The 57,671-nt window shown below is 72.9% G+C and carries 46 protein-coding genes (2 of these 46 cut by a window edge); 13 read left to right on the plus strand and 33 right to left on the minus strand.

Annotated elements, in window-relative coordinates:
* From ACI1MP_RS13195 to eccD, 9 genes are all read right to left on the minus strand, one after another.
* Nucleotides 1–1,195 carry the 5' portion of a ribonuclease J gene (locus ACI1MP_RS13195; RefSeq protein ID WP_100590071.1) on the minus strand. Its footprint begins 491 nt before the window's first position, so 1,195 of the gene's 1,686 nt are visible here — the first part of the coding sequence; its start codon is at nucleotides 1,193–1,195; its stop codon lies beyond the left edge, outside the window.
* A 171-nt stretch (nucleotides 1,196–1,366) separates the two neighbouring features.
* Entirely contained in the window at nucleotides 1,367–2,266 is a 900-nt protein-coding gene (dapA, locus tag ACI1MP_RS13200; protein WP_043909734.1) for a 4-hydroxy-tetrahydrodipicolinate synthase, read from the minus strand.
* Between the two features lie 317 nt (nucleotides 2,267–2,583).
* Entirely contained in the window at nucleotides 2,584–3,369 is a 786-nt protein-coding gene (thyX, locus tag ACI1MP_RS13205) for an FAD-dependent thymidylate synthase (RefSeq protein ID WP_035866708.1), read from the minus strand.
* A gap of 34 nt (nucleotides 3,370–3,403) precedes the next feature.
* On the minus strand, nucleotides 3,404–3,865 hold the full coding sequence (locus tag ACI1MP_RS13210) for a hypothetical protein (protein ID WP_100590072.1): 462 nt from the start codon (nucleotides 3,863–3,865) through the stop codon (nucleotides 3,404–3,406).
* Nucleotide 3,866: 1 nt separating this feature from the next.
* Nucleotides 3,867–4,613, minus strand: a complete 747-nt coding sequence (gene dapB / locus ACI1MP_RS13215) for a 4-hydroxy-tetrahydrodipicolinate reductase (RefSeq protein WP_404868736.1) — start codon at nucleotides 4,611–4,613, stop codon at nucleotides 3,867–3,869.
* 22 nt (nucleotides 4,614–4,635) lie between these two features.
* The gene (locus ACI1MP_RS13220) at nucleotides 4,636–5,991 is read right to left on the minus strand and encodes a M16 family metallopeptidase (protein ID WP_380342843.1); all 1,356 of its coding nucleotides are present in this window, start codon (nucleotides 5,989–5,991) and stop codon (nucleotides 4,636–4,638) included.
* Nucleotides 5,992–6,139: 148 nt separating this feature from the next.
* Entirely contained in the window at nucleotides 6,140–8,350 is a 2,211-nt protein-coding gene (locus ACI1MP_RS13225) for a polyribonucleotide nucleotidyltransferase (protein WP_043909719.1), read from the minus strand.
* Between the two features lie 374 nt (nucleotides 8,351–8,724).
* Nucleotides 8,725–9,015, minus strand: a complete 291-nt coding sequence (gene rpsO, locus ACI1MP_RS13230; protein ID WP_030462697.1) for a 30S ribosomal protein S15 — start codon at nucleotides 9,013–9,015, stop codon at nucleotides 8,725–8,727.
* A gap of 87 nt (nucleotides 9,016–9,102) precedes the next feature.
* Complete coding sequence (gene eccD / locus ACI1MP_RS13235) at nucleotides 9,103–10,569, minus strand: type VII secretion integral membrane protein EccD (protein WP_043909717.1); 1,467 nt, start codon at nucleotides 10,567–10,569, stop codon at nucleotides 9,103–9,105.
* A gap of 512 nt (nucleotides 10,570–11,081) precedes the next feature.
* On the opposite strand from eccD, the gene eccCa reads away from it, so the two are divergent.
* On the plus strand, nucleotides 11,082–15,041 hold the full coding sequence (gene eccCa, locus ACI1MP_RS13240; protein WP_189277018.1) for a type VII secretion protein EccCa: 3,960 nt from the start codon (nucleotides 11,082–11,084) through the stop codon (nucleotides 15,039–15,041).
* A 470-nt stretch (nucleotides 15,042–15,511) separates the two neighbouring features.
* The gene (locus tag ACI1MP_RS13245) at nucleotides 15,512–16,921 is read left to right on the plus strand and encodes an APC family permease (protein ID WP_380342847.1); all 1,410 of its coding nucleotides are present in this window, start codon (nucleotides 15,512–15,514) and stop codon (nucleotides 16,919–16,921) included.
* Nucleotides 16,922–17,019: 98 nt separating this feature from the next.
* Here the strand turns inward: ACI1MP_RS13245 and mycP are convergent, their stop codons facing one another.
* From mycP to eccB, 4 genes are all read right to left on the minus strand, one after another.
* A complete protein-coding gene (mycP, locus tag ACI1MP_RS13250; RefSeq protein WP_380342850.1) occupies nucleotides 17,020–18,321 on the minus strand; it encodes a type VII secretion-associated serine protease mycosin in 1,302 nt (433 codons plus the stop codon).
* A 130-nt stretch (nucleotides 18,322–18,451) separates the two neighbouring features.
* Nucleotides 18,452–18,745: a WXG100 family type VII secretion target gene (locus ACI1MP_RS13255; RefSeq protein WP_189277024.1), complete on the minus strand. Its 294-nt coding sequence runs from the start codon at nucleotides 18,743–18,745 to the stop codon at nucleotides 18,452–18,454.
* Between the two features lie 72 nt (nucleotides 18,746–18,817).
* A complete protein-coding gene (locus tag ACI1MP_RS13260) occupies nucleotides 18,818–19,120 on the minus strand; it encodes a WXG100 family type VII secretion target (protein ID WP_189277026.1) in 303 nt (100 codons plus the stop codon).
* A 181-nt stretch (nucleotides 19,121–19,301) separates the two neighbouring features.
* On the minus strand, nucleotides 19,302–20,891 hold the full coding sequence (gene eccB, locus ACI1MP_RS13265) for a type VII secretion protein EccB (protein WP_380342854.1): 1,590 nt from the start codon (nucleotides 20,889–20,891) through the stop codon (nucleotides 19,302–19,304).
* A 255-nt stretch (nucleotides 20,892–21,146) separates the two neighbouring features.
* Between eccB and eccE the strand changes: the two genes are divergently transcribed.
* The 3 genes from eccE (at nucleotide 21,147) to ACI1MP_RS13280 (ending at nucleotide 25,483) form a co-directional block, all read left to right on the plus strand.
* A complete protein-coding gene (gene eccE, locus ACI1MP_RS13270; RefSeq protein ID WP_380342857.1) occupies nucleotides 21,147–22,532 on the plus strand; it encodes a type VII secretion protein EccE in 1,386 nt (461 codons plus the stop codon).
* On the plus strand, nucleotides 22,532–23,290 hold the full coding sequence (locus ACI1MP_RS13275; RefSeq protein ID WP_043909706.1) for a hypothetical protein: 759 nt from the start codon (nucleotides 22,532–22,534) through the stop codon (nucleotides 23,288–23,290). Before eccE ends, ACI1MP_RS13275 begins: the two co-directional genes overlap by 1 nt.
* A 210-nt stretch (nucleotides 23,291–23,500) precedes the next feature.
* Nucleotides 23,501–25,483 (plus strand): AAA family ATPase, encoded by a 1,983-nt coding sequence (locus ACI1MP_RS13280; RefSeq protein WP_404868737.1) that lies wholly within the window; start codon nucleotides 23,501–23,503, stop codon nucleotides 25,481–25,483.
* A gap of 110 nt (nucleotides 25,484–25,593) precedes the next feature.
* On the opposite strand, the gene ACI1MP_RS13285 is transcribed toward ACI1MP_RS13280, so the two are convergent.
* On the minus strand, nucleotides 25,594–26,538 hold the full coding sequence (locus ACI1MP_RS13285; RefSeq protein WP_083462140.1) for a bifunctional riboflavin kinase/FAD synthetase: 945 nt from the start codon (nucleotides 26,536–26,538) through the stop codon (nucleotides 25,594–25,596).
* A gap of 63 nt (nucleotides 26,539–26,601) precedes the next feature.
* Entirely contained in the window at nucleotides 26,602–30,087 is a 3,486-nt protein-coding gene (locus ACI1MP_RS13290; RefSeq protein WP_404868738.1) for a serine protease, read from the minus strand.
* Nucleotides 30,088–30,286: 199 nt separating this feature from the next.
* On the opposite strand from ACI1MP_RS13290, the gene ACI1MP_RS13295 reads away from it, so the two are divergent.
* The gene (locus tag ACI1MP_RS13295) at nucleotides 30,287–30,796 is read left to right on the plus strand and encodes a GNAT family N-acetyltransferase (protein ID WP_404868739.1); all 510 of its coding nucleotides are present in this window, start codon (nucleotides 30,287–30,289) and stop codon (nucleotides 30,794–30,796) included.
* 327 nt (nucleotides 30,797–31,123) lie between these two features.
* Here ACI1MP_RS13295 and truB read toward each other — a convergent pair whose 3' ends face one another.
* The 8 genes from truB to rimP form a co-directional block, all read right to left on the minus strand.
* Nucleotides 31,124–32,029, minus strand: a complete 906-nt coding sequence (gene truB / locus ACI1MP_RS13300; RefSeq protein WP_380342869.1) for a tRNA pseudouridine(55) synthase TruB — start codon at nucleotides 32,027–32,029, stop codon at nucleotides 31,124–31,126.
* 61 nt (nucleotides 32,030–32,090) lie between these two features.
* A complete protein-coding gene (locus ACI1MP_RS13305) occupies nucleotides 32,091–33,221 on the minus strand; it encodes a bifunctional oligoribonuclease/PAP phosphatase NrnA (RefSeq protein ID WP_388001064.1) in 1,131 nt (376 codons plus the stop codon).
* A complete protein-coding gene (rbfA, locus tag ACI1MP_RS13310) occupies nucleotides 33,218–33,655 on the minus strand; it encodes a 30S ribosome-binding factor RbfA (protein ID WP_043909699.1) in 438 nt (145 codons plus the stop codon). The genes ACI1MP_RS13305 and rbfA overlap by 4 nt, the downstream gene beginning before the upstream one ends.
* 145 nt (nucleotides 33,656–33,800) lie before the next feature.
* The gene (locus ACI1MP_RS13315) at nucleotides 33,801–34,097 is read right to left on the minus strand and encodes a DUF503 domain-containing protein (RefSeq protein WP_043909696.1); all 297 of its coding nucleotides are present in this window, start codon (nucleotides 34,095–34,097) and stop codon (nucleotides 33,801–33,803) included.
* A gap of 124 nt (nucleotides 34,098–34,221) precedes the next feature.
* Nucleotides 34,222–37,311 (minus strand): translation initiation factor IF-2, encoded by a 3,090-nt coding sequence (infB, locus tag ACI1MP_RS13320; RefSeq protein WP_404868740.1) that lies wholly within the window; start codon nucleotides 37,309–37,311, stop codon nucleotides 34,222–34,224.
* A gap of 189 nt (nucleotides 37,312–37,500) precedes the next feature.
* A complete protein-coding gene (locus ACI1MP_RS13325; protein ID WP_083462353.1) occupies nucleotides 37,501–37,803 on the minus strand; it encodes a YlxR family protein in 303 nt (100 codons plus the stop codon).
* Between the two features lie 88 nt (nucleotides 37,804–37,891).
* Nucleotides 37,892–38,884, minus strand: a complete 993-nt coding sequence (gene nusA, locus ACI1MP_RS13330; protein ID WP_404868741.1) for a transcription termination factor NusA — start codon at nucleotides 38,882–38,884, stop codon at nucleotides 37,892–37,894.
* A gap of 2 nt (nucleotides 38,885–38,886) precedes the next feature.
* Nucleotides 38,887–39,429: a ribosome maturation factor RimP gene (gene rimP / locus ACI1MP_RS13335; RefSeq protein WP_100590088.1), complete on the minus strand. Its 543-nt coding sequence runs from the start codon at nucleotides 39,427–39,429 to the stop codon at nucleotides 38,887–38,889.
* Nucleotides 39,430–39,689: 260 nt separating this feature from the next.
* Here rimP and ACI1MP_RS13340 point away from each other — a divergent pair, with 260 nt between their 5' ends.
* Genes ACI1MP_RS13340 through ACI1MP_RS13350 form a run of 3 tightly spaced genes read left to right on the plus strand, consistent with a single transcriptional unit; the run spans nucleotide 39,690 to nucleotide 42,235 of the window.
* A complete protein-coding gene (locus tag ACI1MP_RS13340) occupies nucleotides 39,690–40,682 on the plus strand; it encodes a ferritin-like domain-containing protein (protein ID WP_380342879.1) in 993 nt (330 codons plus the stop codon).
* 37 nt (nucleotides 40,683–40,719) lie between these two features.
* On the plus strand, nucleotides 40,720–41,634 hold the full coding sequence (locus ACI1MP_RS13345; protein ID WP_404868742.1) for an aminoglycoside phosphotransferase family protein: 915 nt from the start codon (nucleotides 40,720–40,722) through the stop codon (nucleotides 41,632–41,634).
* A 49-nt stretch (nucleotides 41,635–41,683) separates the two neighbouring features.
* Nucleotides 41,684–42,235, plus strand: coding sequence for a GNAT family N-acetyltransferase (locus ACI1MP_RS13350; RefSeq protein ID WP_363482493.1), 552 nt, complete (start codon nucleotides 41,684–41,686; stop codon nucleotides 42,233–42,235).
* A gap of 7 nt (nucleotides 42,236–42,242) precedes the next feature.
* Here the strand turns inward: ACI1MP_RS13350 and ACI1MP_RS13355 are convergent, their stop codons facing one another.
* The 8 genes from ACI1MP_RS13355 to ACI1MP_RS13390 all read right to left on the minus strand — a co-directional run bounded on the left by ACI1MP_RS13355 (nucleotide 42,243) and on the right by ACI1MP_RS13390 (nucleotide 52,911).
* Nucleotides 42,243–43,118 (minus strand): GNAT family N-acetyltransferase, encoded by an 876-nt coding sequence (locus ACI1MP_RS13355; RefSeq protein ID WP_380342923.1) that lies wholly within the window; start codon nucleotides 43,116–43,118, stop codon nucleotides 42,243–42,245.
* A gap of 82 nt (nucleotides 43,119–43,200) precedes the next feature.
* On the minus strand, nucleotides 43,201–44,361 hold the full coding sequence (gene ispG, locus ACI1MP_RS13360; RefSeq protein WP_043909679.1) for a flavodoxin-dependent (E)-4-hydroxy-3-methylbut-2-enyl-diphosphate synthase: 1,161 nt from the start codon (nucleotides 44,359–44,361) through the stop codon (nucleotides 43,201–43,203).
* A gap of 122 nt (nucleotides 44,362–44,483) precedes the next feature.
* Complete coding sequence (locus ACI1MP_RS13365; RefSeq protein ID WP_400308089.1) at nucleotides 44,484–45,791, minus strand: M50 family metallopeptidase; 1,308 nt, start codon at nucleotides 45,789–45,791, stop codon at nucleotides 44,484–44,486.
* A gap of 26 nt (nucleotides 45,792–45,817) precedes the next feature.
* On the minus strand, nucleotides 45,818–47,047 hold the full coding sequence (gene dxr / locus ACI1MP_RS13370) for a 1-deoxy-D-xylulose-5-phosphate reductoisomerase (RefSeq protein WP_388001049.1): 1,230 nt from the start codon (nucleotides 47,045–47,047) through the stop codon (nucleotides 45,818–45,820).
* 31 nt (nucleotides 47,048–47,078) lie between these two features.
* Nucleotides 47,079–47,486 carry a hypothetical protein gene (locus ACI1MP_RS13375; protein ID WP_380342888.1) on the minus strand — a complete coding sequence of 136 codons (408 nt, stop codon included), beginning with the start codon at nucleotides 47,484–47,486 and terminating at the stop codon, nucleotides 47,079–47,081.
* A 111-nt stretch (nucleotides 47,487–47,597) separates the two neighbouring features.
* A complete protein-coding gene (locus ACI1MP_RS13380; protein WP_100590095.1) occupies nucleotides 47,598–49,040 on the minus strand; it encodes an aldehyde dehydrogenase family protein in 1,443 nt (480 codons plus the stop codon).
* Nucleotides 49,041–49,179: 139 nt separating this feature from the next.
* Complete coding sequence (locus ACI1MP_RS13385; RefSeq protein ID WP_043909670.1) at nucleotides 49,180–50,745, minus strand: PucR family transcriptional regulator; 1,566 nt, start codon at nucleotides 50,743–50,745, stop codon at nucleotides 49,180–49,182.
* A 159-nt stretch (nucleotides 50,746–50,904) separates the two neighbouring features.
* Nucleotides 50,905–52,911, minus strand: coding sequence for an ATP-binding protein (locus tag ACI1MP_RS13390; RefSeq protein ID WP_404868743.1), 2,007 nt, complete (start codon nucleotides 52,909–52,911; stop codon nucleotides 50,905–50,907).
* 224 nt (nucleotides 52,912–53,135) lie between these two features.
* On the opposite strand from ACI1MP_RS13390, the gene gabT reads away from it, so the two are divergent.
* The 3 genes from gabT (at nucleotide 53,136) to ACI1MP_RS13405 (ending at nucleotide 56,653) form a co-directional block, all read left to right on the plus strand.
* Entirely contained in the window at nucleotides 53,136–54,476 is a 1,341-nt protein-coding gene (gabT, locus tag ACI1MP_RS13395; RefSeq protein WP_043909666.1) for a 4-aminobutyrate--2-oxoglutarate transaminase, read from the plus strand.
* Between the two features lie 355 nt (nucleotides 54,477–54,831).
* The gene (locus tag ACI1MP_RS13400) at nucleotides 54,832–55,452 is read left to right on the plus strand and encodes a phosphatase PAP2 family protein (RefSeq protein ID WP_404868744.1); all 621 of its coding nucleotides are present in this window, start codon (nucleotides 54,832–54,834) and stop codon (nucleotides 55,450–55,452) included.
* Between the two features lie 271 nt (nucleotides 55,453–55,723).
* Nucleotides 55,724–56,653 carry a glycoside hydrolase family 18 protein gene (locus tag ACI1MP_RS13405; protein ID WP_404868745.1) on the plus strand — a complete coding sequence of 310 codons (930 nt, stop codon included), beginning with the start codon at nucleotides 55,724–55,726 and terminating at the stop codon, nucleotides 56,651–56,653.
* A gap of 24 nt (nucleotides 56,654–56,677) precedes the next feature.
* Here ACI1MP_RS13405 and ACI1MP_RS13410 read toward each other — a convergent pair whose 3' ends face one another.
* Nucleotides 56,678–57,010 (minus strand): DUF2218 domain-containing protein, encoded by a 333-nt coding sequence (locus ACI1MP_RS13410; protein ID WP_402508924.1) that lies wholly within the window; start codon nucleotides 57,008–57,010, stop codon nucleotides 56,678–56,680.
* A gap of 131 nt (nucleotides 57,011–57,141) precedes the next feature.
* Between ACI1MP_RS13410 and ACI1MP_RS13415 the strand changes: the two genes are divergently transcribed.
* Nucleotides 57,142–57,612 (plus strand): MarR family winged helix-turn-helix transcriptional regulator, encoded by a 471-nt coding sequence (locus ACI1MP_RS13415; RefSeq protein ID WP_100590100.1) that lies wholly within the window; start codon nucleotides 57,142–57,144, stop codon nucleotides 57,610–57,612.
* On the opposite strand, the gene ACI1MP_RS13420 is transcribed toward ACI1MP_RS13415, so the two are convergent.
* A protein-coding gene (locus tag ACI1MP_RS13420) for an EamA family transporter (protein WP_380342926.1) crosses the window boundary here: on the minus strand, nucleotides 57,533–57,671 show its end. 788 nt of this gene lie beyond the right edge of the window; 139 of the gene's 927 nt are visible here — the last part of the coding sequence; its start codon lies beyond the right edge, outside the window — the gene reads right to left on this strand; the stop codon is at nucleotides 57,533–57,535. The genes ACI1MP_RS13415 and ACI1MP_RS13420 overlap by 80 nt on opposite strands.

The following is a 57,671-nucleotide window of genomic DNA, read 5'->3' on the forward strand; positions in this document are numbered from 1 at the left end:
GGACCGGCATCAGGTTCTTCGGCTTGCAGATGTTGAAGAAGTACAGCAGTTCGCCGGCCGAGGCGTGGCCGGAGACGTGCACCTTGGCGTTGCCCTTGTGGACGACCTTGGCGCCCCAGCGGGTGAGGCCGTTGATGACCCGGTAGACGGCGTTCTCGTTGCCGGGGATCAGCGAGGAGGCGAGGACGACGGTGTCGCCCTCGACGATGCGGATCTGGTGGTCGCGGTTGGCCATCCGGGACAGCGCGGCCATCGGCTCGCCCTGGGAGCCGGTGCAGATCAGCACCACCTCCTTGTCGGGGAGGTCGTCGAGGGTCTTGACGTCGACGATCAGGTTGCCGGGAACCTTGAGGTAGCCGAGGTCCCGGGCGATGCCCATGTTGCGGACCATCGAGCGGCCGACGAAGGCGACCTTGCGCTTGTACTCGTGTGCGGCGTCCAGGACCTGCTGGATGCGGTGCACGTGGCTGGCGAAGGAGGCGACGATGATGCGCTTCTCCGCGTTGGCGAAGACGTTGCGCAGCGCGGCGGAGATGTCGCGCTCGTGCGGGATGAAGCCGGGGACCTCGGCGTTGGTGGAGTCCACCAGGAGGAGGTCCATGCCCTCTTCGGCCAGCTTGGCGAAGGTCGGCAGGTCGGTGAGGCGGCCGTCCAGCGGGAGCTGGTCCATCTTGAAGTCACCGGTGGCGACGACCATGCCCGCGGGGGTGCGGACGGCGACGGCCAGCGCGTCGGGGATGGAGTGGTTGACCGCGATGAACTGGCAGTCGAAGGGGCCGATCCGCTCGCGGTCGCCCTCGGCGACCTCCAGGACGTAGGGGCGGATGCGGTGCTCGGCGAGCTTGGCCTCGATCAGGGCGAGGGTGAGCTTGGAGCCGATCAGCGGGATGTCCGGGTTCTCCCGGAGGAGGTAGGGGACGGCGCCGATGTGGTCCTCGTGGCCGTGGGTCAGGACGATGCCGTCGATCTTGTCGAGGCGGTCCCGGATGTAGCTGAAGTCGGGGAGGATCAGGTCGACGCCGGGCTGCTCGTCCTCGGGGAAGAGCACGCCGCAGTCGATGATCAGGATGCGGTCGCCGTACTCGAGGACCGTCATGTTGCGGCCGATCTCGCCGAGACCGCCCAGCGGAGTGATGCGGAGGGCGCCCTCCTTGAGTGCGGGGGGAGCGCCGAGTTCGGGGTGCGGGTGGCTCAAAAGACTCTCCTCACGACGCACGCCATATGCCCGAGGGGTTCCTCCCCCGGCGACATATGGCGTGCGTCCATCGTGGTTACCTGACTGCCGATTGCCGCGCGCCGTCGGTCCCGGTCCAGCGGCGGACCCGGTGGGGTCCGGCGAGCCGGGGGCGCGCACGTCTGTTGTTGGTTACAGGTGTACCCCGCCGGCGGCGAGATCCTCCTTCAACCGGGTGATCTCCGCGTCCGTGGCGGAGACCAGGGGCAGCCGGAGCGGACCGGCCGGGTGTCCCTGCAGGTTCAACGCCGCCTTGGAGAGGATCACTCCCTGGGTGCGGAAGATTCCGGTGAACACCGGCAGCAGGGACTGGTGGACGGCGAGCGCCTTCGCGTGGTCGCCGGCGACGAACGCCTCGATCATGGCACGCATCTCGGCGGCGACGACGTGGCCGACCACGCTGACCACGCCGACGGCTCCGACCGAGAGCAGCGGCAGGGTCAGGTTGTCGTCGCCGGAGTACCAGGCGAGGCCGGAGTCGGCGATGGCCCGGGAGGCGGCGGCGACGTCGCCCTTGGCGTCCTTGTTGGCGACGATCCGCGGGTGCTCGCCGAGGCGGACCAGGGTGTCGTGCTCGAGGGCGACGGCGGCGCGGCCGGGGATGTCGTACAGCATCACCGGCAGGTCGGTGGCGTCGGCGATCGCGACGGTGTGCCGGTACAGGCCCTCCTGCGGCGGCTTGCTGTAGTACGGGGTGACCGCGAGCAGGCCGTGGGCGCCGGCGGACTGCGCCTGGCGGGCGAGTTCGACGCTGTGGTGGGTGTTGTTGGTGCCGACGCCGGTGATGACGTGGGCGCGGTCTCCGACCGCCTCGACCACGGCCCGGACCAGCTGGGCCTTCTCCGCGTCGGTGGTGGTGGGCGACTCGCCGGTGGTGCCGTTGAGCACAAGGCCGTCGTTCCCGGAGTCCACCAGGTGGGCGGCGAGGCGCTGGGCGCCGTCGAGGTCGAGCCCGCCGTCGGCGGTGAACGGGGTGACCATCGCGGTCAGGACCCGGCCGAAGGGGGTCTGCGGTGTGGAGGTCGGAGCCATGGGTCCAAAACTACTCGTAGGGCGGTGGTCGACAGCCACGCAGGTCCAGGGTTTGGACAGTCCTGAGGGCCTTGGGCCGGGCCCGACATGGGATTCCGGTGCTGCGCGCTCGGGGGTTCACGCAGCACCGGAATCCGTGTCCTGAGCGTATGGAGCGGCCGAGAATGCCGCAATCCGGACATCTCCCGCGGTCCGTCCATCTGCCCGTCGGCGCAGGTCAGCGGCCGGATCGGGGCCGCCGGCGGGAACGCCGCACGAGTGAGCGGGCCGGGCCGGGATCCGACGGTCCGTCAGATCCCGGTCGGGGGTACCGGAGGTCAGACCTTGCGCCAGCCGGGGACCCAGGCGCCGTCCTCGACGGTGTAGTCGCCGAACAGCGACGGGGCCTCCTTGACCATCAGCTCGCCGATCTTGCCGAACAGCAGCCGGATCTCCTCCTCGGCGCCCGGCGCGGTGCGGTTCTCGATGACGTGGCGCAGGGTGCGCACGTTCGCCGTCCAGACCAGGCCGGTGGCCAGGCCCTCGGGGGCGAAGCGGCGCATGAAGGAGGTCTTCTCCTTCTTCTCGTGGAACTTGACGCCCTCCTCGTCCAGCCCGAAGTGGTCGGCCATCCAGTGCTGGAACTCCTCGATCTGCTGCATCAGGCCGGTGGCGCGGCCCATCAGCTCCTCGTCCTGCTGGGCCCACTCGGGGAACCAGAACGGGATGTCGTCGAGGCGGACGAAGCGCAGCGACTCCTGGGAGACCGCGACGCCGGCCCGGTGGCGGACCAGTTCGTGGGTGACCACGCGGCTGACGTTGTGCAGCACGAAGGTGAAGGAGACGTGCTCCAGCACCGAGCCGTGCGCGCTGGCCAGGATGTTCTTCAGGTAGACGTCCTGGTCGGTGCGGACCTTGGTGACGTTCGGGTTCAGGCCCGGCTTCCACGAGCGGTAGCAGATCCGGCCGGCGAACTCGGCGAGGTTCTGGGCGTCGTCCAGGTCGCCGCGGTCGACCCGCTCCAGCCAGCTCTCGCCGCCGACGTCCTGCAGGTAGGCCGCGACCTCGTCGTAGTCGAGCTCGGGGCGGGCGATCAGGTGGACCTGGGGTTCGACTGCGCGCATGGGTGATGTTCCTGGCTGTTGGGGGCGGTACGAGTCAGTTTACGGCGGTGGCCGCGGCGTCCCGGCCATGCAGCTTGATCGCGTGCTGCATGGCCTTGCGGGCGCGCGGGACGTCGCCGGCGTCCGCGTAGGCGACGGCGAGCCGGAAGAAGTTCCGCCAGTCGGTGGGGTCGGCCTCGGCCTCGGCCTTGCGTCGGGTGAACACGGCGTCCGCGGAGGCCCGGTCGATCCGGCCCCCCTGGGTGCGCCTGAGCTCGTCCACGGGCAGACCGCCCTCGGCCTCCAGCTGGCGGGCGAGCCGCTCGCTGGCCCGGCCGAAGCGGACGGTCTGGCGAAGGAACCAGACGCCGATCAGCGGGATGACGAAGGCGCACACGCCGATGCCGATGCCGAGCGGCTTGCCGGTGGCGACGAGCTGGACGCCCTCGCCTATGCAGACCACGCTGACCAGCAGCAGGATGCCGGAGAGGACGAAGAAGCCGATGCGTGAGGTCATGTCACAGGTCCAGGAAGTGTTCCAGGCCGAAGGTCAGGCCCGAGTGGTCGACGATCTTCCGCACGCCGAGCAGGATGCCGGGCATGAAGCTGCTGTGGTGCATGGAGTCGTGACGGATCGTCAGGGTCTCGCCGGTGTCGCCGAACATCACCTGCTGATGGGCGAGCAGGCCGCGCAGCCGCACCGAGTGCACCGGGACGCCGTCCACGTCGGCGCCGCGGGCGCCGGGCAGGCCGTGCGTGGTCGGGTCCTGCTGCGGGGGCAGGCCGGCCTCGGCACGGGCGGCGGCGATCAGCTGCGCGGTGCGGGCGGCGGTGCCGGACGGGGCGTCGGCCTTGCGGTCGTGGTGGAGTTCGAGCACCTCGACGGACTCGAAGTACTTGGCCGCCAGCTGGGAGAACTTCATCCCGAGGATCGCGCCGATGGAGAAGTTCGGGGCGATCAGCAGGCCGAGGCCGGGGGCTTCGGCGAGCAGGCCGCGGACGGTCTCCAGGCGCTCCTCGGTCCAGCCGGTGGTGCCGGTGACCACGTGGATGCCGTTGCGCAGGCAGAAGTCGAGGTTGCCCATCACCGAGTCGGGGTGGGTGAGTTCGACGACGACGTCGACCCCGGCGTCGGTGAGTTCGGTGAGCTTCGAGTCCCGGCCGAGGGCGGCCACCAGCTCCAGGCCGTCGGCGGCCTGCACGGCCTTGACGGCCTCGGAGCCGATCCGGCCCTTGGCGCCGATCACGGCGACGCGCAGCGTCATGTCTGTTGTCCTCTCAGACGGGTCAGGCGAGCAGGTCGGCCAACCGGGCGGCCCGGCGGTCGTTGATCGGGCCGATCAGCGCGAGCGAGGGCCGGTGCGCCCCCAGCACATCACGGGCGACGGCGTGCACGTCGTCCAGGGTGACCTCGGCGATCTTCTGCAGCATCTCGTCCACCGACAGGTGGTGGCCGTAGGAGAGCTCGGCCTTGCCGATGCGGTTCATCAGGGAGCCGGTGTCCTCCATGCCGAGCACGGTGGAGCCGGAGATCTGGCCGATCGCGCGGCGCAGTTCCTCCTCGGTGATGCCTTCCTCGACGACCCGGGCGAGTTCCTCGCGGCAGATCTTCAGCACTTCCTCGACCCGCTTGGGCTGGCAGCCGGCGTAGATGCCGAACAGACCGGTGTCGGCGTACGAGGAGGAGTAGGAGTACACCGAGTAGGCCAGGCCGCGCTTCTCCCGGACCTCCTGGAACAGCCGGGAGCTCATGCCGCCGCCGAGGGCGGCGTTGAGCACGCCCAGCGCCCAGCGGCGCTCGTCGTGGCGCGGGATGCCGGGGACGCCGAGGACCAGGTGGGCCTGCTCGGTGGGCCGGTTGAGGACCGCGGCCTTCCCGGAGGTGCGGACCGCCTTGACGCCCTGGCGGACCTCGGCCGGGTGGCCCTTGGACTTGGCCAGCATCGGCGCGAACGCCTTCTGCACCAGCTTGACCACCTTGGCGTGGTCGAGGTTGCCGGCCGCCGAGACCACCAGGTTCTCCGGCTTGTAGCGGCGGTGGTAGAAGCCGGCGATCTGGTCGCGGCTCAGCCCGGAGACGGTCTCCTGGGTGCCCAGGATCGGGCGGCCGAGCGGGCCGGTCCCGAAGATCACCTTGGCGAACAGGTCGTGCACCACGTCGCCCGGGTCGTCCTCGGCCATCGCCATCTCCTCGAGGATGACGCCGCGCTCGGACTCCACGTCCTCGGGGCGGATCAGCGAGCCGGTGAGCATGTCGCACACCACGTCGATGGCCAGCGGCAGGTCGGTGTCCAGGACCCGCGCGTAGTAGCAGGTGTTCTCCTTGGCGGTGAACGCGTTCATCTCGCCGCCGACCGCGTCCAGCGCGGCGGAGATCTCCAGCGCGTCGCGCCGGGCGGTGCCCTTGAAGAGCAGGTGCTCCAGGTAGTGCGTGGCGCCGTTCAGGACCGGGGTCTCGTCCCGGGAGCCGACGCCGACCCAGATGCCGAAGGTGGCGCTGCGCACCGTCGGGAGGGTCTCGGTGACGACCCGCAGGCCGCCGGGGAGCACGGTGCGGCGGACGGTGCCCGCGCCGCCTTCGGTGCCCTTGAGCAGGGTCCGGGTGGTGCCGGGGCGCTGCTTCGCCGCCGAGGCCTGGGCCACGGGTGTTCCTTCCAACTACTGCTTCACGAGGGGAGCTACACGAACCGCACGAGCTGCATCGACTGCATGAACTGCACGGACTTCACGAACAGGGCGCGGCCCGCACGCGCCGGATGGGGCGTGCGGGCCGCAGGGTGTTACCGGGGTGTCACTCGGAGGCGGCGGCGTCGCCGCCCTCCTCGCCCTCGATGACGGGGATCAGCGACAGCTTGCCGCGCGGGTCGATCTCGGCGATCTCGACCTGCACCTTGGCGCCGACGCCGAGCACGTCCTCGACGTTCTCGACGCGCTTGCCGCCGGCCAGCTTGCGGATCTGCGAGATGTGCAGCAGACCGTCCTTGCCCGGCATGAGCGAGACGAAGGCGCCGAAGGTGGTGGTCTTCACCACGGTGCCCAGGTAGCGCTCGCCGACCTCCGGCATGGTCGGGTTGGCGATCTGGTTGATCGTCGAGCGGGCGGCCTCGGCGGCCGGGCCGTCGGCGGCACCGATGTAGATGGTGCCGTCGTCCTCGATGGTGATCTCGGCGCCGGTGTCCTCCTGGATCTGGTTGATCATCTTGCCCTTGGGGCCGATGACCTCGCCGATCTTGTCCACCGGGATCTTGATGGTGATGATCCGCGGCGCGTTCGGGGACATCTCGTCGGGCGAGTCGATGGCCTCGTTCATGACGTCGAGGATGTGCAGGCGGGCGTCCCGGGCCTGCTTCAGCGCGGCGGCCAGCACGGAGGCCGGGATGCCGTCGAGCTTGGTGTCCAGCTGCAGGGCGGTGATGAAGTTGCGGGTACCGGCGACCTTGAAGTCCATGTCGCCGTACGCGTCCTCGGCGCCGAGGATGTCGGTGAGCGTCACGTAGTGGGTCTCACCGTCGATCTCCTGCGAGATCAGGCCCATGGCGATACCGGCGACGGCGGCCTTCAGCGGCACACCGGCGTTCAGCAGCGACATGGTGGACGCGCAGACCGAGCCCATCGAGGTGGAGCCGTTGGAGCCCAGCGCCTCGGAGACCTGGCGGATCGCGTAGGGGAACTCCTCGCGGGTCGGCAGGACCGGGAGGATCGCGCGCTCGGCGAGGGCGCCGTGGCCGATCTCGCGGCGCTTCGGCGAACCGACGCGACCGGTCTCGCCCACCGAGTACGGCGGGAAGTTGTAGTTGTGCATGTAGCGACGACGGGTCTCCGGGGAGAGCGTGTCGAGCTGCTGCTCCATGCGGAGCATGTTCAGCGTGGTGACGCCCAGGATCTGGGTCTCGCCGCGCTCGAACAGGGCCGAGCCGTGCACCCGCGGGATGGCCTCGACCTCGGCGGCCAGGGTGCGGATGTCGGTGACGCCGCGGCCGTCGATGCGGACCTTGTCCTTGATGACGCGCTCGCGGACGATCTTCTTGGTCAGCGCGTTGTAGGCGCCGCTGATCTCCTTCTCGCGGCCCTCGAACTCCGGGAGCAGCTTGTCGGCGGCGACGGCCTTGATGCGGTCCAGCTCGTTCTGGCGCTCCTGCTTGCCGGCGATGGTCAGCGCCTTGGCCAGCTCGTCCTTGACGGCGGCGGTCAGCGCGGCCAGCACGTCGTCCTGGTAGTCCAGGAAGCGCGGGAACTCGCCGGTCGGCTTGGCGGCCTGCTTGGCGAGCTGGGCCTGCGCGGCGCACAGCACCTTGATGAACGGCTTCGCGGCCTCCAGGCCGGAGGCGACGACCTCCTCGGTCGGCGCGTCGGCGCCGCCCTCGACCAGCTTGATGGTCTTGTCGGTGGCCTCGGCCTCGACCATCATGATCGCGACGTCGCCGTCCGGCAGGACGCGACCGGCGACGACCATGTCGAAGACGGCCGACTCCAGCTCGGAGTGGGTCGGGAAGGCCACCCACTGGCCGTTGATCAGCGCGACGCGGACGCCGCCGATCGGGCCGGAGAACGGCAGGCCGGCCAGCTGGGTGGAGGCGGAGGCCGCGTTGATGGCCACCACGTCGTACAGGTGGTCGGGGTTCAGCGCCATGACGGTGACGACGACCTGGACCTCGTTGCGCAGGCCCTTGACGAAGGACGGGCGCAGCGGGCGGTCGATCAGGCGGCAGGTGAGGATCGCGTCCTCGGACGGCCGGCCCTCACGGCGGAAGAACGAGCCGGGGATGCGGCCGGCGGCGTACATCCGCTCCTCGACGTCCACCGTCAGCGGGAAGAAGTCGAAGTGCTCCTTGGGCTGCTTCGAGGCGCTGGTGGCCGACAGCACCATGGTGTCGTCGTCCAGGTAGGCCACGGCGGAGCCGGCGGCCTGACGGGCCAGACGGCCGGTCTCGAAGCGGATGGTGCGGGTGCCGAAGCTGCCGTTGTCGATGACGGCCTCGGCGTAGAAAACGTTCTCTTCCACCTGGAAGATCTCCTCTTTTGTACGTCTCCCCAGGAGCGCCCCTGCGCTTGCCTGCCGTGGCCCGGGCAGTTGGGCCGGTCTTCGATCGAAGCCACCGGGTCCGTCCCCGCGTGTCGGGGGTTCCGGCGGCCACTACCGAGGACCGGCGCCTTTCGGCGTGCGGCGGTCGGCGTGTGGACGCTCCTGCGGTGCGGGCGGCTTCCGTTTGAAGCCTTGTCGGCCCGCAAGGGCGGGCATGCCCTTTACCTTACAAATTCACACCCTATCGAGCGCGGCTTTAAAGCCGGGCTGTTCGCGGGGCGTGGTCGCGGGGTGGCGCGGAAAGCGCCGAAGGGCGGCTCCCCCGGTGAGGGGAGCCGCCCCTACGAGCGGTGTCAGCGGGCGCCGCCGGCGGCACCGCGGCGGATGCCGAGGCGGTCCACCAGGGTACGGAAGCGCTCGATGTCCTTCTTGGCCAGGTACTGCAGCAGGCGGCGACGCTGGCCGACCAGGATCAGCAGGCCACGACGCGAGTGGTGGTCGTGCTTGTGGAACTTCAGGTGCTCGGTCAGGTCCGAGATGCGGCGGGAGAGCATGGCCACCTGAACCTCGGGAGAGCCGGTGTCGCCCTCCTTCTGGCCGAACTCGGCGATGATCTGCTTCTTGACGTCAGCGGCGAGGGCCACGGGCATCTCCTTCGGTTTGGCCGAGCGGTCCTGGTCGAAAGCACAGGACCTGACAAGACTCGGACGGATCAACGATACCAGCGCGGCTCAGCCGGTCGCGCCGCGCACCACGTTGTAGATGTTGAGCACGGCCAGCGCCAGCGGCACCAGGGCGATCAGCATCAGGCTGTCGACCATGTCCAGGATGCGGCCCCAGAACGGGGACACTCCGGAGCGGGGGACGATCAGCGCGATCGCGATCATGATCGCCGCGCCCGCCGCGATGGACGTGGACAGCCACACCGTGCGCAGGTCGCCGCCGCCGTTCCCGCCGGTGGCCGCGGCCATCGCCAGGTGCAGCGGGGTGTGCAGGGCCAGGCCCAGGATCAGCAGCGCCAGGCCGACCAGGCCGGCGATGGTGAGCGCGAACACCTGCGCGGTGTAGCGGAACAGCCGGGCGCGCAGCATGGTCGAGACGCCGATGGCCAGGGCCAGCAGTTCGGCCCAGGAGCGGTCGCTGAAGCCCAGCACGGTGCAGGCGCCGACGATGGTGGTGGCGGCGCCGCCGACCAGGCCGACCAGCACCTCGTGGCCGCGGCGGGCCTGGGCGGCGATCCGCTCGTACTGGACGGTCTCGGCGCTGCTGTTCTCCTCGCCGTACGCGGTGCCGCGGGTGCGGGCCTGGCCGGGGGCGCTGAAGCCGACGGGCAGGCGGGCGAAGCGGGCGGACAGCGCGGGCAGGAAGCCCACCGCGGCGACCGCGGCGACGCCGGTGACGGCGGCGATGTCGGTGATCGCGGTGCCGGACATCAGCACCGCGGCGAAGGTGGCCAGGGTGCCGGCGGCCGCGACGAACGCGGCGGCGACGAACACCGAGTCCTTCTCCGGCAGCAGGCCGACCAGCAGGACGGAGACCACCAGCACGGTGACGCAGCCGACCAGGAACTGGAGCCGGCCGGGGCCGTCGCCGACGTGCGGGACGTCGATGATGCCGGAGCCCGCCAGCATGGCGTGCGGCAGCGCGCCGAGGCCGAGCGCGACGGCGGCGACGTGGTCGTCGTAGACCCGGGCGCGGACGGCGGCGTAGGCCACCAGCACGACGGCGGTGACGCCGGACAGGATGCCCGGCAGGCCGAACATGTTGTGCCGCAGGTCGGAGAACCACAGCGCGAACGCCAGCAGGGTGAGCAGCACCGTGCCGGCGATCAGGCCGAAGGCCCGCATCAGGTCGGGGCTCCAGAACCTGCGGTCGGCCTCGACCGCGGAGGCGATGGCGTCGGCGACGTCGTCGTAGACGGCCGGCGGCAGCGACTCGGAGAACGGGCGCAGGCTCAGCAGGTCGCCGTCGCGCACCTGCTGGGCCACCAGCGGAAGTCCGCTGTCGAGCACGGTGCCGTCCCGCCGCACCAGATGGAAGCCGGTCGGTGTTCCGTCCACCTGGGTCTGCCCGGAGAGCCGCAGCACTTCCGGGTAGATGTCGGCGAGCGGGACGTCCTCCGGCAGGGCGACGTCGATCCGGCTGTCCGGTGCCACCACGGTGACCCGGCAGAAACCGGTCGTAGCGTTTGTGCTCACCGGCCCTCTCCCCCTCGTTGGCTGTGTCGGCAAGTCTGCTGACCACTCGTCGACCGGCTCCGGAACTGTCACGGTCCGAACGAGAGTTGGCGCGGCGTCACCCTACCCCCTCGGCGCAAGTGCGCACTGCGGCGGGGGCGCGGAGGCCTCCCGGGCGGCGCGCGGGGATGAAGGCGGTGTACAGGTGCGCCGGGGGTTGTGTGTTGACGCCGGGTCAGTACTCTGCGGGTGGCCGACCCCGTGGACGAACGGCTTGGCTCGCGCAGTAGGATCGGCCCCTGCGCACGGCGTACGGGGGCGGCGATCGAAGACGCGACAGCCCCGCGCGCCTGCGGTTCGGCGGAGCGGGGGCGGCGTCATCACACGGGGCGCCCTCACCGTACGTATCCAGATGCGTGAGGGCGGATTGTGAGCGAGCGATGGGGGTGCCCCCGACCCTGTGCCCGGGGAGGGCGCACCGTTGACGACGGGGAGTCGCGCGCTGCGGCTGTCGACGGGGGCGGGGTGATCTCGTGAGTTCGGTGACGGTCAAGCGCCCGCCGCGGGCGTTCCCGCCTCCGGTGTCGGAGGAACCGGTCGAGCTGGTTCCGCCGCCGGAGCTGCCGCGGGGCGGTGGCGAGGACTGGATGATGTCGCTGCTGCCGCTGCTCGGCATGGGCGGCTCGGCGGCGTTCTTCTTCTCTCCGGGCGCACAGGGCCCGATGAAGATGATGGGTGTCCTGATGGTCGCGTCGACCGCCGCGATGGCGGTGGCGCAGATCGTCAAGGCGCGCAAGGGCGGTAGTGCGGCGACCTCGGACGAGCGCCGGGACTACCTGAAGTACCTGCAGCAGAAGCGCCGCGAGGTGCGTCGCACGGCCGAACGTCAGCGCGGGGCGCTGCTGTTCACCCACCCGGAGCCCGACCAGCTGTGGTCGATCGTGGCCGAGGGCCGCCGACTGTGGGAGCGCCGGCCGACCGATCCGGACTTCGCGCAGATCCGGGTGGGCCTGGGCCCGTTGCAGCTGTCGACGCCGCTGGTGGCGCCGCAGACCGCGCCGATGGACGAGTTGGAGCCGCTCGCCGCGGAGGCGATGGGCACCTTCATCAAGACCCACGGCACCCTGCAGGACCTGCCGCTGGCGGTGTCGCTGCGCGCCTTCTACCACATCACCGTGTGCGGCGACCCGGACTCGGTGTACGGCAACGTGCGCGCGATGGTGGCCCAGTTGGCGACCCTGCACTCCCCCGAGGACCTGATGATCGGCGTGGCCGCCGCGCCCGGCGCGGTGGAGGAGTGGGAGTGGGCGAAGTGGCTGCCGCACACCCAGCACCGCAAGGAGAACGACGGCGCCGGTTCGCGGCGCCTGATCGCCAACGGGCTGGGCGAGTTGGAGGAGCTGCTGGCCAACGAGCTGGCCGGCCGCAAGGGCTTCTCCCGTGACAGCACGCCGAGTTCGGACCAGCCGCACCTGGTGGTCATCATGGACGGCGCCTCGGTGCCGGTCGACTCGCTGATCGCCGGTCCGGAGGGCGTCCAGGGCGTCACCGTGATCGAGGTCGTCCCGGGTGACCTGGACGAGCCGAACGGCCACCTGGTGATCACCGTCGGCAAGCACGAGCTGCTGCTGGAGGCCGCCTCCGGCGCCAGCTACCCGGGCAAGCCGGACACCCTGTCGAGCTGGCAGGCCGAGGCGCTGTCGCGTCAGCTGGCGCCGTTCCGGGCGTCCGCGGGCGGCGACGACAGCGACCCGTCGCTGGTCTCGATGGACTTCACCGAGATGATGCACACCGGCGACCCGGGTTCCTTCGACCCGGCCCGGCACTGGCGTCCCAAGCCGATCCGGGAGAAGCTGCGCGTCCCGCTGGGCGTCGGCAGCAACGGCGAGTACGTCTGGCTGGACATCAAGGAAGCCTCGCTGGAGGGCATGGGCCCGCACGGCATGTGCGTCGGCGCGACCGGTTCCGGCAAGTCCGAGGTGCTGCGCACCATCGTGCTGGCGCTGGCGGTCACCCACTCCTCCGAGGTGCTGAACCTGGTCCTCGCGGACTTCAAGGGTGGTGCGACCTTCGCCGGCATGGCGGAGATGCCGCACACCGCGGCCGTGATCACCAACCTCGAGGGCGAAGCCACCCTGATCGACCGCATGCGCGACGCGATCGAGGGCGAGATGAACCGCCGCCAGGAGCTGCTGCGCGCGGCGGGCAACTACGCGAACATCAACGAGTACGAGCGGGCCCGTACCGCGGGCGCTCCGCTCGACCCGCTGCCCTCGCTGCTGATGATCATCGACGAGTTCTCCGAGCTGCTCACCGCCAAGCCGGACTTCATCGACCTGTTCATCCAGATCGGCCGTATCGGCCGTTCGCTCGGTATGCACATGCTGCTCGCCTCGCAGCGACTGGAGGAGGGCAAGCTCCGCGGTCTGGACACCTTCCTGTCCTACCGACTGGGTCTGCGCACCTTCTCGGCCGCCGAGTCGCGGGCCGCGATCGGCGTGCCGGACGCCTACCACCTGCCGCCGATCCCCGGCGTGGGCTACCTCAAGTTCGGCTCCGACGTGATGGAGCGCTTCCGGGCCGCGTACGTGTCCGGCAAGTACCGTCCGCCGGGCCAGCAGCGCGCGGTCGGCGGCCGGGTGGTCACCGCCCAGCCGGTGCTGTTCACCGCCGCCGAGGTCGAGATCATCGAGCCCGAGGTGGAGGAGGTCCTCCCCGACCCGACCGAGGAGGAGGAGAAGGACGACGCGCTGCTGGACACCATGCTCGACGTGTTCGTCCAGCGCATGATCGGCCAGGGCCCGCCGGCCCACCAGGTGTGGCTGCCCCCGCTGGAGGCGCCGCCTTCGGTGGACAGCCTGCTGGAGCCGCTGCTGGTCAGCCCGGAGCGCGGTCTGACCCCGGCCTCGATCCGCCAGGGCAACCTGGTCGTCCCGGTCGGCATCGTCGACAAGCCGCGCGACCAGCGCCGCGACGTGATGTACCTGGACTACTCGGGCGCGGCCGGCCACGGCATGATCGTCGGCGGCCCGCGGTCCGGGAAGTCGACCATGGTGCGCACCATCGTGACGGGCTTCTCGGTCACCCACACGCCGGTGGAGGCGCAGTTCTACCTGCTCGACTTCGGCGGTGGCGGTTTCGGCTCGCTGGCCGACCTGCCGCACGTCGGCGGCGTGGCGGGCCGACTGGACGTCGAGAAGGTCCGCCGCATGGTCAGCGAGGTGCACGGGGTGCTCAACCGCCGTGAGGAGCTCTTCCGCTCCGCCGGCATCGACACCATCGCCACCTACCGCACCCGTCGGGCCAACGGGCAGCTGCCGGACGAGCAGTTCGGCGACGTCTTCCTGTTCATCGACGGCTGGCTGACCTTCAAGCAGGAGTTCGAGGTCCTGGAGCCGGTCATCGCCGACATCGCGCAGCGCGGTCTCGGTTACGGCGTCCACGTGGTGATCACCGCGGCCCGTTACGCCGAGGTCCGCCCGGCGCTGAAGGACCAGCTGCAGAACCGCGTCGAGCTGAAGCTCGGTGACTCGATGGAGTCGGAGATCGCCCGCAAGGTCGCCGCGAACGTGCCGGCGATCCCGGGTCGCGGTCTGACCCACGAGCAGCTGCACTTCCTGTCCGGTCTGCCGCGCATCGACGGCTCCAGCGAGACCCAGGACCTGGTGGACGGCGTCGCCGACATGGTGGCCCAGATCAACTCGGCCTGGACCGGCCCGCGCGCCCCGCAGGTGCGCATGCTGCCGCCGGTGCTCGACGGCAACTCGCTGCCCAAGGGCTTCGAGCACCCCGAGCTGGGCGTCGCGTTCGGCGTCGACGAGGTCGAGCTGGCGCCGGTGTTCATCAACTTCGACAGCGACCCGCTGTTCGTGGTCTTCGGTGAGAGCGAGTCCGGCAAGTCGGCGATGCTGCGCATGCTGATCAAGCAGATCACCGAGCGGTACACCCCGGACCAGGCCGGCATCGTGATCGGTGACTTCCGCCGCTCGCTGCTGGGCGTGGTTCCGCCGGAGTACCTGGTGGAGTACGCGGCCGCCGCGCCCGCCATGTCGGCGATCGTGGAGATGCTGCGCGGCGCCTGCTCGCGTCGTCTGCCCGGTCCGGACGTCACGCCGGAGCAGCTGCGCAACCGCAGCTGGTACAGCGGCAAGGACATGTTCGTGATCGTGGACGACTACGAGCTGGTCGCCACTCAGTCGGGCAACCCGATGGCGCCGCTGGCGGAGTTCCTGCCGTTCGCGCGTGACATCGGCCTGCGTCTGATCATCGCCCGTAACGCGGGTGGCGCCGGCCGCTCGCTGTTCGAGCCGGTGATGCAGCGCATGCGCGAGCTGGGCGGTCAGGGTCTGATCATGTCCGGTGACAAGGGCGAGGGCGCGCTGCTGGGCACGGTCAAGCCGCAGCCGCTGCCGCCGGGCCGTGGTGTGTTCGTCTCCCGCCGGATCCAGGCGGGCCAGACGGTGCAGACCGGTTGGCTGCCGATCCAGCAGTAGCCGGGGCGGACGTCACGCACCGTGACCAATGGGGCCGGGTTCCGAACGGGACCCGGCCCTCTGGCATCCCAGGGGCCGAACGGTGCCATAACGTTATCTTTCGATTTCCGGCCCCCTCCTTCGGTTCCCGTACCCGGACGGCCGGTCGGCCTGGGTTTTCAGGCCTCCGGCCGGGTCGGCACAATGCCTTTGAATCAGAGTTGCGCAGATCACTTCACCTTCGATTCAACTGCAGTTCACCGGAGTTGCCGCGGTGGAAACATGCGCCCCGCCCGCCGGGAGCTGCGTTCCGTAGGAAAACCCGGGTTTCGGCAACGGATTCCGCAGCTGCTGGCGCGTTGACGGAGCCTTTTCACCCAGGCAACCTGGCGCATCGGGAGCGATGGAGAACCAGACCCGCGATTACGTGTTTCGGAGGCGATACCGCTCCCACCCCCAGTCACACCGCCGAACAGCCGATCGGATGCCCCATGACCGACACGCTCCCCCCGCAGGCAGCGGCCCCCGCCCCGGGCGCCGCCACCGGCGCGGACGCCCCGAAGAAGCTCGCCCGATCGCTCGGCGTCGTGGGCGGCACGCTGCTCACGCTCTCCTGCGTGACCCCGGCTTCCTCCCTCTTCGTGCTCGTCCCCGAGCTGTTCCAGGGCCTCGGCACCTACACCATGATGGCCATCGCCATCGGTTCGGTGATCTGCATCGCGGTGGCGTTCTGTTACTCCGAGCTCGGCACCCTGGTGCCCTCCGCGGGTGGCGAGTACGCCATGGTCGGCACCCTGGCGGGCAAGTTCGCGGGCTGGCTGGTCTTCATCCAGTCGCTGATCGTGGTGATGATCGTGCCGTCCATCATCGCGATGGGCACCGCCGAGTACCTGGAACCGATCATCCACGTCGACCCGAAGATCGCCGGCGCCGTGGTGATGATCGCGGCCACCGTCGCCGGTCTGCTCGACCTGCGGGCCAACGCCTGGATCACCGGCATCTTCCTGGTGCTCGAGGTCATCGCCTGCGCCGTGGTGTCCTTCCTCGGCTTCACCCACACCGAGCGCGGCGCGGACACCATGCTGCACGGCACCGTCGCCGATGCGGCGGGCGCCACCTCCGGCGTGGGCTTCGCCGGGATCCTGGCCATGATGGGCACCGCGCTGTTCGTCACCCAGGGCTTCTCCACCGCCATCTACCTCTCCGAGGAGCTGGAGAACCCGCGCAAGAACGTCGCCCGCACCGTGCTGTGGACGCTGGGCCTGTCGGTCGCCATCATCGTCATCCCGGTCGCCGCCATCACCATGGGCGCGCCCGACCTGACCGCGCTGACCGACGGCAACATCTCGCAGCTGGTGATCGGCTGGAGCAACACCGGCGTCGGCACCTTCATCAGCCTGTGCATCGCGCTGGCGATCATCAACGCCGGCATCGTCATGGTCATCCAGAACTCGCGGGTGCTGTTCGCCTCCGGCCGCGACAAGGCCTGGCCGGAGCCGGTGAACAACGCCTTCGGCACCCTCAACAAGTTCAGCGCCCCGTGGGTCTCCACCCTGGCGGTCGGCATCCCCGGCGCGGTGCTCTGCTTCGTGCCGCAGACCCTGCTGATCGACATCACCGGTGTCGCGGTCGCCGCGCTGTACCTGCTGGTCGCCGTCGGCTCGCTGTTCTCCCGCCGCGGCGAGCACAAGCACGCCCCCGCCTGGCGCCAGCCGCTGTGGCCGGCGCTGCCGATCCTGGTGATCGCGGCCCTCGGCTTCACGCTCTTCAAGCTCGCCGGCCCGGGCCTCTACTGGACCCTGGGCATCACCGCCGCCGCCGGCCTGTACTGGGCGTTCTACCTGCGGCCCCGCCAGGCGACCCGCTGGGTGATCACCCTTCCCGAGGACGAGCGGGTCTGACCCCCCTGCAGGCCGCTCCCTCTCGGCCCCGCCGGTTCCCCCCGACCGGCGGGGCCGACCCGTTTCCGGAGTCGGCCCCTCGGACGGGTTCCGAGCGGTCAGCTGCGGCGGCGACGGCCCAGGTCGCGGGCGACGATCGCACCGCCGGCCAGGCAGGCCACCAGCAGCACACCGGCGCCCAGCACGTAGGTGCCGGTCCGCCGGTCCCGGTCGGCCTGGGTCTCCTCCAGACCGGCGGGCTGCGCGATCAGCTGGTTGGAGTCCAGCTTGGTCGGCGGGTCCGGGTGCGGGGACGCCTCGGGCGTGCCCGAGAACGAGACCGCCTTGACCGGGTCGACCACGCCCCAGCCGATCCACTTGTTGCGGCCGTGCTCGGTCCGCTGGGCGGTCTGCTCGATCACGGTGCGGATCTGCTGGGCGGTCCAGCCCTGGTGCTCGCTCTTGAGCACCGCGGCCAGGCCGGAGACGTACGGCGCGGAGAAGCTGGTGCCGTTGTCGGTGCACTGGCCCGCGCCGGGCACGGTGGAGAGCATGTCGACGCCCGGCGCGACCACGTCGACGAAGTCGCCGTACTGCGAGAAGGTGGCCCGCTCGTTGTTCCGGTCGGACGCGCCGACGGCCAGCACGGTCTCGTACTTGGCCGGGTAGGTGGGGCCCTCGGCGCCGTCGTTGCCGGAGGACGCGACCACCACGATCCCCTTCGACTCGGCCTTGTCCAGCACCCGCTTCAGGTCGGGCTCCTCCTGGAACGGCGAGTCGAGGGGCTTGTTCGGGTCGATCTCGACCCGGACGTCCTGCGAGATGTTGATGACGCCGGCGCCCGCTTCGATCGCCTTGTCGATGGCCTTGATCAGCGTGTTGACGCTGCCGTGACCCTCGGCGTCGTTCTGCCTGATGGAGAGGATCTTCGCGTCCTTGGCCAGGCCGACGAAGCCGACCTTGTCCCGCTGCGCGGCCGCGATGATGCCCGCCACCTTGGTGCCGTGCCCGACCGGGTCGGTCGTGCTGGTGCCGGCCGGTCGCTGCGTGCCGCCCGACGCCATCGACTCGCCGAGCAGGTCCGGGCCGTCGATCACCTTGCCGGTCAACTGCGGGTTGGCGGTGTCGACGCCGGTGTCGATGACGGCGACCGTGACGTCCTTGCCGGAGTGCGTGGCCAGGCCGTTCTTGTCGACGCCCCACAGCTCGTTCAGGACGACCCGCTGCAGCGCCCACGGCACCGCCTCGACGTCCTTGTTGGCGCAGTCGCCGGAGGCCGCGATGGTCACCGGCGGTCGGTACGTGGATCCCCCGGAGGCCGAGGGCGAAGGCTCGGCGTAGGCGGGGCCCCCGGCGGCAGTGCCGACCACCCCGAGCACCAGCAGCACCGCGCCGGCCCGGCGCAACGATCCTGACGACACCTGAAGTCCACCCCTCATTGCTTCCACCCGTGTTGGGCGCGTGCCCCGTGCCACGCGCGAAGGGCGGGCGCCCCGTGGGACGCCCGCCCTTGAAAGAGAGCGCTTACGCGCAGAGTCCCGAGAGGGATACTCAGGCCCAGAGCTGCGCGTTCTGGTTCTCGGTCTGCTGGTAGCTCTGCGCCGCGTTGTCCAGCGCGGAGGCGATCTGCGAGAGCACCTGCTGCAGGTCGGCAGCCTTGGCGTCCCACTGCGCCTGGCGGGCCTGGTAGCCCTCCTGGGCCGAGCCCTGCCACGAAGAAGCGATGCGCTGCACGCCCGCCTTCAGGTCATCCAGCTGGCCCTGGACGCGCGCCGCAGTCTGGCGCACCTCCGAGCCCGCGTTCTGGATGGTCTGGAAATTGACGAGAATTCCGCCGTCGGACATTGATGTCTCCTTGTCGATGGATGCACGGCGCGCCCCCGCGAGGGCGCGGAATGACGATTACCGGGCCCGGCGTCAGCCGGAGATGCCACCGACGGCAGCGCGCTGCTCTTCCTCGGTCATCGAGTAGAGCTTGGTGGTCGCCTCGATCGCCTGACGGATCTCGTCGAGGATCTTGTTCAGCGCCGAAGCGTCCTCGGTGACTCGCGACTGCATCTGCTGGTACGCGGTCGCCGCCGCGCCCTTCCAGCCGGAAGCGATCTCGGAAACCAGGTTGTTCAGGCGGTTGATCTCGCCCTGGACCTGCTGGTTGACCTCGCTGATGCGGTTAGCGAACGCGGTCATTTCTTCCGCGGTCGTCGTGAACTGACCTGCCATGATCCACCGTCCCCCATGAGACAGACTTCGTCCGGGCACCCCTGTGGCGAGCACCCGCACGGGCACCACATGGCGTGGTGCTCTGTAGCACTGTAACGGCCAAGCGCGCCCGACCCAACACCGGGTAGCGGGTAGTTACCAGACCATGACACTGAACTCCCGTACCGGCATTGACGATCCGTCAGGCGTTCTGGGCCTGAAGTGCAGTGTTGGTGTTGAGCACCGGACCGGCCGGCACCAGCTGCGACCACTTGTCGGGCACGAACTGTGGGTTGACGGACTTGTAACCCAGCCGCGCCTGGGCCTCGTTGGTGCTCTTCTTGTCGCCGCCCTGCGGGTTCGGGCTGGCCCCCGCCGTGGCGTTGCCGCCGTCGTTGTTGGCGGGCAGCGAGTAGCGCAGGCCGGAGTCGGTGATCAGGAAGCCGCTGCCGGTGCCGCCGTCGGCGGGCTTGCTCTGGCCGTCCAGCGAGCGGTACAGCAGGCCGTGACCGGGCGTCACGTGCGCACTGGCCGAGTCCGAGGTGATGTCCGCCGGGTAGGTCGTGCCGGCCCACACCGTGCGCTTGATCTGGTCGTTCTCGTAACCGTTGAAGGTCGAGCAGATCACCGTGCGGGGGTCCTTCTCGCCGACGTTGACCGCCGGGGAGTTGTGCGTGGGCCAGTCCTTGGGCTGCCCCGGAAGCTCCGCGACGATCTTGCTGTCGAGCTTGCTCAGGTCGCCCGCGCCGAGCGGTCCGTAGGCCGGCGGCTTGCCGTCGTACGCCGTCGCCTGCGTGTTGGGGTCGTTGAACATCAGGTTCGCCTGGAAGTCGGTGATCTTGTACAGCTGCTTCGTCCCGACCGCGTAGTACTGGTCCTGGAACTTCATCAGCCGCCCGACCTTCTTCTCCGAGGCCTGCGACAGCTCCAGCGAGGAGGCGCCCGACGAGTTGCCGGGGATGTTCTGGATCCGGGGGAACACGATCGGGTCGCCGAACGCCATGGTGTCGAACCACTCCTTGGTGACCCGCTGCGGCGTCGCGTTCGGGCCGAACAGAGCGGTCACCAGGTCGCTCTTCTCCTTGGGGCCGGTCTCCTCGACGCCGATCGCGTGGATCACCCCGTGGTTGTCCACCAGGTACTTCGACCCCGGCGTGTCCGGCCCCGACTGGTTCGTCACGTCGGGCACCTGGATGAACAGGGACTGGCCGTCCTGGAGCATCCGGTCGCCCTGGAGCGTCTTGGCGTCCGCCCCGGCCGCGACGAACACCGACTGGCCGACCGAGGAAGGCTTGTTGTCCTTGCCCTGCTTGTCGCAGACCGACCACAGCTTGGCGTTGCCCGCGTCGTCGCCCTTGGGCAGCTTGTCCGGCGCGTACGGGATGCCGATGGCGGGGCCGCGCCGCGGGTACTTGTCCAGCACGTCGTCGGCGACCGTCTGCACGGTGGCGCCCTCGGACAGCACCAGGCGGGCCGAGGACATGTTCAGCACCTGGTGCAGGGTCGGCTGGTTGGTCTTCGGGTCGGGCAGGATCACGTAGCGGGTGGTCGAGGACTTGCCCTGCAGGATGAACTTGCCGCTGTCCCAGTTCGGCGGCGCGCTGGGCTTGATGACACCCCACATGCCGAAGCCGGCCACCACCACGGCGCCGATCACGAAGCTCGGCAGCACCGCGCGGATCGGACGCGGCGCGTCCTCGTCGTTGCCGCCGCCCCCCGGCTGCAGGAAGGCCCCGACCATCCGCTTGCGGGCGAAGGTGTAGGCGTTCAGCTCGTCCCGGCGTGATGCCATGCTCGTCCCCGTCTCCCCTGTGTGACCCGACCTGCGGGTGTCAACGCGCTTGTGCTGTGCGTGAGTCTGCCACCCGACGGGCGTCCGGAACGGTCAACCCTCTACGATGCGGCAGCAGACGGTGAGTACGGTAACGGGTAGGCTCCGACGGTCCGCCATCCGGGCCGTCGACCCGGCCCGCGGCCGGTGGCCCTGATGGCCGCAGCCGCACGGGGATCTGACGGCACATCTGAAGCAGAGAGGGCAATTCGGGGGATGCCAAGCCAGTCCGCTCCAGCACGACGACGCTCCACCTCGCAGGGTCGGAGGCCGGACGCCCAGGGCGGGCGGCGGGCCCGTACCGCCCCGGTCGCGGCGCCCACCGGGCCGGTCGGCCTGCGGCTGCTGCCCAGGCCCGGGCTGCTCGCCCGCCGCCTGGAGCTCAAGCAAATCGTCCAACTCGAGGTCGCCGTCGCCCTGGTGGCGGTCGGCTGGTCGATCGACAAGCTGGTGGCCGCGATCCTCGCGGTGCCCGCGGTGGTCCTCGTGGTGGTGGCCCTGCTGCGCCTCGGCGGCCGCACCACGGGCGAGGCGATGGGGGTGCGCTCCGCGTACAACTCCCGCCGCCGGGAGGCCAAGTACAACGTTCCGCCGCCCGGCACCGACCCGGCGCTGGCGCCGGTGATGGAGCTGGAGCCGGCGCTGAGCACCTGCACCCACGCGATCGAGACCGACCTCGGCGACGGGCGGCCGCTGCGTCGCGAGACCGGCATGGTCGGCGACGGCACGTTCTTCACCTCGGTGCTGCTGGTGCAGTCCAAGGACCAGCCGCTGCGCCCGGGCCGCGCCAACTCCTCGCTGCCGCTGGACCTGATCTGCTCGGTCCTGCAGGTCGACGACATCCCGCTGGAGTCGGTGCAGCTGATCCAGCACACCCAGCCGGCGCCCGCGCCGCACCTGCCGGAGCACTCGCTGGCCGCGCGCGCCTACCAGCAGGCACCCGGAGGAGTGAACACTCCTGCGCTGCGGTTGACGTGGGTCGCCGTCAAGCTCGACCCGGAGCGCGCCTCCACCGCCGTGCTGGCCCGCGGCGGCGGCGAGGAGGGCGCCCGCAAGGCCCTCCAGCGGGTCACCGACCAGCTGGCCGGCCGGCTGAACAGCGCCGGCTTCACCGCGACCGTGCTCGACGAGCGGGAGCTGATCGCGGCGCTGGCCATCTCGGTGTGCGCCAACCCGGTGGCGGTGGCGGGCCGTCAGGGCTCCGGCGGCGGCGGGGTCGGCGTGCGCCGGGCCCAGGAGTCCGCGAAGTTCTGCCGGATCGACGACCGCTGGCACGCCACCTACTGGATCTCCAAGTGGCCGGAGCTGACCCGGCCGGGCGCCGGCGGCGGCCGGGTCGCCGCGCCGGAGCTGGTCAACCAGCTCACCAGCACCCCGGCGGCGTTCGCCTCCACCTTCTCGGTCACCGCGACCCGCGCGATGGGCGGCTCGGTGGCGCTCAGCGGGCACGTCCGGCTGACCGCGCGCAGCGAGAGCGAGATCGCCCAGGTGGGCCGCCTGGTGGAGTCCCGCGCCCAGCACAGCGGCACGGCGCTGACCCGCCTCGACCAGGAGCACGGCCCGGGCCTGCTCGCCACGCTGCCCCTGGGAGGGACGTCCTGATGGCCTACCAGACCTACTCCGGCCAGGCCCCGCAGCCTGCCGAACTGCCCCGGGTGCGGGTCCGTCCCGGCTTCGGCCTGCGCGGTCCGCGCCGGGAGAAGCACGTGCTGACCGTCGACGACCTGGCGGCGCTGGCCTTCCCGGTCGGCGACGACGGCGTGGTGATCGGCCTGGACCAGCAGCAACAGCCCGCCGTGATAGGCCTGTTCCGGCCGACGCAGTACGAGGTGGTGCTGGTCGGCGGCATGTGGACGGCGCAGCTGATCGCGCTGCGCGCCGCCGCCACCGGCGCCCGGATCGCGGTGGAGACCGGCCGTCCGCAGGCCTGGGCGCCGATGGCGCAGGCCGCGGGCGGCGGGCAGCCGTGCGTGACGATCCACCAGGTGGGCCGCCTGGGCGCGCAGGGCGCGTCGGTGGCGTCACCCGTCCTGGTGGTCCGCGACCTGGGTGCCCGGCCGTCGCGCAGCCGGCTGTCGGCGGCGCCGTGGCAGACCACGCTGACGGTGCTTCCCTACCTGGGTCCGAACGCCAGTCGGGTGCTGAACGCCGCCGACCTGGTCGGCCTGCAGCGGGTGTCGCCGCAGGAGTCGGAGCTGGTGGGCCGGCTGCTGTCGCTGTCGCCCGGCGACGTGAACACGCTGCCGACGATGCCCGACCACATCACCCTGTGGGCGACCCGGATGCGCCGTCAGTACGTGATGACCAACCCGGGCGAGGCCGAGACCCAGGTGCTGGGCGGCCCGCGCCGCATGGACTGACGCGGTGCGGCCGGGCGGGCCGCGTCGCGCGGGCCGGCCGGCCGGTGCGTCCCGTGGGGCCGGTGTTCCCCGAGGGACGGACCGGTCGGCCGACCCGCTCCGATCCGCCGTCAGGTCGTGCTCCGCCTTCAGCGGATGCGCCTGCACGGCCTAGTCTTGTTGCCCGAAGGCAACCGCCGACGCGTCGTCGGCGAGAACGAGGGAGCCCCAGTGAGCAGCGATCGGGACGGCGTCTACGTCGGCGACAACGCGGCCGAGGACGACGATGACTGGTCCGATGCCCCGGACTACACTGCTCCGTCCTGGTACACCCAGAGCGCCGCTCCCGGCCCGGCCCAGCAGCCGCCCGTCCAGCAGCAGCCCCCGGTGCAGCAACCCCCGGTCCAGCAGCCGCCGGTGCAGCAACCCCCGGTGCAGCAGCAACAGCAGCCGGTGCAGCCGGAGGTCCAGCAGCCGGCGCCCGCGCCGGAACCGCACCAGCCTCAGCCCCAGCCCGTGCAGGCGCAGGTTCCGCCGACCACCGCACCGGTGACGGGCGCGCCGGACGCGGCCCCGCAGCCTCCGGTCGCGCCGGGCCCCGAGCAGCAGCCCGGGCCGGCCACCCACGGGCAGGGCGTGCCCGTCGCGCCGCCGGTGGAGCTCGCGGCCGCGCCGCAGCCGGTGCAGGAGGTCCCGCAGCAGCAGCCCCCGATGCAGCAGCAGCCGCCGCCGGTGTACCCGCAGCAGGGCCAGCACCCGCCGATGCAGCAGCCGCCGATGCAGCAGCAGCCGTGGCCCAACCAGCCGCAGCCGCCGGTGTATCCGCAGCAGGGCCAGCAGCCGCCCGTGCAGCAGCAGCCGTACCCGCCGCAGCAGGGCCAGCAGCAGTGGGGCGGGCAGCCGCCGGTGGATCCGCGGGCGGGCGGCTGGCCGCAGGCCGGGCCGGGCCCGGCGTACCAGCAGCACTCGGGCCCGCAGAACGCGCCGCAGGCCCCGGCCCAGTTCCAGCAGCCCGGTCCGCAGGCGGCGGCGCACGGCGCTGCGCTGGGGTACACGGCCGCGGTCGAGCTCTCCTCCGACCGGCTGCTGCGGGGGCAGCCGAAGGTGCAGAAGCAGTCGCGGTTCCAGTTCGGCGGCAAGTCGGCGCAGGCCGGCAAGCAGCAGAAGCTGGAGCTGATCCGGCACCCGGTGATGACCTGCTACCGGATCGCGGTGATCAGCCTCAAGGGCGGCGTCGGCAAGACCACGACCACCACCTCGCTGGGCGCGACGCTGGCCAGCGAGCGGCAGGACAAGGTCATCGCGATCGACGCGAACCCGGACGCGGGCACCCTGGGCCGCCGCATCAAGCGGCAGACCGGGGCGACCATCCGCGACCTGGTGACGGCGATCCCGCACGTGCGCAGCTACATGGACGTCCGTCAGTTCACCTCGCAGGACCCGAACTCGGGCCTGGAGATCGTCGCCAACGACGTGGACCCGGCGGTCTCCACCACCTTCGACGACTCGGACTACCGCCAGGTCATCCAGGTGCTCGGGCAGCACTACCCGATCATCCTGACCGACTCCGGCACCGGTCTGCTCTACTCGGCGATGCGCGGCGTGCTGGACCTGGCGGACCAGCTGATCGTGGTGGCGACGCCCAGCGTGGACGGTGCGTCCAGCGCCTCCACCACGCTGGACTGGCTGTCCGCGCACGGCTACGCGGACCTGGTGCAGCGGTCGATCACGGTGGTCTCCGGAGTGCGCGAGACCAGCAAGATGATCAAGATCGAGGACATCGTGGCGCACTTCCAGACCCGCTGCCGCGGCGTCGTGGTGGTGCCGTTCGACGAGAGCCTGGCGGCCGGTGCCGAGGTCAACCTGGCGATGATGCGGCCGAAGGTCCGGGACGCCTACTTCGAGCTGGCGGCGCTGGTCGGCGAGGACATCGCCCGGGCCCAGCAGCAGGGCGGCTGGCAGGCGCAGCAGCAGGGCGGCTGGCAGGCCCAGCAGCAGGGCGTCCCGCCGCAGCAGCAGCCGTACCCGCCGCAGTACCCGCAGCAGGGCGGCTACCCGGCGGCCGGGCAGCCGTGGCAGCAGCCGCCGCAGCAGTATCCGCCGCAGCAGCCCGGCGGCTACCCGCCGCAGGGTCCGCCGCAGCCCGGCTACGGCTACCCGCCGCCGCACGAGGCCCCGCCGCCCGGCTACGGCTACCCGCCGCAGCACGGCTGAGCGCAGGCACGGCCGGGCGCAGGGACGACCGGGCGCACGCGCTGCTGAGCGCACATCAGGAAGCCCCCCGCGAGAGGTTCTTCGCGGGGGGCTTCCCGGTGCCGGGCGGGTCAGGGGCGCTCGGTGAGGTCCCGGGCGCGCTTGACGTCCTCGGCCATCCGCTCCAGCAGGGCGTCGATGCTGTCGAACTTCTCCATGCCGCGCAGCCAGGCGAGGAAGTCGACGGCGACGTGCTTGCCGTACAGGTCGAGGCCGACCCGGTCGATGGCGTACGCCTCGACGGTGCGGTGGGTGCCGTCGAAGGTCGGGTTGGTGCCGACCGAGATCGCGGCGGGCATGGTCTCGCCGTCGGCGGTCAGCCAGCCCGCGTACACGCCGTCGGTGGGGATCGCCGAGTACGGCACGGTGTCCACGTTGGCCGTGGGGTAGCCGAGTTCGCGGCCGCGCTGGGCTCCCCGGACGACCACGCCCTCGACCCGGTGCGGGCGGCCCAGGACCTCGGCGACGCCCGCCATGTCGCCGGCCGCGACCAGGCGGCGGCACAGGCTGGAGGAGAACGGCTCGCCGTCGCCGGCGGCGCCGCGCACCTGCAGGTCGAGCACCTCGACCGCGAAGTCGTCGGCCCGGCCGAGCTCGGCGAGCAGCTCGACGTTGCCCGCCGCGCGGTGCCCGAAGCGGAAGTTGGGGCCCTCCACCACGGCCTTCGCGTGCAGCGCGTCGACCAGCACCGACTGCACGAAGTACTCCGGCGACTCCTTCGAGAACTCGGCGGTGAACGGCAGCACCAGCACGGCGTCCACGCCGAGCTGCTCGACCAGTTCGGCCCGCCGCGGCTGCGGGGCGAGCAGCGGCGGGTGGCTGCCCGGGCGGACCACCTCGCTGGGGTGCGGGTCGAAGGTGACGACGACCGACCTCGCCCCCAGCTCCCCGGCCAGCTCGACCACCCGATTGATGATCAACTGGTGTCCGCGGTGGACCCCGTCGAACGATCCGATGGTGACGACGCTGCGCCCCCAGTCCCCGGGGATCTCCTCCAGGCCGTGCCAGCGCTGCACCTGACCGCTCCTTGTTCCTACGGTGTGCACACCCGGTGCACTCGAAAGACCGAAACCGAACCCCTATAGCGTGCCATGCGACCGCCCCTGTCCAGGTACCGGAAGGCCTCCGGTGTGACCGGTCAGACGGCCGCCGGGCCGGTCCACCTGCCGTTCGGCCTCCGCGGCGGCGTACTGCGGGTCGCGGCCGGCCGCCGTGAGCGTCCGCATTCTGGTCAGCCGGGGCCCGGCAGGCGGTGGCGCGGCGTCGGCGGGCCAGTCCGCCAGCAGCCGGGCGAACCCCGCCCAGCGGCCCGCGCAGCGCACCAGGACGGCGTCCGCCCCGGGCCAGCCGCCGGCGATCCGGCGCAGCAACTCGCGCACCCGGGACGGCGGGTGACCGGCGTGCCGGGCCGCCAGCGCCTCCACCACGGCGCCCAGTACCACCGGATCCCGCTCGGCCGCCAACAGGGCGTCCAGCAGCCCTCCACGGCCCGCGCCGGGGGCGGCCAGCACCGGCGCGAAGCGGGCCCGGGCCGCGGCCCCGGCGGCGAGCACCGCGGGCAGCAGCGGACGGCCGTCCCGCCCGGCGTCCAGCAGCCGGTCCAGGTGGTCGGCGATCTGCCCGGCCCGCTCGGGCCGCTCGCGCAGCAGCTCGGCCGCCAGCAGCACCCCGGAGCGCACCACCGCCGGGTCCGCCGCCCGGTCGAACGCCCGCAGCCCGTCGCCGGCCCGCGCCCCGGGCAGCCGCGACCGCTCGCGGACCGCCGCCAGCACCTCGGCCGGGTACTCCTCGACCAGGTCGCCCAGCACCTCCTCGGTGAGGAACGGGTCGCCCGCGCGGTAGCCGGCCAGCGCCGCCGGCAGGTGTTCGGCCCGGGTCTGCGGGTCGCGCACCAGCAGCGCCAGCGCCGCGCCGTGCAGCGCCGGTTCGTCGTCCCTGGCGAGCAGGGTGCCGGCGGCCAGCCGCAGCAGCTGCGCGCCCGAGCCGCCCGCGTGCGGGGCGGTGCGCAGCGCGTGCACGGCGGCCGCGACGTGCCGTTCGGGGCGCGGGTCGTGGCTCCACCGGTCGACGGCCCGGCACAGCGCGGACGGCTCCCGCTCGGCGAGCCGCCCGAGCAGCGCGTCGGCCCGCGGGTGCGCGGCCGCGACCAGAGCCTCCGTCAACTCGTCCAGGGCCAGTGCCCGGTGTTCGAACAGCAGGGCGTCGGCGAGGTCGGCGGCGGCCGGCCCGGCGTGCTCGTACCAGCCGCACAGCAGTGGCAGCACGGTGTGCGGGTCGGCGGCCAGCAGCTCCGCGACGGCCTCCCGCACCGCTTCCGCCCGGCCGCCCGGGCCACCCGGACCGCTCGGGCCGCCGCTCGGACCGCCGCTCGGGCCGCCGTCCGGGCCGCTCGGGCCGCTCGGGTCGCCGGCGAGCCGCCCGAGCAGCGCGACCCGGTCGGCGGCGGGCAGCGGCAGGGCGACCCAGAACGCCGGGCCGAAGCGCTCGTCCCGCCCGGCCCGGGCCGCCAGCGACTCCAGCAGCTCCCGGTGCGCGCCGGGCTCGGGGCTGCCGGCGATCCCGGCCGCCAGCAGCCGGCCCGCCCACCAGTCGGGGTCGCCGCCCGGCTCGGCCCGCTCCAGCGCCAGCCGGATCCGGTGCAGCCAGCCGTCCAGCGCCCACGCGCCGCGCGCCGCCCCCACCCGGCGCAGCGCCCCCGCCACCACGCCCACCCGGGCCCGGCCGACCGCGCCCTGACGGCCCTTCACCCCGACCGCCGCGGGCGCGAGGACGTTCCGGGCCGTCGGGTCGCCGGGGGCGTCGGCCGTCGCGTCCTCCTCCGCCAGCAGCAGGCGCAGCGCCGCGTCCAGGTCCAGGTGCAGGCTCTGCAGCCACTCCCCCCACTCCTCGTGGGCGGCCCGGTGCCCGGCGCCCGCCGGGACCAGCAGGTGTTCCTCGCGGACGGCCCGCGCCCAGCCGCCCGCGGCCGGGAACAGCCGGTCGAACTCCGCGGCGGGCAGCGCCCCGTCGCCGGCGCCGAGCATCAGCCGGGCGGCCTCGTGCAGCCGGCCGGCCACCACGACGGCCAGCCGGCGGAGCTGCCTGGCGTCCTCGCCGGGCGGGACGGGGCCGCCGCGCCGGTGGCGGCGCTGGCCGCCGGCGACGGGGGCGATCCGGCGGGCGACGGTCAGGCAGGCCAGGTCCAGCCAGCCGTCGAAGAGCTCGCCGCGGTCGGCGACCGGCCCGTGCACGCCCGCGCCGCGCAGGTCGCCGGCCAGCCGCAGCGCCAGCGGGTGGCCGCGGTCGGCGGGGCCGAGGAAGGGCTCGGGCAGCCCGTAGCGCCGCCCGGCCCGAGCCGCCGCGTCGTCGGTGAGCGGGCCCAGCCAGAGCGCCCGGGCGGCGGACCGCCAGGGGCCGAGCTGCTGCCAGCCGTCGGGGCGGCAGGCGACCAGGGCGCGGGCGCGGTGGGCGCCCAGCCACTCCAGGGCGCCGGTCAGCCAGCGCGCGGAGAGCGCCAGCGGGGCCTCCTCGGGCCCGTCCAGCACCACCAGCAGCGGGCGGCCGCCGTCCGCGCACCGTTCGGCCAGCTCCGCCGGGCCCACCTCGGGGACGCCCAACTGCCGTGCCGCCGCGACGAGTCGGCGGTGCAGGGTGTCGCCGAGGGCGCGGTCGCCCAGGGCCAGGTCGGCGCCGCGCAGCCAGAGCGTGGGCAGCGGTTCGGCGGCGCCGGCCCGGCGGACGGCCAGCGCGGCCAGTTCGGTGGTGCGCCCGCTGCCGGCCTCGCCGAGCAGCACCGTCAGGGTGTCCTGCGGCTCCTCGCCGCTGAGGCCGTCGGGCCGGTCGACCCGGTCGGCGGCAAGCTCGGTGATCCGGCCGGGGCCGGCGGTGGCGGCGTCCAGCTGGGCGGCCGTCAGGCGCAGCCCGCCGGCCAGGTTGAGGGCGCGGCCGAACGCGGGCACGCCGGCGGCGTTGCGGGCCAGCAGCAGCCCGAGCGGGCCGTCCCCCGCCGGGACGTCGACGGACAGCGGAACGGCCGCCACCCCGGACCCGCCGGCGGTGCGCACCCGGGGTGCGACGACGGCCAGCACGGCCCCGGTGTCCGGGTCGAGGACGGGCGCGCCGGCCACCGGCGCCGCGGGGAGGTCGAGCAGCAGCACGCCCGGGACCGTCCGGGTCTGCGCGCCGTCCCCGCAGCGGCCGTTCTCCCGGCCGAGCAGGCCGCCGCGGGCCAGCGCGGGCGTGCCGTCCTCACGGCGCTGGTGCGGCACCACGACGGGGCCGCCGACCTCGCCGCGCCCGATCGGCAGCGCGCGGCCCGGCACGCCGCCGACCGCCGTGGTCCGCAGCAGCGCCAGACCGCGTTCCGGCAGCAGGTCGACGCTCTCCGGCCCGAGCACCCTGGACTGGCCGCCCGGGGTGTGCAGTACCAGCCTGGGCAGGCCCGCCACCGCCTCGTGCGCGGTCACCACCGTGCCCTGCCGGTCGGCGACGAACCCGAGCCCGCACAGCCGGCCCTGCACGTCCCGGATGCGCAGCAGCCCGTGCGCCGGGTCTCCCGCGAAGCCGGCGCTCGCGCCCTCGCCCATCCCGCCGGTCCTCCCTCCGCTCTGCGGCCGCTGTTCCGGCCGCCGGTCAGCCTGCCCCCCACCAGCCCCACAGCACCCCGCGCGCCCCGCTCACCACACCCGTTCACCTCGCGCGCCCCCGGCGACACGCCGCGCACCGCCCCGGCCGCCCCCGGAAAACCGGTGGGCCGGGCGGGCGGCGGTCTGCCAGCATCCGGGCATGGACGTCCGCCTCGACCCCTGGTCCGACTCCCGCTTCGCCCTGCTGGAGCGCATCAACACGCCGCTGATGCGCCGTCATGTCGGCGGCCCGGAGACCCCGGAACAGCTGCTGCACCGCCACCGCCGCTACCTCGAACTCCCGGCGCTGGGCGGCGTCATGTACGCGGTGCTGGCCGACGGCGCCCCCGCCGGTTCGATCGCCTACCACCGGCGCGACTGGCAGGGCGAGGAGATCTACGAGACCGGCTGGAACGTCCTGCCCGAGTTCCAGGGCCACGGCCTGGCGCTCGCCGCCGGCCGCCTGATGCTCGCCGCCCTGCGCGAGGTGGCGGCCGCGGACCGCACCGCCCCCGGCGCCCTGCACGCCTTCCCGGCCACCGACAACGCCCCCTCCAACGCCCTGTGCGCCCGCCTCGGCTTCACCGACGCGGGCCCGTGCGAGTTCGAGTACCCCCGGGGTTCGGGGCGGTTCCTGCACAGCAACGACTGGCGCCTCGCCCTGCGCTGAGACGCCGAACGGCCCCGGCGGAGAAGCTCTCCACCGGGGCCGTTCACCGACTGCCGGAACTCGGCGCGGGCCGGCCTTCCGCCGCCGCGCCGCCACCGGCAGCCCACCGCCGAGCGCCACCGCGCCCACCCCCGACCGGGCGACCGCGAACGCGTCGTCACCCCCACCGGTCGACGCCGGCGAACCCCCGGCGCCCGCGCCGCCCGCCTGCACCATCACCGGCTGCACCGCAGCCGACGTCCCCCGACACCGGCACCGGCGAGGCCGGGGCGGAGGCCGATCAGCGGCGAGCCGAGGGCGGAATCGCGCACGCGCCCTGACCGTCGGTCAGCCCACGAACACCGCGACCGGCTTGGCCTTCCCGGCGTGCTCCTCCACCAGCGCCAGGAACCGTCCGTCCGGGTCGAAGACCGCGATCGGGCCGTCCACGCCGAGGCCGGGAGCGGGCAGTCGCATGCCGTTGGAGAGCAGCTTGGCCTGCTCGGCGTCGATGTCCCAGCGCGGGAACGCGGCCGCGGCGGCGTCGGCGATCGGCAGGACCTCGAGCTTCTCCTCCAACTGCTCCAGGGTGTGCGCGGATTCGACCGAGTAGGGGCCGACCCTGGTGCGGCGCAGCATGGTCAGGTGGCCGCCGACGCCGAGCGCGGCGCCCAGGTCGCGGGCGAGTGCGCGGATGTAGGTGCCGGAGGAGCACTCCACGGTCACGTCGAGGTCGAGCACCGGCGTGCCGTCCTCGGCGACCGCCGGGCGCACCTGGTGCACCGTGAAGGAGTGCACGGTGGTCGGCCGGGCGGCGAGTTCGAAGTCCTCGCCCTCGCGGACCCGGGCGTACGAGCGCTTGCCGTCGATCTTGATGGCGCTGACCTTGGACGGCACCTGCATGATCTCGCCGGTGAGCTTCGCGATCTCGGCGTCGATCGCCTCCCGCGCCACCGCGTCGGCCGGGGCGGAGGCGGTGATCTCGCCCTCCCGGTCGTCCGTGATGGTGGTCTGGCCGAGCCGGACGGTGGCGTCGTACGTCTTCGCGGTGAGCATCAGGTGCCCGAGCAGCCGGGTGGCCCGCTCGACGCCGATCACCAGCACGCCGGTGGCCATCGGGTCGAGGGTGCCGGCGTGCCCGACCTTGCGGGTGCCGGCCAGCCAGCGGAGCTTGGCCACCACGCCGTGCGAGGTGATGCCTTCCGGCTTGTCCACGATGACCAGCCCGTCGGGGCCCGTCCCTTTACGCTTCATCGCTCTATCGTTTCATTCCCTGCATTGCCGCTGCCGCGACCGTCCACCGAACCGGACGAGCCTAGCGCGCGCTTTCTTCCGCCAACGCCACCCGGAACCGCTCGACGGTCTCCGGCACCCCGGCCCGGGCGGAGAATCCGGCCGCGAAGACGTGCCCGCCGCCGTCCAGCCGGGCGCACGCCGCGGCCACGTCGACCGCGCCCCGGGAGCGGCAGGAGCCGCGCAGGGTGCCGTCCGGGTCCTGCTTGAGCACCAGCGCGACGTCCGCCTCGGCGGGCTTGCGCAGCACGTCGATCAGGCCCTCGATCTCCTCCACGGTGACGCCGAACAGCGCCAGGTCCTGGTACGGCACCCAGGTCCACACCAGCCCGTGCCCGCCGGCCTGCTCGGGCTCGAACACGGCGCGGTCCAGCGCCCCGGCGAGCACCTTCAGGTAGCCGAACGAGGTGGTGTCCCACAGTTGACGGGAGATCAGGTCGTGCCGGATCCCGGTGGCCAGCATCCGCCCGGCCATCTCGTGCGTGGCGGGCGTGGTGGCCCGGTACTTGAACGAGCCGGTGTCGGTGGCGATGCCGGTGTACAGGCAGGTCGCGATCGGCTGGTCCAGCGGGACGCGCAGCCGGCGCAGCAGTTCGTCGACCAGCACGGCGGTGGCGGGCGCGGACGGGTCGATCAGCCGGACGTCGCCGAAGCCCGGGTTGGAGGCGTGGTGGTCGAAGACCACCAGCGCGCCGGCCGCGAAGGCCTTGTCGCGCAGCAGGCCGAGCCGTTCCTCGGAGGCGGCGTCGAAGGCCAGCACCAGCGCGGGCGCGGCGGGCACCGCGGCGGCCGGGACGATCAGGTCCTGCCCGGGCAGGAAGGACAGCGATTCGGGGATGATCTGCGGGTCCTCGCCGAAGGACACCCGCACCCGTTTTCCGAGACCGCGCAGCGCCTGCGCGGCGGCCAGCGCGGAGCCCAGCGCGTCGCCGTCCGGGCAGATGTGGCAGATCAGGTCGATCTCGTCGGCGCCCGCGATCAGTTCCAGGGCGCGTTCCCACGCGGCCTCGAAACGACCGTCGCCGCCCTGCGCCCCGGGTTCGGGCGACGACCCGCTGCGCGGGCCCGGAAGCACCGCGAGGGCGGTCTCCACCTCAACAGTGGAGACCGCCCCCGCGGCGCCGGACTCGGCCGGCTTCCCGGCCGTGGTCACTCGTCCTCGTCGTCGTCGCGGGCCGCCTTGTACGGGTCGGCCTCGCCGGCGTAGGTGGCCCCGGCGGCCGCGGTGCGGACCGCGGCGTCGGAGACCCGGGCCTTGTCCAGCAGGTCGTCGATGTTCCGGGCGTTGTCCGGAAGCGCGTCGGCGACGAAGGTCAGGGTCGGCGTGAACCGCACCCCGGTCTGCTTGCCGACCTCGGAGCGCAGGATGCCCTTGGCGCTCTCCAGCGCGGCCGCGCTGGACTCGCGGTCGGTCTCGTCGCCGTAGACGGTGTAGAAGACGGTGGCCTCGCGCAGGTCACCCGTCACCCGGGCGTCCGTGATGGTGACGTACCCGAGTCGCGGGTCCTTGATCCGGCGCTGCAGGGTCTCCGCCACGACCACCTGAATGCGGTCGGCGAGCTTGCGCGCCCTTGCGGTGTCGGTCACGTTGCCTTGCCTCCTCGTGCAGTAGGCGCGGTACCCGGGTCATGACCTGGACCCGGTGGGGCCCTCTCCCCAACGTACCCGCCCGCGCCCAGCCTTGTGGGCGCTCTCGGTTCGGTGCGGGTGTGACGGTGGTGACGCCCGCAGGTCATTCGTCGTCGTCGTGGTGGTGCCGCCTCCTCGCGGAGAGCAGCATCACCTCGGGGCGGCCGGCGACGAGCCGCTCACAGCTGTCCAGGATCTCGTTGACGTACCCGGCGTCGCCGGACACCACCGCACAGCCGATCTCGGCCCTGCGGTGCAGATCCTGGTTCCCGACCTCTGCGGCGCACACGCTGTACTTGCGCTGCAGTTCGGCCACGATGGGCCGAACGATCGACCGTTTCTCCTTCAGCGAGTGCACGTCGCCGAGGAGCAGGTCGAAAGTGAGAGTTCCTACATACATTCAGTGACAGGCCTGGCCGGCCTGGTGGCCTCGAAGGATTCCCGACAGCCAGGACCCTAACAGCGCGGCCGGGGCCGGTCGACGGGATAACTGCACCCCGTCGACCGACCCCGGTCAGCAGCCGTTACGCGCGCGGCTTCTCGCGCATCTCGTAGGTCTCGATGACATCGTCGACCTTGATGTCGTTGAACGAGCCCAGCGTGACACCGGCCTCGAAGCCCTCGCGGACCTCGGTCGCGTCGTCCTTGAAGCGGCGCAGACCCTCGATGTTGAGGTTCTCCGCCACGACCTTGCCGTCGCGCAGCAGGCGGGCCTTGGTGTTGCGGCGGATGATGCCCTCGCGAACGATGACACCGGCGATGTTGCCGAACTTGGAGGAGCGGAACACCTCGCGGATCTCCGCGGAGCCGAGGCGCACCTCCTCGTACTCGGGCTTGAGCAGGCCCTTGAGCGCGGCCTCGATCTCCTCGATCGCCTGGTAGATGACCGAGTAGTACCGGATGTCGACGCCTTCGCGCTCGGCCGCGGTACGGGCACGCCCCTCGGCGCGCACGTTGAAGCCGATGATGATGGCGTCCGAGCCCATCGCCAGGTCCACGTCGGACTCGGTGATGGCACCCACACCGCGGTGCAGGATCCGCAGCTCGACCTCTTCGCCCACGTCCAGCTTGACGAGCGCGTCCTCGAGGGCTTCGACGGAACCGGAGACGTCACCCTTGATGATGAGGTTGAGCTTCTCGATGTTGCCGGCGGCCAGCGCGGCCTCGAAGCCCTCCAGCGAGACGCGGACGCGGCGCTGGGCCATCGAGGCGTTGCGGTCGCGGGCGGAGCGCTTCTCGGCGATCTGGCGGGCGGTGCGGTCCTCGTCGACGACGATGAAGCTGTCGCCGGCGCGGGGCACCGAGGTCAGACCGAGCAGCATGACCGGACGGGACGGGCCGGCCTCGGAGAGGCTGTTGCCGTTCTCGTCCAGCATCGCGCGGACGCGGCCGTAGGAGTCGCCGACCACGATCGAGTCGCCGACCCGCAGGGTGCCGCGCTGGATGAGCAGCGTCGCCATGGCGCCGCGGCCCTTGTCCAGGTGGGCTTCGATCGCGATGCCCTGGGCGTCCTGCTCCGGGTTGGCGCGCAGGTCGAGGGAGGCGTCCGCGGTCAGGACCACGGCCTCCAGCAGCTCCTCGATATTGAGGCCCTGGCGCGCGGAGATGTCGACGAACATGGTGTCGCCGCCGTACTCCTCGGCCACCAGGCCGAACTCGGTCAGCTGACCACGGACCTTGGTCGGGTCCGCGCCCTCGACGTCGATCTTGTTGACCGCGACCACGATCGGCACACCGGCGGCCTTGGCGTGGTTGAGCGCCTCGACCGTCTGCGGCATGACGCCGTCGTTGGCCGCGACCACCAGGATCGCGATGTCGGTGGACTTGGCACCACGGGCACGCATGGCGGAGAACGCCTCGTGACCCGGGGTGTCGAGGAAGGTGATCCGGCGCTCCTCGCCGTTCACCTCGGTCGCCACCTGGTACGCACCGATGTGCTGGGTGATGCCGCCGGCCTCGCCCGCGACCACGTTGGTCTTGCGGATCGCGTCCAGCAGTCGGGTCTTACCGTGGTCGACGTGACCCATGACGGTCACCACCGGCGGACGCGGAGCCAGCTGCTCCTCGTCGCCCTCGTCGACACCGAAGTCGATGTCGAACGACTCCAGCAGCTCACGGTCCTCGTCGTCCCGGCTGACGATCTCCAGCACGAAGCCCATCTCGTCCGCCAGCAGCTGCAGCGTGGCGTCGGAGACCGACTGGGTGGCGGTGACCATCTCACCGAGGTTGAACATGACGGAGACGAGCGCGGCCGGGTTGGCGTTGATCTTCTCCGCGAAGTCCGTCAGCGACGCACCGCGCGACAGGCGAACGGTCGAACCGTTGCCGCGCGGCAGCATCACACCGCCGACGGACGGGGCCTGCATGGCCTCGTACTCCTGGCGCTTCGCGCGCTTCGACTTCCGGCCACGCGCCGGACGGCCACCGGGGCCGCGACCGAACGCACCCTGCGTGCCACCACGGGCACCCGGGCCACCGGGACGACCGCCGAAGCCGCCGGGACGGGCACCGCCGCCACCGAAGCCGCCGCCGCCACCGGCGCCACCCGGACGGGGACCGCCGAAGCCGCCACCGGCCGGACGCGAGCCCGGACCGGCCGGACGGCCCTGGAAGCCCGGACGGGCGCCACCCGGAGCACCCGGACGCGCACCGGGACCACCGGGACGCGCACCGGCACCCGGACCCGGGCGCGGGCCCGGACGCTGCGGCATCATGCCGGGGTTCGGACGGGGCATGCCGGACGGGCTCGGCGCACCGGGGCGCGGACCGGCCGGACGCGGCATGCCGTCGGGACGCGGGGCGCCACCGGCACCCGGAGCGCCACCGGGACGCGGAGCGCCACCGGGACGGGGACCGCGCTCGCCGGCCGGGGCACCGCCCGGACGCGGCGCACCGGCACCCGGACCGCCCGGACGCGGAGCGCCACCGGGACGGGGACCGCGCTCGCCGGCCGGGGCACCGCCCGGACGCGGCGCACCGGCACCGGGAGCACCGGGACGCTGGCCGCGCTCGCCGCCACCCGGGCGGGGAGCGGACGGACGGGCCATGCCCGACGCGCCACCGGAGGTGAAGGGGTTGTTGCCCGGACGCGGACCGGCCGGACGCGGGCCCGGACGGGCCGCGGGGTTGGCCGGAGCCGGCCGCGGGGCGGCCGGACGCGCCGGAGCCTCACCGGCCGGAGCCGGGGAGGAGAACTCGGCCGCCGGGGCGGGCGCGGCCGGAGCGGCCGGACGGGCCGCCGGGCGCGGACCCGGGGTCGGCGCCCCGGCGGGCTTCGGCGCGGCCGAGCCCGCGGCGGGCGCGGGGGTGGGACGGGGGCCCGGCGTCACGGTCGGACGCGGGCCGGGGGTGGGGGCACCCGGCTTGGGTGCAGCCGAACCGGCGCCGCCGGTCGGCTGGGGCGCCGCGGGCTTCCGCGGGCCAGGCTTCGCGGAGGACGCGCCGCCGGACGGCGGGGTCGCTCCCAAAGCGTCAGTCAACTTGCGCACGACCGGCGCCTCGATCGTCGAGGACGCCGAACGCACGAACTCACCCAACTCGGTGAGCTTGGCCATGACGGCCTTGCTCTCCAAACCAAGTTCCTTGGCGAGCTCGTATACCCGGACCTTAGCCACTTCGCTCCTGTCTATACGTCCGGGGTGTCGTCCGCCGGACTGTCGCTACTTCATGGGCGTACTCATCGCGTACTCATCGAGTGCTCATCGCAATCTCGACCTACTTCCATCTCGCGAGGTACCTGACTGTGGCGCACGGCGATGTACCCACTGCCGTGCGCTGGTGCGTGTTGCCGGGCACGAGGCCCGTCAGCGGGCCGACTGACCGTCGGCCGGACTTGCTCCTGCCCCGACGTACTCCCGCAGGGCGCCGGGTTCGAGCGTGCCCTGGACCCGGAGGGCCCTCGGGAACGCCCGGCGGCGGACCGCGAGGTCGAGGCAGTTCGGTACGGGGTGCAGATACGCGCCCCGGCCCGGCAGTGTGCCGCGAGGATCGGGGACGCACTCGCCCTCGCCCGCCACGACACGCAGCAGCTCGTGCTTGGCCGCCCGCTTGCGGCAGCCCACGCAGGTGCGTTCAGGGCATGCACGGGCATGCGTCCGGCCAGACACGCTCAAGTCTACCCCTCCGAAGGGACTCGCCGCCGCCGAGTAGATCTCCGGAGGCTTGGGACAGCGCCCACTGCTGGGCGACGCTCGATTACTGACCCTCGACCGGGGCCTCGATGTCCGGGCGGATGTCGATCCGCCAGCCCGTCAGACGGGCGGCCAGGCGGGCGTTCTGACCCTCCTTGCCGATCGCCAGCGACAGCTGGTAGTCCGGCACGATCACCCGGGCCGACCGCTGGGCCAGGTCGACGATCTCCACCTTGGTCACCCGCGCGGGCGACAGGGCGGCGGCGACCATCTCGGCCGGGTCCTCGGACCAGTCGACGATGTCGATCTTCTCGCCGTGCAGCTCGGCCATCACGCCGCGCACCCGCATGCCGTTCGGGCCGATGCAGGCGCCCTTGGCGTTCAGGCCCTGGCGGCGCGACCACACCGCGATCTTGGTGCGGTGGCCGGCCTCGCGGGCGATCGCCGCGATCTCCACCGAACCGTCCGCGATCTCCGGGACCTCCAGCGCGAACAGGCGCTTCACCAGGTTCGGGTGGGTCCGCGACAGGGTGACCGACGGGCCGCGTACACCGCGCCGCACGCCCACCACGTAGCACTTCAGCCGGGTGCCGTGCCGGTAGTCCTCGCCCGGGACCTGCTCCTGCGGCGGCAGGATGGCCTCCAGCTTGCCGATGTCGACCAGGATGTTCTTCGGGTCGTTGCCCTGCTGGACGACACCGGTGACGATGTCGCCCTCCTTGCCGGCGTACTCGCCGAAGGTCTGGTCGTCCGCGGCGTCCCGCAGCCGCTGCAGGATGACCTGCTTGGCGGTGGACGCGGCGATCCGGCCGAACCCGCTCGGGGTGTCGTCGAACTCCTTGGGCTCCACGCCCTCGTCCAGCTCGGCCGCGTCCTCCAGGGCCCACACCGTCACGTGGCCGCTCTTGCGGTTCAGCTCCACCCGCGCCCGGCGGCGCGAGCCCTCGGTGCGGTGGTACGCGATGAGGAGGGCCGACTCGATCGACTCGACCAGCAGGTCGAACGGCACGCCCTTCTCGGTGACCAGCCCGCGCAGGGCACTCATGTCGATGTCCACGATTACGCCTCCTCTTCCTCTTCGTCCGTGTCCGCGATGTCGGCGGCGGCGTCGAGCAGTTCCTCGTCCTTGCGGTTGAACTCGACCTGCACCCGGGCCCGCGCGATCTCCGCGAACTCCAGTCGGCGCTCCTTGGGGCGGCCGCGCCCCTTCACCGGCTGCACCTCGACCAGCGCGCCGTCCTCGTCGCTCTCCAGCACCCGCGCGGTCAGTTCCGCGCCGTCCACCAGCTTGATCGCGGCCAGCCGACCGGTCGCCCGACGCCAGTGCCGCGGCTCGCTCAGCGGGCGCTCGGCGCCCGGCGAACCGACCTCCAGCAGATACGGGGCGTCACCCATCAGGTTCGACTCGTCCAGCGCCTGGCCGACCAGGCGGGAGAACTCCGCGATCGCGTCCAGGTCGACGCCGCCGTCGGCGTCCACGTCGATCTGCACCTGGCGGCGGCTGCCGGCCTGGGTCACCTTGACCTCTTCGAGATCCAGCCCTGCCTCGGCGGCCAGCGGCTCCAGCAATGTGCGCAGCCGGTCAGTGGGGGTGGTGCTCATCCGGGTGACTCCTCGGCCGCGTCTGCTGTTGTCGGAGGTGCTAACTCTTCGCGAAGCCTATCCGGTCAACCCCCGAACCGCCGATTCCGACCCTCCCCCCAGCCCCCAGGGGGGCCGGGAGACACCCCCGGCCGGGCCACCCCGCTGCGAGCAATGTCACAGCCACCCGGTACCGTCCAAGCTCCCGCCGGGAGCGCCCGGCTCCGGTCATGATTCTCCCGATGGCGGCCGCCCGGCCCCACGAACACGCTGGAGTGCCGATGCCCGCGCCCACCCGGCGGTCCTTCCTGGCGCTCGGCGCGCTCGGCGGGCTGCTGTCCGTCTGCGGCTGCACCGACGACCACGACAAGAACGCGCGCCCGACCGCCGAGGACGCCGACCGGCCGCTGCGGCAGCGTCAACTCGCCGCCACCGACGCGCTGCTCGCCGACTACGACGCGGTGATCGCGGCGAGCCCCGCCGACGCCGACCGGCTCGGCGACCTGCGCGACGACGTGCTCCAGCACCGCGAGGCGCTCGCCCGGTCGCTGCCCGCCTCCTCGCCCGCCGCGAGCGCGAGCGCGGGCACGGCTGCCGCCCGCACCGTCGCCGAACTGGCCGCGTCCGAGCGCCGCACCGCGGGCCGGCGGCTCGCCGACCTGGCCGACGCCTCCCCCGCACTGGCCAGGACGCTCGCCTCGGTCGCCGCCTCCGGCGCCGCGCACGCCGCCGCCCTCGGCGACACCGGGCCGATCGCCGACGACGGCCCGCCGCCCTCGCCCTCCCCCACTGCCTCCGCCGCCCCCTCCGGCTCGGCCTCGCCCGCGGCGATGCGCGCCGCCGACGTCGAAGCCCTCCAGGCGGCGCTCGCCGCCGAACACGCCGCCGTCTACGGGTACGGCGTGGTGGGCGCGTTCCTGCCGGTCGGCCCGCAGCGCGAGGACGGGCGCGCCGCGTACGCCGCCCACCAGGCCCGCCGGGACGCCTGGCAGCGGCTGCTCACCACCGGCGGCACCTCACCGACCGCCGCCGCGCCCGGCTACCGGCTGCCGTTCCAGGTGAAGGACGCGGCCACCGCCGGCCGGCTCGCCGCCCACCTGGAGACCCAGCTCACCGCCGCCTACGCCGACCTGTGCGCCACCACCGCCCTGCGCGCCCAGGCCGCCGCCGCCCTGCGCGAATGCGCCCTGCGGGCCGCCCACTGGGGCGCCGACCTGCCCGCCCTCCCCGGCCTCGCCGCCGCCGACCCCGCGCCGTCCGCGAGCGCGACGTAACACCGTCCCCGGGGTCCGCTGCGCGATGATGGACGGTATGTCCGCACAGCCCGCGCAGTTCACCGTCCCCGAGCGTCTCGCCGAGTCGGTCCGGGCGGGCGGTGATCCGGGCGAGGCGGAGTGGTCGGCCGCGCTGCCGGCCCGGTTCGCGGAGCGGCTGGCCGACTGGGGGCTGGTGCTGGAGCGGGTGGCCGAGCCCGGCGGGCGCAGCGGAGTGGTCGGTTACGCGTACCGCGCCGAGGACCGCACGCCGGTGGCGGTGAAGGCGCTGCGCCCGGGCGCCGACCCGGTGGGCGAGGCGGCCGCGCTGCGGGTCTGGGCCGGGCGCGGGGCCGTGCTGCTGCTGGCGGAGGCGGACCGGACGCTGCTGCTGGAGCGGCTGCACGGCGAGATCCCGCTGCGTTCGCTGGCGGAGGCGAAGGCCACGCTGGAGGCGACCAGCCTGCTGCGCCGGCTGTGGGTGGAGCCGCCCGCCGGGCATGCGTTCCCCACCCTCGTCGAGCGCGCCGGGGAGCTGGAGCGGCGGATCGCCGAGCGGCGGGCGCTGCCGGGCGCGGCGGACGCGGGGCCGCTGGTGGACGAGGCGCTGGAGGCGGTGGCGCTGGCCGCGGACGGCGGCGGGTGGCTGCTGCACGGGGACTTCCACCACGGGCGGGTGCTGGCCGCCGACCGGGCGCCGTGGCTGGCGGTCGGGCCGCGGCCGGTGGTGGGCGACCGGGCGTACGACCTGGCCCGGCTGGTGCTGGACCGGGCGGAGACCCTGGCGGCCGCGCCGGGCCCGCGCGGCGCGGCCCGGCGGCGCCTCGCGCAGTTGTCGGAGGCGGTGGAGCTGCCCGCCGACCGGGTGCGGGCCTGGGCGCTGCTGCGGGCGGTGGACATCGCGCTGGCGGCGCTGGCCGGGGGCGACGCGGCAGGCATGGAGCTCCATCTGGAGTTCGCGGCCTGGCTGTGAGGACGGGCCACGCGGACGCCCGGGACGGCAGGTAGTAACGTCCCGCTTCATGGAGCAGCTCACCGGGGTGACGATCGAGGCCATCGACCTGGCGGCGTGGGCGCCTGCCGTGCTGGAGGTCCAGGCGGTCGCGTTCGGGCTGGGTCCGCAGGAGGTGGCGGTGCGGCTGCCGATCGTCGGTCGGCACGCACTGCAGCCGGGGGTGATCGCGCTGGGGGCGATGGCGCAGGGCCGGCTGGTCGGGTTCGGCTACGGGATGCCCAACCAGCGCACCCACTGGTGGTCGACGGTGATCGAGCCGTACCTGGCGGCGCGCGGCCACGAGAGCTGGCTGGACGGGGTGTTCGCGGTGACCGAGCTGCACGTGCTGCCGGAGCTCCAGGGCCAGGGGGTGGGCACCCGGCTGATCCGCACCCTGTGCGAGCGCTCCGGTCTGGACCGTTCGATCCTGTCGGCGATCGACGCGGAGACCCCGGCCCGCCGGCTGTACCGCTCGCTCGGCTACCGGGACCTGGCGCCGGCGGTGCGCTTCCCGAACACGGCGCGGCCGTACGCGGTGATGGGCGCTCACCTGCCGCTGCGCGACCCGGCCCGCCCCTGACGCTCGGTCAGAACAGCACGCTCATGAACGCGCCGACCTCGCGGAAGCCGACCCGGCGGTAGGCGGCGCGGGCCCGCAGGTTGAAGTCGTTGACGTACAGCGACACCACGGGGGCGACCTCGGCGAGAGCGGTGTTCACGACCGCCGCCATGCCGCTCTCGGACAGCCGCTTGCCGCGGTGCTCGGGGGCCACCCAGACGCCCTGGATCTGGCAGGCGCCGGCGGTGACGGCGCCGATCTCGGCCTTGAAGACGACCTTGCCGTCCGCGTCGAAGCGGGCGAACGACCGTCCGGAGGAGACCAGTTCGGCGACCCGGGCCTGGTAGAGCAGGCCGCCGTCGCCGGCCAGCGGGGAGATCCCGACCTCCTCGGTGAACATCGCGACGCAGGCCGGGATCAGCGCCTCGATCTCGCCGCGGTGCACCCGGCGCACCAGCGGGTCCGGGGCGACGTCGGTGACGGGCGTGGAGGTGGCCATCAGCGGCTGGTGGCCGCGCACCTCGCGGGCCGGGCCCCAGGAGCGCTCCAGCAGCGCCCACAGGGCGGCGGTGGCCTCGGCCGGGCCGACGATCGAGGAGCAGCGGCGGCCCTGTCGGCGGGCGCGTTCGGCGAACGCCCGGACGGCCTCCGGGCCGGCGTTGACCGGGACCAGGTTGGCGCCCGCGTAGCAGAGCGCGTCGAGCCGCCCGTCGGCGTCGTGCCAGCCCCACATCTCGCCGCCGAGCCGCCACGGGTCGAGGCCGACGGCCTCCACCCGGGTGGCGACGAAGGCGTTGGCGACGGGGTCGCGGTGCAGGACCTCCAGCGCCTCGTCGAGGTCGGGCGTCTCCAGCACGCGGGTTGCGGCCAGCGCCCGGGCGACCTGGAACGGGCCGGGCAGCATCACACCTCGATCGAGCACGGGAGTCACCTCTCGCAGGGGCGGGACCGCCGAACGCGGCGGCCCCGCCGGGGAGTTCAGACCGTCACTCGGCGGCCACGACGACGGGGGCGCCGGATTCGACACCCTCCTCCTGCATCTGCTCGGCCAGCTTCATGGCCTCCTCGATCAGGGTCTCGACGATCTTCGACTCGGGCACGGTCTTGATCACCTCGCCCTTGACGAAGATCTGGCCCTTGCCGTTGCCGGAGGCGACGCCCAGGTCGGCCTCGCGGGCCTCGCCGGGGCCGTTGACGACGCAGCCCATGACGGCCACCCGCAGCGGCACCTCCATGCCCTCCAGGCCGGCGGTGACCTCCTCGGCGAGCTTGTAGACGTCCACCTGGGCGCGGCCGCAGGACGGGCAGGAGACGATCTCCAGGCCGCGCTCGCGCAGGCCCAGCGACTCCAGGATCTGGTTGCCGACCTTGATCTCCTCGGCCGGCGGGGCGGACAGCGAGACCCGGATGGTGTCGCCGATGCCCTCGGCGAGCAGCGCGCCGAACGCCACCGCGGACTTGATGGTGCCCTGGAAGGCCGGGCCGGCCTCGGTGACGCCCAGGTGCAGCGGGTAGTCGCAGGCCGCGGCGAGCTGCCGGTAGGCGTTGATCATCACGACCGGGTCGTTGTGCTTGACCGAGATCTTGATGTCGCGGAAGTCGTGCTCCTCGAACAGCGAGCACTCCCAGAGCGCGGACTCCACCAGCGCCTCGGGGGTGGCCCGGCCGTACTTCTCCAGCAGGCGCTTGTCGAGCGAGCCGGCGTTGACGCCGATCCGGATCGGCACGCCCGCGTCCTTGGCGGCCTTGGCGATCTCGCCGACCTTGTCGTCGAACGCCTTGATGTTGCCGGGGTTGACGCGCACCGCGGCGCAGCCGGCGTCGATCGCGGCGAACACGTACTTGGGCTGGAAGTGGATGTCGGCGATCACCGGGATCTGCGACTTCTTCGCGATGATCGGCAGCGCGTCGGCGTCGTCCTGCGAGGGGACCGCGACCCGGACGATCTGGCAGCCCGAGGCGGTCAGCTGGGCGATCTGCTGGAGCGTCGCGTTGACGTCGGAGGTCAGCGTGGTGGTCATCGACTGCACCGAGACCGGCGCGTCACCGCCCACCGGTACGTTGCCGACCATGATCTGCCGCGAGTACCGGCGCTTGGCCAGCGGCTTGAGCGGCAGGGAGGGGATACCGAGCGAGATCGCGGTCATGTGCGCAGTGTTTCCTCTGCAGAAATTCGATGAGCCGACGCGCACTGCAACCGGCGCGCCCGGCGTCCAACGGTACGGCACGGCCGGATGGCGGAGCACACCCGGCCGTGGGTGGCGTGCGGCTAGTTCAGGCGCACCGGGTTGACGATGTCGGCGGCCATCACGAGGCCGGTGAAGCAGATGAAGATGCCGGCGACCACGTACGCCACCGGCATCAGCCGGGCCACGTCGAACGGCCCGGGGTCGGGGCGGCGCAGCACCTTGGCGAGGCCGCGGCGCAGCGACTCCCACAGGGCGCCGGCGATGTGGCCGCCGTCCAGCGGGAGCAGCGGCAGCATGTTGAACAGGAACAGCATGAAGTTCAGGTAGGCGAGCATCTGCACGAAGACGGTCAGCTGCACGCTGAGCGGCAGGTCCGCGGCGAACACGTCGCCGCCGAGCCGGGCCGCGCCGATCATGCCGACCGGGGAGTCCTGGTCGCGGGGGGCGCCGTCCACGACGGCGTGCCACAGGCCGGGGATCTTGCCGGGCAGCTGGGCCAGCGACTCGACGCCGTGGCCGGCCAGCCGGGCCATCTCGTCGGTGCTCTCGCCGAACGACATGTGGTGCACGCCCATCGCCGGCGTGATGCCGAGGAAGCCGGCGGTGACGGTCTTGCCCTTGATCGGGTAGCCGTCCTTGTCGATCGCGGCGAGGGTGTTGGCCTTGATGTCGGCGGGCAGCGTGGCGAGGGTGCCGTCCTGGTGCCGGACGTCGATCTCCACGTGCTTGCCGGCCGAATCGCGGATCAGGCCCTGCAGCTGCGTGTAGTCGTGGATCTTCACCCCGCCGAAGGCCAGCACGGTGTCGCCGGCCCGCAGGCCGGCCGCGTTGGCCGGGGACTTCTCGGCGTCCGGCTTGCAGGTGTCGGTCTTCTCGCCGACCGGGACGACGCACTCGTTGACGGTCGCGATGGTGGGCGTGGTCCGGGTGACGCCGATCCCCATGAACAGGGTGAGGAACAGCCCGATCGCCAGGATCAGGTTCATGCCCGGGCCGGCGAACATCACGATGACGCGCTTCCACGGGGCCCGGGTGTAGAACATCCGGGTCTCGTCGCCGGGCTGGAGCTCCTCGTACGAGGCGGACCGGGCGTCCTCGATCATGGTGCGCCACGGCGAGCTGGAACGTTTCGTTATCCGGCCGTCCGCCCCGGGCGGGAACATCCCGATCATCCGGATGTAGCCGCCGAACGGGATCGCCTTCAGCCCGTACTCGGTCTCGCCCCGCCTGGTCGACCAGACGGTCTTCCCGAAGCCGACCATGTACTGCGGCACCCGGATCCCGAACAGCTTCGCGGTGGAGAGGTGGCCGAGCTCGTGCCAGGCGATCGAGAACAGCAGCCCGACCACGAAGATCAGGACGCCCAGCACCCACATCAGCATTTCCACCGCGTCGCCTCCGTCGTCCTACTGCCTCAGCCGGCCGCCAGCTCACGGGCCCGGGCCCGGGCCCAGCTCTCCGCGTGGAGTACGTCCTCCACCGTGAGCGAAGTTCCCGATTGCGGTGTGCCGTGTTCGGCGACCACCTTCGCCACAGTGTCCACGATTCCGGTGAAGGGCAGTGCGCCCTTCAGGAAAGCGTCCACACATTCCTCGTTGGCGGCATTGAAGACCGCCGGGGCGGTCCCGCCGAGCGTACCCACCTCGCGGGCCAGCTCGACCGCGGGGAAGGCCTCGTTGTCCAGCGGGAAGAACTCCCAGGTCGCGGCCTTGGTCCAGTCGCAGCCGGGGGCGGCGTCCGGCACCCGGTCCGGCCAGCCGAGGCCCAGCGCGATCGGCATTCGCATGTCCGGCGGGCTGGCCTGGGCCAGCGTCGAGCCGTCCACGAATTCCACCATCGAATGAACGACCGACTGCGGATGGACCACCACCTCGATCCGGTCGAACGGCACGTCGTACAGCAGGTGCGCCTCGATCACCTCCAGGCCCTTGTTCACCAGGGTCGCCGAGTTGATCGTCACCACCGGGCCCATCGCCCAGGTCGGGTGCGCCAGCGCGTCGGACGGCGTGACGCCGGCCAGCTGCTCACGGGTGCGGTTGCGGAACGGGCCGCCGCTGGCGGTCACCACCAGCTTGCGGACCTCCGCGCGGGTGCCGCCGGCCAGCGCCTGGAACAGCGCGGCGTGCTCGGAGTCCACCGGCACGATCTGGCCGGGCTGCGCCACCGCCTTCACCAGCGGACCACCGACGATCAGCGACTCCTTGTTCGCCAGCACCAGCACCCGGCCGGCCCGCAGCGCGGCCAGCGTCGGCGCCAGGCCGATCGAACCGGTGATGCCGTTCAGCACCGAGTGGCACTCCGCCGCGGCCAGTTCGGTCGCCGCGTCCGGGCCCGCCAGCACCCGCGGCAGCGGGGCGCCCTGCGCCTTGGCCGCCAGGGCCTCGCGCAGCGGCTTCTCGGCGGCCGGGTCGGCCACCGCGACGGTGTGCACGCCCAGCGCGACGGCCTGCTCGGCGAGCAGCTCCACCCGGCCGCCGGCCGCGGACAGCGCGACCACCTTGAACCGGCCGGGGTTGCGGAGCACCACGTCGATGGCCTGGGTGCCGATCGAGCCGGTCGAGCCGAGAATGACCAACTCCCGCGGCCCGTCCGGGTCGGCGACGGTCGGAGTGAAGCGCAGCTGCGGATGGGCGAGCGAATTCATGCCCCCCATTGTGGCCTGTGCTACCCGGTGGTCACCGCCATGCCCAGAGCTTCCCGGCGACCTCGCCGTCCGCCGAGTTCTCCCACTCGAACACGCCTGCGACGCCGCGCAGCCCGGCGAACTCCGGCGAGTCGGTCTCGTAGACGACCGAGCCGCGGAAGCTGTTGCCGCCGCTCTCGGTGAACGTGCCGACACCGTGGCCGCGCCAGCTCGCGTGCGCGCCGCCCGGGCCCATCAGCACGCCCTGGCCGCCGCCCTCCAGCGTGCCGTCGTCGCGCAGCCGGGCCGTGTAGGTGCCCATGTCCTGGACCGGGACGCCCAGCAGAGTGCCGCTCGCCGCGTACGAGGTCTCCACCGTGGGCGGCAGCCCGTGCTCCCCCGGCAGCACCCGCCGACCGGTGATCCGGCCCTGTTCCTCGGCAATGAGGTCGCCCAGCATGACGGGCCTCCTTCCTTCCTGCCTCCCGGCCTACGCCCGGTACCGGAGCGCGTCAAGGCAGGCCGACGCCCCGCCGCCGCTGCTGCGGTGACGGGGCGTCGAAGGGGTTGCTCAGAGGTCGAGGCCGGTCAGCACCATGACCTTCTCGACGGTGTAGTCGTCCATCGCGTAGCGGACGCCCTCGCGGCCCACGCCGGAGTCCTTCACGCCGCCGTACGGCATCTGGTCGGCGCGGTAGGACGGCGCGTCGCCGATCACCACGCCGCCGACCTCCAGCTCGCGGTGCGCGCGGAAGGCGGTCTGCACGTCGTGCGTGAAGACGCCCGCCTGCAGGCCGAAGTCGGAGTCGTTGACCATCGCGAAGGCCTCGTCGGTGGAGGACGCCTTGTGCAGCGACATCACCGGGCCGAACACCTCGGACTTCGCCAGGATGGCGTCCGCCGGCATCTCGGCGAGCACGGTCGGCGCGTAGGCGGCGCCGTCCCGCTTGCCGCCGGTGAGCAGCTTGGCGCCCTTGGCGACGGCATCGTCGACCCAGGACTCGACGCGCTTGGCGGCGTTCTCGTCCACCAGCGGGCCGACGTCGGTGGCCTCGTCGCGCGGGTCACCGGTGACCTGCGCCTGCACCTTGGCGACGACCTTCTCGACCAGGCGGTCGTAGACGGTCGCGTCGGCGATCACCCGCTGCACCGAGATGCAGGACTGGCCGCCCTGGTAGTTCGCGAACAGCGCGATCCGGCTCGCGGCCCAGTCCAGGTCCGCCTCGGAGCTCCAGTCCGCCAGCACCACGGCCGCAGCGTTGCCGCCGAGCTCCAGGGTGACGTGCTTGCGCGGCACCGAGTCCATGATCTGGTAGCCGACCTTGTCCGAACCGGTGAACGAGATCACCGGCAGGCGCTTGTCCTGCACCAGCGCGGGCATCTTGGCGTTCTCCACCGGCAGGATGCTCCAGGAGCCCACCGGCAGGTCCGTCTCGGCCAGGATCTCGCCCAGCACCATGGCGGACAGCGGGGTCGCCGGGGCGGGCTTCAGGATGATCGGCGCGCCCACCGCGATCGCCGGGGCCAGCTTGTGGGCCACCAGGTTCAGCGGGAAGTTGAACGGCGCGATGCCCAGCACGACGCCGCGCGGGAAGCGGCGCACCAGCGCGTAGCGGCCGGTGCCGCCCGGGTCGGTGTCCAGCCGCATGGTCTCGCCGTTGGTCCGGCGGGCCTCCTCGGCGGCCCAGCGGAACACCGACACGGCACGGCCCATCTCGCCGCGCGCCCACTTGATCGGCTTGCCGTTCTCGGCGGTGATCAGCTGGGCGATCTCCTCGGTGCGCTCCGTCAGCCGCTTGGCGACGTGGTCAAGCGCGGCCGCGCGCACGTGCGCCGGGGTCGCGGCGAACACCGGAACAGCGGCGGCGGCGGCCGCGACGGCCTCCTCGACCTGCGCGTCGGTCGGCACACTGACCTTCGCCACCAGGCTGTTGTCGTGCGGGTGACGGACCTCGAAGTCCGCCTCGCCGCTCGCCCGCTGCCCGGCCAACCAGAACTCGTACGTGGTGGTCACGGTCGCACCGGCCCCTTCCCTCGAAGACTTCGCTTTCCCGTTCACGGTAGGCGGAGGGGGACGGCTTTCCGATTGGACGGACGGGTGGAAAGCAGCCGGTCGATTTCTACGGACAGGACAGGCCCGTCCGGGGCGGGGCTCAGTCCTCGCCCGCCCGCAGCGCCAGCCACAGCTCCATCCGGACGTCCGTGTCGTCCAGCGAGCGGCCCAGCAGCTCCTCGACCCGGCGCATCCGGTAGCGCAGGGTGTGCCGGTGCACGCCGAGATCGGCGGCCGCCGCGTCCCACTGGCCGTGCCGGGACAGCCAGGCCCGCAGCGAGGCCACCAGGTCGCCGCGGGCGGTGCGGTCGTGTTCGCGCAGCGGGCGCAGCAGGCCCTCCGCGAACGCGGTGACGGCCTCCTCGCCGAGCAGCGGGAGCAGCGAGCCGGCGCCGACCTCCTCGTGGTCGACGGTGCGGCGGCCGCCGCGCTGGGCGACCGCCAGCGCCCGCTCGGCCTGGGCGTGCGCGGTGCCGGCCTCCTCCAGGGCGGCCGGGGCGGAGACGCCGAGCGCCAGGCCCTCGTGCTCCTCGACGGCGCCCAGGCAGGCCCGGTGCACCGAGCCGTTGTCGATGGCGAGCACCATCAGGCGCGGCCCGTGCGCGCCGTCCTCGCGGGCCACCAGCAGCTTCTCGCCGACCTTGCCGCCGGCCTGCTCGGCGCGGTCGCCGAGCTCGCCGAGCGCCTCCGCGGCCTCCGGGCCGGGCCCGGCCGCGGCCACCAGCACCCGGACGGTGCCCTCGGGCAGGCCGCCGAACAGCCCCGCGGCGATCTGGCGGGCGGTGCCGACCTCACCGGCCAGCACCATCCGCAGCAGCGCCGCGCCCATCTTCTCCTCGGCCTGCCGCAGCTCCCGGGAGCGCTCCAGGGTGAGGGTGAGCAGCGCGACGGCGGCGTTCAGCACGTACCGCTCGGTCGGGGTGATGCGGTCCTCGGTGCCGACCGCGAGGAAGCCGCGCGGGCGGCGGTCCGCGCCGAGCGACTGGACCACCACGTAGTCCTCGTCGGCGGTGTCGATGGTGCCGGCCCGGCCCTGCAGCGCGGCGCTCGACGGCGCGGGGCGGCGGCGCAGCCGGTCCACCTCGGCGGCCAGCCGGCCGGCCCGGCGGGCGGCCCAGTCCGGGGCGACTGCGGACAGCGCGCCGGAGCCGTCGTACAGCGCGGCCCACCCGCCCAGGCGGGCGGCCAGCCGGCGGACGATCGCGGTGGTGCCGTCCTTGCCGAGCGCGGCCCGGGTCAGCTCCTCCTGCGCCTCGAAGCTGGTGGTGACGGCCTCGTACTGCTCGGCGGCCAGCGCGGCGGACACGGTCTTGGAGATCGCGATGAACGGCGTCGCCTCGGGCACCCGCAGCAGCGGCAGCCCGCGCTGCGCGGCGGCGTCCACCAGCGCCTGCGGCACCTCGGTGTGCGAGAGGCCGACCCCCAGCCCGAGCCCGACCACGCCGGCGTCCGCCAACCGGTGCACGTAGGCCTGCAGACCGGCGGCGCTCTTGCCCAGCTTGATGCCGGTGGTGAGGAGCAGCTCACCGCCCTCCAGGAACGGAGTGGGGTCGTCCAGCTCGCTGGTGTGCACCCAGCGGACCGGGCGTTCCAGATGGTCCGCGCCTGCCAGCACCGTCAGATGGAGCGTGCTGGTGCGGACGACGGAGGCGAGTGTGGGGGGCATGGCACCTTCGATGGTTCGACCCGGTCGCGTCGTTGCGACCGGGCGAGTGAGGGTTCTTCTCCCATTATGGACGCTCCGGACAAGCCGGAGTGCCGAAATCCGCCGGTCCGTACCTTCCGTGACCCAATGCTGACCACCCCGCGACCGCCCCCGGAGCGATCAGTGCCGGAGGTCGACCAGCAGCGGCGGCACCTGCTCCCCCGTCACCGAGGTCAGCGAGACCACCGCGTGCCCGGACGGCAGCGCGTGCGCCAGGTCGGACGGCGACCAGCGGTGCCGCTCGACGTCCCGGGTGGTCACCGACTCGGTCTGCGCGGTGGTGCCCGACAGCGCCTTGCGCACCAGCCGGCCGGCCCGGCGCATCGTGCCGCCCGAGGTGTCCGGGGTGTGCGTCACGGCGGTCTCCCGGACCAGGTGGGTGCCCCAGGCCTCGGAGAACAGCCGGCCGTCCCAGGGCGCTATGCCGGGGAAGGCCATCCGGTTGCCGACCGCGCCGAACAACGGCGCGCGCAGCGCCTCCGGCAGGTCCGACAGCGTGCGCAGCAGCAGCACCACGCCGGCGTTGGCGCCGCGCAGCCGCTGGATCCCGCGGATCGTCTGCGCGTCCACGGCGGCGGTGGCGTCGTCCAGCACCAGCCCCGCGAACAGCTCCCGGTCACCGCGGTCGGCGGCGGCCTGGGTGAACTGGCCGAGCAGCAGCCGCGACAGCATCCGGGCGGCCTCCGGGTGGCTGCGCTCGGGCAGCTTCACCCGCACCCGCAGCGGATGCTCCAGCGCGCGCATCGCGAACGCCGGCTTGGCGTCCGGGCCGCCGGAGAACCCGGGGGCGAGCGCCGGACGGTCCAGCAGCGCCAGCCGGTCGGCGAGCAGCGCGCCCGGGTCGTCCACCCGGCCGTGCATCCGCTCGCGCTGCTGCAGGTCCGCCTCGAACTCCGGGCGCCGACCCGACTTCTGCAACTGCTCCGCGAGCTCCGCCCACCCGTCCCGGTCACCGGCCAGCAGCCCGCGCAGCTCCCGCACCCCCGGGTAGCGGCCGTACGCCGCCCGGAACGGCCCCACCACCTGCTGCATCGAGGTCCGGGCACTCTCCGCCCGCGGAGCCAGCTCGTCCGGCAGCAGCGCATCGGCCAACCGGGCCGCCGCCTCGTCCGGGTTCGGCGCGGCCCCGTACAGGTCCAGTCCGTACGGCGCGGACGGGTCGCCGGGGGCGATCACCACGTCGTACCAGTCGTCCGGGCCGAGGGACGCGTCGGACGCCCCGACCACCACCGCGCAGGCCGCGCCCGCCAGCGCCTGCAGGCACAGCGCCTCCGCCACCGGGCGGGCCAGCGCCGCCGTCTTCCCGGTCCCGGCCGGGCCGACCGCGAGCAGCGAGGTGCCGAGCAGCGCGGGCTCCAGCGCGAAGCCCGCGCTCCGGTGCGTCGCCGGGTTCTTCGGCACGTCCTGCGCGGTGCCCAAACGGACCTGACGCACCATCAGGTCGTGTCGCGCCCGCCGCCCGCCCGGCAGGTCGCGCTGCTCGGACGGGTGCGCGCAGGCGGCCGCACCGCGACTGCCCACCTGCGCGGCGAACTCCTGCCGGCCGGCCGCGTCCGCACCGGCGCTCCGCCACGCCTGGTGCAGCCGCACATAGTCCACATCCCCCACCTGCTCGCCCTCCAGCCGCCGCACCACCTCCCCGGCCGGCCGCAACTCGGCCCACACGTCCACCACGGGCACGTCCTCGGGCTCGGGCGGGACGTCGGTGACGGTGTGCGAGACCAGCGGGAGCAGGAAGCGGCGGCCGACTTCGCGCCAGCGGCCCATTCGGCCGAAGATTCTTATGACCGCCGCAAGGACCAGGAGATTCACCAGCAGGGCGAGCACGATGGTGGGTGTCGCCGGAAGGTCACCGAGGCCGAGCATGCCGAGACCGGAGAGCGCGAAGCCGCGGCCGTAGATGAAGACCAGCCACGCCACCACCAGGTTCAGCGCCGCCCGCAACAGCAGCGGCCCCGCCGCCGTCTCCCCGTCCCCCGCCGCCCTCGGGTCGTACGGGGTGTGGTGCTGGCGGTAGATGCCGGGCGGGGCCTGGGGGCGGGGGGCGGTGGCCCAGGTGGGGAGGTGGAAGGGGGCGCAGGGTGGCGGGAGGGGGGTGTGCTGGGTTCGCGCGTCGTTCAGTTCCACTTCGGGGCCCCTCCTACGTTGCCGGCGGTGCCAGACCCGCTCCGCCGTCCCACCGACACACCCGGGGCCAATGTAGTGGAGGGAGCGGGGGCGGCGGCCGATCTTCGGCCACTGGCCGCGCAGGACAATTCGTACGGCGCAGCAGTACCGAGTGGCGCATGCCCGCCGAACGGGGCCGGTCGTAGCCTGCGACTACCGCGCCTTGAGAACTTGGAGAATCACTGATGAGCGCTGCAACGCCGCTCCCGCAGGAGCGCCGCCTGGTCACCGCGATCCCCGGCCCGAAGTCGCAGGAGCTGCAGTCTCGCAAGCTCGGTGCGGTGGCTGCCGGTGTGGGTACCACGCTGCCGGTGTACGTGTCGCGTGCCGGCGGCGGTGTGCTGGAGGACGTGGACGGCAACAGCCTGATCGACTTCGGTTCGGGCATCGCCGTCACCAACGTGGGCAACAGTGCCGCCGCCGTGGTGGAGAAGACCACCGAGCAGCTGGCCGCGTTCACCCACACCTGCTTCATGGTGACCCCGTACGAGGGTTACGTCGCGGTTGCGGAGCAGCTGAACGAGCTGACCCCGGGCGACCACGCGAAGAAGACCGCGCTGTTCAACTCGGGCTCCGAGGCCGTCGAGAACGCGGTGAAGATCGCCCGCGCCTACACCAAGCGCCAGGCGATCGTGGTCTTCGACCACGGCTACCACGGCCGCACCAACCTGACCCTGGCGCTGACGGCGAAGAACATGCCGTACAAGCAGGGCTTCGGTCCGTTCGCCCCCGAGGTCTACCGCGTGCCGGTGGCCTACCCGTACCGCTGGCTGACGGGCGCGGAGAACGCCGCGACCGAGGCTGCCAAGCAGGTCATCGACCAGATCAACAAGCAGATCGGCGCCGAGAACGTCGCCGCGATCATCATCGAGCCGATCCAGGGCGAGGGCGGCTTCATCGAGCCGGCCAAGGGCTTCCTGCCGGCGATCGTGGAGTTCGCGAAGGAGAACGGCATCGTCTTCGTCGCGGACGAGATCCAGACCGGCTTCTGCCGGACCGGCCAGTGGTTCGCGTGCGAGGACGAAGGCATCGTCCCGGACCTGATCACCACCGCCAAGGGCATCGCGGGCGGTCTGCCGCTGTCGGCGCTGACCGGCCGCGCCGAGATCATGGACGCCGCGCAGACCGGTGGTCTGGGTGGCACCTACGGTGGCAACCCGGTGGCCTGTGCGGCCGCGCTGGGCGCCATCGAGACCATGAAGGAGCAGGACCTCAACGGCAAGGCGCAGCGGATCGGCGAGATCATGCTGGGCCGCCTGCGGGCGATGCAGGAGAAGTTCGAGATCATCGGCGAGGTCCGCGGCCGCGGCGCGATGATCGCCGTCGAGCTGGTGAAGCCGGGCGGCAAGGAGCCGAACGCGGAGGCCACCGCGGCCATCGCGAAGGCCTGCCACGCCGAGGGCCTGGTGGTGCTGACCGCCGGCACCTACGGCAACGTGCTGCGCTTCCTGCCGCCGCTGGTGATGCCGGAGCACCTGCTGGTCGAGGGCCTGGACATCCTGGAGTCGGCCTTCGCGGGCGTCTGAGTCCCGGGCAGTACCCCCTGAGCGGCGCGAGGGCCGGACGGAAGCGGATCCCGTCCGGCCCTCGCGCGTTCTGCTGTTCGAGCCCTGGGTGGAGGTTGCCCCGCCGGTGGTGAAGATGCTGTGCACGAAAGCCCGTCGGCCGTTGGCGCGCCCCGGCTTTGACGTACTGTCATCACAGATGGACAGCGAACCTCAAGCACTGCCCACACCGCCGTCCGCCGTCGAGGCGGACGCACTGGACCGATCGACCGGCCGTCCCGCCCACACCCCCCGGGCCGCACGGCGCGGCGATCGCCTTGGCCGCCCCGGAGCTCTCCCCCCTGCTCCGGGGCGGCCGACTTTTGCTGTCCTGCCCATGACGCTCGCGGTGCTGCTGGTGGTGATCTCCTGGCAGGTGGCGGTGGACGGGCCACTGCTGGGGATCGACCCGGCGGTGCGCGACGCGGTGCGGCAGCTGCGCCGCACGCTGCACTCCGCGCTGCTGAACCACCTGGGCGTCGCCCTGTCCGACCTGGGCGGCGGGGTGCCGGCCGTCCCGGTGCTGCTGGGCTGCGCGGGCCTGGCGGCCTGGCTGGCCCGGCGCGACGGCCGGCCGCGCTGGTGGACTCCGGTGCCGGTGGCGGTGGCGGCGGCGGTGCTGATCCCGCTGCTGGTGGTGCCGGCCAAGGCCTGGTTCGCCCGGCCCGGCCCGTTCGATCTGCCGCTGGCCGCGGACCAGTGGGGCTGGTACCCGTCGGGGCACACCGCGACCTCGGCGATCGCCTACGGGACGGCGGCGCTGCTGCTGGCCCGGGTGCGGCCTGCGCGGCGGGTCGGGTGGGCCACCGCGGCGGTCTGCCTGGGGGTGGGCGCGGGGCTGGTGTGGAGCGACTTCCACTGGCTGCTGGACGTGGTCGCCAGCTGGTGCCTCTCGGGCCTGCTACTGCTCGGCCTGCACCGGCTGCTGCCCCGCCTGCTGCCGGACACCCACGTCTGACGCCGCGTCAATTCGCGATCCGGTCAGGGCCATTGACGCCTCCCCAGCTCGCGCGCACCCTGTTCCCCACCCATCCGCACGCGATCGCCGGGAGGCGAATGTGCGTTCTCCAGTCATGCCCATGACGCGCTTCGCGGTGGCGGCCTCACTGCTCGTCGTCGCGGCCACGGCGCTGCCGGCGCAGAGCGCGACGGCGGCGGCCGCCCCGATGCAGGTCTACGGCGCCTGACACTGCGGCAACGACGCCTGCACCTGGGCGAAGGTCCGGGACATGGCGGAGTTCGACGCCGCCAACCACTGGCTGGTCGACCGCGGCGACGGCCGGCCCTCGGTGAACGTGGTGGTGCTGAGCTTCGTCAACCCGCTGCGGCTGCTGAACGGCACCACCGACGCGGGGGACGCCGCGGGCGTGCCGGTGGGCATGAACCAGCAGGTGGTGGACTACTTCACGGCCCGCGGGATCCGGGTGATGCTCTCCATCGGCGGCATCACCTACACCGGCGACTGGGACTCCGCGCTGGCGCAGAGCGGCGGGCTGCTCGGCCAGAAGGCGGCGGCGCTGGCGTCGAAGCTCGGGGTGGGCATCGAGATCGACTACGAGAACAGCAGCAGCCCGAACCTGACGGGCCTGCAGGCCTTCGTGGACGCCTACCGGTCGGCCCACCCGTACGACGCCTCGGGCGCCGACCCGACCGCCCGGCTGACCATCGACGTCGCGGCCGGCGACCGCTGGCTGAGCGGCATCGACCAGTACGCCACCGCGCACTGGCTGACCACCGGCAACCCGGTGCTGGACTACGCCAACGCGATGGTGCCGAACAAGCGGCCCTCGGCGTCCACGGCGACCGCCGACTGGCAGGAGCACCTGGACGGCAAGCCGACGTACAGCCCGCTGATCCCGCCGCTGGCGCCCGCCAAGTTCACCGGCAGCCTGTACATCGCGGAGGGCTCGCAGGTCCGCCCGGAGTGCACCGACTTCGCCAACTCGGTGCAGCGCGCCACCGGCAGCTGGGTGCAGAACGCCGCACCCAACGGCGCGGGGAGCAGCGCCGGCCTGCTGGGCTTCATGTTCTGGGCGGCCGAGAAGCCCTCCACCCGGGGAGTGACCACCGTGCCGCCGAACGGCTGCGCCGGCGGGGTCGGGGCGGGGGCCACGGCGTTCTCGGTACCGGCGCCGATGCCGCCGCTGCGGCAGAGCTGAGCCGACGACGGCCGCGCGGGCCGGTCAGCCGTCCTCGCCGGTCAGGCGCTGGACGGTGCCGGCCTCGCCGCTGTCCCGCTGCCAGGCGACCACCAGCTCGTCGCGGGTGCCGAAGCGGACCAGGTGGCGGCCGACCACGTCCTCCAGCTGAGGCAGGTTCTCCTCGGTGCCCTCGACGGCGAGCAGCAGCGCGCCGTCCTCGGCGGTGAGCTCGGCCCGTCCGGCGCCGAAGGCGAGCGTGCCGCGGCCGGTCTCCTCGGACCATTCGGCGGGGACCTTGCGGCCCATGTGGGCGGCGAGCTGCTTGGCGTAGCGACCGGGACGGTCGGTGGCGACACGGGCGGTGGAGCGGGCCATGACGGAACTCCTCGAAGCGCGGACGACTTAGGCTGCCCTAAGCTACTCGATTAGTGAGTCAAGCTCAACATCTTTCCCGCCGGGCCCCTCGCCCGCGGAGCCGCCGACCGGCCGCCCGCTACCCTGTGCGCATGACCTCCCCCGGCCCCGCCGACACCGCCGCGGAACTCGCCGACGCCCTCACCCGGGCGATGAAGCGGATCCGCCGACGGACCATGCAGCGGCTGGAGCCGTACGGCATCACCCCCGCCCAGGCCCGGGCGCTGCGCACGCTCGCCCACGCGCCCGGCTGCGAGAGCGCCGAGACCATGCGGCTGAGCGAGCTCGCCGAGCGCCTGCGCATCGCGCCGCGCTCCGCGACCACCGTGGTGGACGCCCTGGAGGAGGCCGGCCTGGTCTCCCGCACCCCCGACCCGGCCGACCGCCGGGCGGTGCGCCTGGTGCTGACCACCGCCGGGCACGGCGCGCTGGAGCGGATCTCCCAGGTCCGGCACGAGGTCGCCCAGCAGTACTTCGGCCCGGTCAGCCCTGCCGAGCAGGACTCCCTGCTGCGGGCGCTCCGGCACGCCGAGGAGGCGTACGAAGCCGGGACCACGCCGTAGCGGGCACCGCGCCCAGCCCGATCCCGGCGATCACCAGCACCGTGGCCACACCCGCCGAG

It is taken from the genome of Kitasatospora griseola (genome assembly GCF_044999035.1).
Lineage (GTDB): Bacteria > Actinomycetota > Actinomycetes > Streptomycetales > Streptomycetaceae > Kitasatospora > Kitasatospora griseola.

What these genes read in the sequence shown, in the direction of transcription:
- ACI1MP_RS13290 (WP_404868738.1), bottom strand. Translation starts at nt 30,087, where the DNA reads ATGGGCGAGGGCGCGAGCGCCGGCTTCGCGGGAGACCCGGCGCACGGG.
- ACI1MP_RS13345 (WP_404868742.1), top strand. Translation starts at nt 40,720, where the DNA reads ATGTCCGCACAGCCCGCGCAGTTCACCGTCCCCGAGCGTCTCGCCGAG.
- ACI1MP_RS13355 (WP_380342923.1), bottom strand. Translation starts at nt 43,118, where the DNA reads ATGCTGCCCGGCCCGTTCCAGGTCGCCCGGGCGCTGGCCGCAACCCGC.
- ACI1MP_RS13210 (WP_100590072.1), bottom strand. Translation starts at nt 3,865, where the DNA reads ATGACCTCACGCATCGGCTTCTTCGTCCTCTCCGGCATCCTGCTGCTG.
- ACI1MP_RS13415 (WP_100590100.1), top strand. Translation starts at nt 57,142, where the DNA reads ATGACCTCCCCCGGCCCCGCCGACACCGCCGCGGAACTCGCCGACGCC.
- ACI1MP_RS13275 (WP_043909706.1), top strand. Translation starts at nt 22,532, where the DNA reads ATGGCCTACCAGACCTACTCCGGCCAGGCCCCGCAGCCTGCCGAACTG.
- thyX (WP_035866708.1), bottom strand. Translation starts at nt 3,369, where the DNA reads ATGCGCGCAGTCGAACCCCAGGTCCACCTGATCGCCCGCCCCGAGCTC.
- ACI1MP_RS13315 (WP_043909696.1), bottom strand. Translation starts at nt 34,097, where the DNA reads ATGTATGTAGGAACTCTCACTTTCGACCTGCTCCTCGGCGACGTGCAC.
- dapB (WP_404868736.1), bottom strand. Translation starts at nt 4,613, where the DNA reads ATGACGCTGCGCGTCGCCGTGATCGGCGCCAAGGGCCGGATCGGCTCC.
- ACI1MP_RS13245 (WP_380342847.1), top strand. Translation starts at nt 15,512, where the DNA reads ATGACCGACACGCTCCCCCCGCAGGCAGCGGCCCCCGCCCCGGGCGCC.
- eccE (WP_380342857.1), top strand. Translation starts at nt 21,147, where the DNA reads ATGCCAAGCCAGTCCGCTCCAGCACGACGACGCTCCACCTCGCAGGGT.
- ACI1MP_RS13405 (WP_404868745.1), top strand. Translation starts at nt 55,724, where the DNA reads ATGGCGGAGTTCGACGCCGCCAACCACTGGCTGGTCGACCGCGGCGAC.
- ACI1MP_RS13260 (WP_189277026.1), bottom strand. Translation starts at nt 19,120, where the DNA reads ATGGCAGGTCAGTTCACGACGACCGCGGAAGAAATGACCGCGTTCGCT.
- ACI1MP_RS13385 (WP_043909670.1), bottom strand. Translation starts at nt 50,745, where the DNA reads ATGCCCCCCACACTCGCCTCCGTCGTCCGCACCAGCACGCTCCATCTG.
- ACI1MP_RS13410 (WP_402508924.1), bottom strand. Translation starts at nt 57,010, where the DNA reads ATGGCCCGCTCCACCGCCCGTGTCGCCACCGACCGTCCCGGTCGCTAC.
- rimP (WP_100590088.1), bottom strand. Translation starts at nt 39,429, where the DNA reads ATGAGCACCACCCCCACTGACCGGCTGCGCACATTGCTGGAGCCGCTG.
- ACI1MP_RS13295 (WP_404868739.1), top strand. Translation starts at nt 30,287, where the DNA reads ATGGACGTCCGCCTCGACCCCTGGTCCGACTCCCGCTTCGCCCTGCTG.
- ACI1MP_RS13350 (WP_363482493.1), top strand. Translation starts at nt 41,684, where the DNA reads ATGGAGCAGCTCACCGGGGTGACGATCGAGGCCATCGACCTGGCGGCG.
- dapA (WP_043909734.1), bottom strand. Translation starts at nt 2,266, where the DNA reads ATGGCTCCGACCTCCACACCGCAGACCCCCTTCGGCCGGGTCCTGACC.
- truB (WP_380342869.1), bottom strand. Translation starts at nt 32,029, where the DNA reads ATGAAGCGTAAAGGGACGGGCCCCGACGGGCTGGTCATCGTGGACAAG.
- ACI1MP_RS13340 (WP_380342879.1), top strand. Translation starts at nt 39,690, where the DNA reads ATGCCCGCGCCCACCCGGCGGTCCTTCCTGGCGCTCGGCGCGCTCGGC.
- ACI1MP_RS13375 (WP_380342888.1), bottom strand. Translation starts at nt 47,486, where the DNA reads ATGCTGGGCGACCTCATTGCCGAGGAACAGGGCCGGATCACCGGTCGG.
- ispG (WP_043909679.1), bottom strand. Translation starts at nt 44,361, where the DNA reads ATGACCGCGATCTCGCTCGGTATCCCCTCCCTGCCGCTCAAGCCGCTG.
- eccB (WP_380342854.1), bottom strand. Translation starts at nt 20,891, where the DNA reads ATGGCATCACGCCGGGACGAGCTGAACGCCTACACCTTCGCCCGCAAG.
- ACI1MP_RS13255 (WP_189277024.1), bottom strand. Translation starts at nt 18,745, where the DNA reads ATGTCCGACGGCGGAATTCTCGTCAATTTCCAGACCATCCAGAACGCG.
- ACI1MP_RS13400 (WP_404868744.1), top strand. Translation starts at nt 54,832, where the DNA reads ATGACGCTCGCGGTGCTGCTGGTGGTGATCTCCTGGCAGGTGGCGGTG.
- dxr (WP_388001049.1), bottom strand. Translation starts at nt 47,047, where the DNA reads ATGAATTCGCTCGCCCATCCGCAGCTGCGCTTCACTCCGACCGTCGCC.
- gabT (WP_043909666.1), top strand. Translation starts at nt 53,136, where the DNA reads ATGAGCGCTGCAACGCCGCTCCCGCAGGAGCGCCGCCTGGTCACCGCG.